The organism is Hymenobacter cheonanensis (genome assembly GCF_030581075.1).
Classification (GTDB): Bacteria; Bacteroidota; Bacteroidia; order Cytophagales; family Hymenobacteraceae; genus Hymenobacter.
In genome coordinates this window covers 400,838-458,508 of sequence record NZ_JAUQSW010000002.1, presented here as the reverse complement: position 1 = coordinate 458,508, position 57,671 = coordinate 400,838, and the positions used below count along the sequence as shown (strand labels likewise).

Genomic DNA, 57,671 nt, shown 5'->3' with positions numbered 1-57,671 from the left:
TCACGTCGGATTACCTCAGCGGCAAGCGCAATATCGAATTGCGCAAAAAGAAGCGCGAGGGCGAAGGCAATTTCCTGGTGCTGAAAGGCGCCAAGGGCCATAACCTCAAGAATGTAACGGCCAAGTTTCCGCTCGGCAAGCTTATTGCCGTAACGGGCGTATCGGGCTCGGGCAAGTCGTCGCTTATTCACGACACGCTGTATCCGATTCTCAACAAGCATTTTTTCAACGCCCACCGCGAGCCGCTGGCCTACGGCAGCCTCGAAGGCCTGGAGCTGATTGATAAGGTGATTGAGGTCGACCAGTCGCCCATCGGCCGCACGCCGCGCTCTAACCCAGCTACTTACACAGGCGTGTTTACCGAAATCCGCCAGCTGTTTGCCGAGATGGCGGAGGCCAAAATCCGGGGCTACGGCCCGGGCCGCTTCTCGTTCAACGTGAAGGGCGGGCGCTGCGAAACCTGCGAAGGCGCCGGTATCCGCACCATCGAGATGAACTTCCTGCCCGACGTGCACGTGCCCTGCGAAACCTGCAAAGGCCGCCGCTACAACCGCGAAACCCTGGAGGTACGCTTCAAGGGCAAGAGTATCACCGACATACTGGACATGACGGTGGAAAAAGCGGTCGAGTTCTTCGAGTTTCAGCCGCGCATCCTGCGCAAAATCAAGACGCTGGCCGACGTTGGGCTAGGCTACCTCACGCTGGGCCAGCAGGCTACCACGCTCTCGGGCGGCGAGGCCCAGCGCGTGAAGCTTGCCACTGAGCTTAGCAAAAAGGACACCGGCAAAACCTTCTACATTCTCGACGAGCCCACTACCGGCCTGCACTTCGAGGACATTCGGCACCTGGCCGACGTACTGCACAAGCTCGCCGACAAGGGCAATACGGTGCTCATCATCGAGCACAACCTGGACCTCATCAAGGTGGCCGACCACGTCATCGACATCGGCCCCGAAGGCGGCGCGGGCGGCGGCACCATCGTGGCCCAGGGCACGCCCGAGCAGGTAGCCAAGAGCGGCAAGGGCCACACCAGCCGCTTCCTGGCCGAGGAGTTGAAAACGAGCGTGTACGCCTAGTGCCCGCGCATTTAGGATGCAAGCTGCCGTTGGCCGGCCGCTGCTAGCGCACGTAGGCTAGCGGCGGCCGACTGCCGGCAGCTTTGTTGGCGTATATGGCTCGTCCTGCCCATTAGGCGGTAGCCCGGTGGGCGGGGCACGCGCCTACCTTCGCCCCGTATTCGCGTATTCGCTCCTGCCGAGCTAATACCTTGCCTAGTGGACTGGATTTATTACGTACCCAACTGGTTATTCTGCGCGTTGTGTTGCGCCGCCACGCTGCTGTTTTCCCTGGCGGGCCTGTTTTTGCTGCGTCCTTGGGTCAGAAAGCACGTGGGCGATACGGCCGAGCACAACGACTTGGTTAGCTATTTTTTGGGAGTTTCGGGGGTCATCTACGGCATTTTGCTAGGGCTGGTAGCCGCGGGGGTGTGGAGCAATTTTCAAACCCTGTCGGGCCAGGTCGATAACGAGGCGACCATCACGGCGGCCATCTACAACGACATGGCCACTTACCCGCCCGCCGCCCGGCAGCGCTATCAGCAAGAGCTGAAAGCCTACGTGAAGTCGGTGATTGACCAGGACTGGCCGGCGCACCACCGGGGCCAGGTACCGCAGCAGAGCAGCGCGGTGCTGCGCAAATTCAAAAACGACTTCCTCGCCTTTGTGCCGCCCGATACCCGCTCGCAGATAGTGCACCAACAGGCTATTAATCAGCTTAATGAATTGTTGCTAGCCCACCGCCTGCGGCTGCGGGGCGACCAAGACAACCTGCCCAATCTGTTGTGGTGGGTGCTCATTTTGGGCGCCGCCATTAACGTAGCCATCTCCTGGTTTTTTGTAGCCGACGATAGAACCCATCAGGTAGCCCTCACCTGCCTGATTGCCTTGCTGCTAGGGTCGCTGCTGTTCCTGACGGCCGCCATCGATAACCCCTTTCGGGGCGGTTTCAGTGTGGATGCGAGTGCCTTCGAATCGGTGCTCTACGAGATGACTCACTACTGACAAGCCAGCTAGTGCCGTAAAAAAGGCGCCCGCTCACCTTATGAAGTAAGGAAGCCGACGCACTTTCCGGCTTAGGCGTAATTCAACTTCCCGTCGGCCCAAAGCGCTCGGTCAGAATGCTTTCGGCTTGCAGGCCGGCGGCCTGCAAGCCGTTGGCCACGCTTTCTACCAGGCCCGTCGGCCCGCACGCAAACGCCTGCGGCTGCGCATCGCCAAACCGACTTACTACCTCGGCCAGCATGGCCGCGTCGATGCGGCGGTGGTAGCCGGCCCAGCCGGGCGGCGCCTGGCGGGTGTAGTCGAGCAGCAGCGTGAAGCTAGGGTCGTCTTTGGCTAAAGCCTCTAATTCAGCCTGATAAATGACTTCCTCTGGCGTGCGCACGCTGAAGAGCAGCACGGCCGGCGTGCGCAGCCCTAGCCGCTGGCGGTGCCGCAGCATGGCCATGAGCGGCACCACGCCCGAGCCGCCGCCCACGAGCAGCAGGGGCGGCGCGCTAGCCTCGCCCGGCCACACGAAGTAGCCGCCGATGGGGCCGCGCACCTCCAACTCGTCGCCCACGGCCACGCCCTCGTTGAGGTAGCCCGATACTTCGCCGTCGGCGATAATTTCGACAGTCAACTCAATCTCACCCGTCTGCTCGGGCGGCGAGGCAATGGAGTAGCTGCGCTCGGCCTGGTAGCCGCCTTCGGCGGTGAGGCGCAGGTCGTAGTGCTGGCCGGCGAGGTGGGGCGTCCAGTTGGGTAGGCTGAGCGTGAAGGACTTGACGTGCGGCGTTTCCTGCTTGATGCTTTTGACGGTGGCTAGCTGCCAGGCTACGCGGCTCATAGGCGGATGCTGCTGGCGCTGGCCTGGTCGTCGTCATCGTCGCGGTAGCGCTGCTCTTTCCAGGGGTCGCCGTACATGCTGTAGCCGCCGCGCTCCCAGAAGCCGGGCTCGTCCTGGGCCGTGAAGCGCAGGCCCTGCACCCACTTGGCGCTTTTCCAGAAGTAGAGGTGCGGCACCACCAGGCGGGCCGGGCCACCGTGCTCGGCGGCCAGGGGCTGGCCGTCGTAAAGAAGCCCTACGAACGCCTTGCCATCGCGCAGGTCGGCCAGGGGCACATTGGTGGTATAGCCGCCGTAGCTGAACTCGGTGACGAACTGCGCCTCGGGCTTCAGCTTTACGTGCTCCAGCAGGGTATCCACGCTCACGCCGCGCCAGTGGGTATCGAATTTCGACCACTTCGTGACGCAGTGAATGTCGGGGTTGAAGTCCTGCATCGGCAGCTTATTGAACTCCTCCCAGCTCCATTGCACGGGCTCTTCCACCAGGCCTTCGAGCCGGAACTCCCAGTTGGTGAGGTTGATGCGGGGCGTGGGGCCGGCCGTGAGCACCGGGAAGTCGGTGGTTTCGTACTGGCCGGGCGGCAGCTTGTGATTGCTCTGGCGCTTGGGCTGAAAGCCCTTGTTGGTGAAAAAGCCCATGGTAAAAAGAAGTGAGAAAGGCAGTTGTACTACGTAACGATTGGGGCGGTAAAAAGTCAGCCGGCCGGCTGACTTTTTACCGCCCTGCGCATCATTCCTGGGGCTCGTCAGATTCGTCGGGCTCGTCCGGGTCGTCGTCTTCCACCGCTACCTCTACGCCACCAACTACCACCAGGCGGGTTTTGAAGCGGGCGTACAGCGCGTGCAGGCCCAGCAGCAGCAAGCCCACGAAAATAAACACGATAGCGCGCGTCACGGTCCCGCTGCGGCTCAGGTCTACCAGCAGCAGCCGCCCGATGGTGGCGGCCATGCCGGCCAGGGCCACGTAGCGCATATCCTGGCGCAGCAGCAGCAGGCTGGCGCTGAACACGGCCACGACTTCCAGCATCAACAGCACGGTGAGCACCGAGCGGTCGAAGGACTGGATGAAGAACACCGCCAGCGCCCCGAAGGCCGGGTACAGCAGGGCGGCCTCGAGCTGGCGGCGCGAGGGCTGCGCCAGCGCCTTCCAGCGCGGCGGGAGGCTAGCCAGCGGCGCATTGCCGATGCGCAGCGCCAGGCCCGCGTAGCCAAACAGCAGCGCCACCGTGCCAGCCACCACCCAGCGCTCGGTGCCTTGCAGCTGCTCGGCGCCCAGGTAGCGCAGGCAAAACAGGCCCGCCGACAGCGCCGCCAGCCCGAAATACAGCCGCCCGTACACGCCCAGCCGCCGCAGGCGCAGCGGTATTTTGGGTAGTAAGGCGCACACAATCAAGGCAAAAGCTACCCACGCCAGGCCCAGCCAGACCTCTTGCACCTCGCGCACCAGCGTGAGCGTGCCGAAGAGCAAAGCCGCTTCCAGCAGCGCCGGGTGCAGCACGCGCCACGAGGCATACACCGGCGCCGTAGCCGGCTGCCGGGCCAGGGCCAGCGCCGCCAGCACCCCAAACAGCGCGGCCGCCGTGACGTATTCGGCCGGCCGGTGCAGCAAAGTTTCGTTGCCGGCCAGCAGGCGCAGGTGCACCAGCAGGCCCGCCAGCAGCAGCCCGTAGCTGAGGTGCAGCAGGTAGCGGTCGGGCTGGCCGGCGCGGGCCACGGCGGCGGCATCGGGCAGGGCGCGCCGCCAAGCCTGCGCCCCGGCAAAGGCCGCGCCAGCCAGGGCCAGCAAGCCCAGCACCAGGTAGGCGAGGTGGGCCGGGGGCACGCTGCCCAGCAGCACCACCAGGTGCAGACCCAGCAAATACAGCCACGGCCCGCGCACAAAGCGCGCCCCCGCCGCCCACCACGATGTGCGCAAGCCCGCCAGGGGCACGGCCAGCGTAGGCACCAGGTAAAGCAGCACCTGGCCAATTGCCAGCGCCGGCCGGCCGGCTGCCTGCGTCGCAAAAGCCACGGGCAGTACGTGCGCCCATTGCAGCCCCACGTAGCCGGTAGCCGCCAGCACCAGCCCGGCCCACAGCCCGGGCACCACCAAGCGCTGGCGCAGGTACAGCAAGGCCCCCAGGATGCCGACCATCGCCCAGCCCGCCCAGCTGTGCGCGTATTCCAGTGAACCCGCCCCTAGCAAAAGCCAGCCCGTGGCAATGGGCAGGATGGGCAGCCGCGCGCCACCCAGCGCGGGCAGTTGGCCGTATTCCGGGCCCACGGGGCCGAAAGCCAGCCGCCGCAGTTGGTAGCCCAGCGTGAGTACGGCCGCGCCCAGCAGCAGCCCGGCCTGCGCCAGGGGTGCCAGGGTGCCCGGTGCCGTAGCGCGCACCAGCACCGGCAGCAGCACCGCCTGCACTATCAGGAGGTAAGTCTGTAGGTGAAGCAGGCCTTCCTCATCGCGCCGGGCCAGCGGCAGGGCCGCCAGCAGGTTTTCGGCATACAGCATCACCAGCACGCCGGGCCAGGTGAGGCCCGCTTTGTGCAGCCCCACCACCGCCAGTAACATAAACAGCTGGGCCAGTACCAGTTGCTGCCGCCGCACCCAGCGGGGTGCCCAGCCGCTGCGGTGCACCCAGTAGGCCAGCCCCAGCGCCGCCAGCGCCAGCACCGGCAGCAGGCCCAGCGCCCGCGTATCCGACCATCTAAACAGCACCTGCCCTAGCAGCAGGCCCGCGCCCGCCTGCAAGAAACCGGCTAGCCCGGCAAAGCCGCTCAGCCAGCCGCGCACGGTGTCGGCGTAGGGGTTGGCCGGCTGGGTGGCGTAGTCATCAAGTGAAGTTTTAGAGAAAAATTGCCGGTAGGTGAATTGCAAAAACGCCACGCTGGCCCAGCCGGCCAGCGCCAGCAGCAGCGCATCGCGGTAGAGGAGCAGCGGAACATTAAGGCCCTGCTTGGCGCCCGCCACCAGCAGCAGGCTCGCACCCGTGAGCAGCGCTTCGGCCATAGCGGCCTGGTGCAGCAGCGTGTCGCGCCGGGCTAGCCACAGCGTCACCAGCAGGTTTTCGGCGAAGAGCAGCGTGAGAATGACGGACCAGCTGAGGTGCGCTTCGTGCAGGCCCACCAGCGCCAGCAACACGAAAAACTGCGCCAGCACCAGCTGCTGCCGCCGCAGCCAGCCAGGGGTCAGCCCACTGGCGCGCACCCAGTAGGCTAGCCCCAGCGCGGCCGCCGCTAGCCCCAGCAGGGCCCCGAGTAGCAGCGCCACCGGCGCGTGCGCCCAGCCAAACAGCACCCGCACCAGCAGCAGGCCAGTGCCCGCTTGCAGCAGCCCGGCCAGCCCGGCAAAAGCATTCAGCAGGCGGTTTAGCGGCTTGGAAAAGAGTTCGGCTAGGGGTGAGTCGAGGCTAGCCCAGCCCTGGGGCAGCAGCTGCCTGTAAGTGGCTTGCACGAACGCAATGCTGGTCCAGCCGGCCAGAGCCAGCAAAATGGCATCGCGGTATAGCAGCGGCGGCGCGCTGTTATCGAAGTCGGTAGCGGCCAAGAGCAGCAGGCTGGTGCCCGCCGCCAGCGCGCCCAGCATGGCCGCGCGGTGCAGCAGGCCATCGCGCCGGGCCAGCAGCAGCACGGCCACCAAGGTTTCGAGGTAGAGCACCAGCAGCACGCCGGGCCAGCTCAGCCCCAACTCGTGCAGCCCGAAAATAGCCACCACAACAAACAGCTGCCCCAGCACCACTTGCTGGCGCCGCACCCAGGCGGGCGCCCGGCCCGCCGCCCGCACCCAGGCCGCCAGCCCCAGCGCGCTACCCGCCATTGCCACTAAAGCCAGCAGCAGCAGCCCCACCGGCGCCGGGTGCCCGCCAACTACTGCGCGGGCCAGCAGCGCTCCGGTGCCCGCTTGCAGCAGGCCCGCCAGGCCCGCAAAGCTCCCTAGCCAGGTAGAGTGCGCCTCCGGGTTGGAAACCAGCACTACCGGCAATGCCCCCGCGGGCCGCCGGGCTGGCTGCACCCCCAGCAGCAGCGGAAATCTCAACACCAGTTGCACGAAGGCTAGCCCCGCCCAGCCGGCCAGGGCCAGTAAAAATGCCTCGCGGTAGAGGTCAGTGAGTTGGATATCAGTTAAATGTCGAATAGCCGTCAGCAGCAAGATCGTGCCACTGAGCAGCCCCTCGGCCAGGGCCGCACGGTACACGGCCTGGTGCAGCCGGTCGGCCGCGTCGCGCCCGGCCAGCAGCAGCACTACCACCAGGTTTTCGACGAAAAGCAGCAGGAGCAGCCCCGACCAGACCAGGCCCACCTCGTGCAGCCCAAAGATGGCGAGCACCACCAACCCCTGCGCCAGTACCAACTGCTGCCACCGCACCCAGCCGGGCGCTAGCGTGCCCCGGCGCACCCAGGTGGCCAGCGCTACCACGCCGCCCGCCAGGGCCAGCAGCGCCCCCAGCAGCAGCGCCACCGGGGCCGGGGCCGCGCCAAACACTACCCGCGCCACCAGTAAGCCCGCTCCCAGCTGCAGCAGCCCGCCCAGCCCGGCAAAGGCGCTCAGCCAGCGTCGGTAATCCGCGGCCCGGGTCAGCTCAGGGTTTTCAGAATCTGATTTAGTATCAAATGCTTGCGCGAAGAAGTGCCGGAAGGCCAGCTGCGCAAACGCCACACTGCCCCAGCCGGCCAGCACCAATAGCAAAGCATCGCGGTAGAGGATGTTGTGCGGCGCATCGAGCTGGCTGGCTGCGGCCAGCAGCAGGGCTAGCCCGGCGAGCAGGGCGCTGCCCATGGCGTAGCGGTGCAGCAGGGCATCGCGCTTGGTGAGCAGCGCTACGGTGCCCAGGTTTTCGGCGAAGAGCAGCAGCAGAATAACCGGCCAGCTCAGGTGCGCCTCGTGCAGCCCCACCACGGCCAGCACCGTAAAAAACTGCCCTAGCACCAGCTGCTGGCGCCGCACCCAGCCGGGCGCCCGGCCCGCCGCCTGCACCCAGGCCGCCAGCCCCACCGAAATGCCCGCCAGCGCTGCCAGCCCCACCAGCAGCAGGGCCACCGGCACGCCCGGCCAGGCAAACAGCGCCCGCGCCAGCAGCAGCCCCGTGCCGGCTTGCAGCGCCCCCGCCACGCCCGCAAACCCGCTTAGCATGCGGCGGTGCGACTGCAGGGCCGCGGCCTTCGGGGGCGCGAGCTGCTCGTTGTAGGCAGCCGCAAGCAGCTGTATTTTAATTGATTGCCCAATAGTCAGCAGCGGCTGCTTGAAAATGAACTGCATAAAGGCCAGCCCCGCCCAGCCGGCCAGGGCCAGCACCAGGGCATCGCGGTAAAGCGTGGCGGGCGGCGCATCGAGCGCCCGGCTGCCGGCTACCAGCAGCAGGCCGGCACTTGCCAGCAGCGCGCCGCTTAGGGCCACGCGGTACACCAGTGCCTCGCGCTGCCGGGCCATGATGAGGGCCACCAGCAGGGTTTCGAGCAGCATAAAAAGCAGGATAACCGGCGGCGTGGCGTGCCAGCCTTGCAGCGAGAGCGCCGTGGCTAGCCCCAGAATAAGCGAGATAATGGTATCGGTCTGAAACAGCCAGCCGATGCCCAGGCGCTTGGCCTGCCGCCCGGCCCAGAAGGTGAGCCCGGCGCCCACGGCCAGCGGAATGGTCTTCCAAATCGAGCCCGTGCTGTAGAAATACAGGTTCACGCCCAGGCAGGTCCAGTTGAGCAGGTGCGAGGCAAAAAGCAGCGGCTCGAACCGGCGCTCGGCATACACGCGGCGGTACTGCACCACGGCCGCGGCGGCGCCCACCAGCAGCACCAGCGCCATCGCCGCCAGGCGCGTGCCACCCGCGATAACTGCCAGCTGCTGATGCCAATATAAGTGAAACGCGAAAAAGCTGGCAATGCTGAGCAGCAGTTGGTATTTCCACTGCTGCCGGTAGGTAATGGCAATGCTGAAGGCCGTAACGCCCGCCGCGGCCCCTAGCGTAAGGGGCGTGGGCGGCAGCACGGCCAGGGCCACCAGGCTCAGCACACCGTGCAGGGTAGCCACTTCCTGGCGGCTGGCCCGCCAGGCCAGGTACAGATTGGCGCTCACGCCGGCCAGCAGCAAGAGGTAGTCGAAGGGCGGCGTGACCCACATCAGGCCCGGAATGCTGACCGCGCCCACGCAGGCAAACAGGAAAATGGCCGCCGCGCTGCTCAGCAGCCAGGCATTCAGCTTCGTGGCAAACTCCTTCTGGCGCAGCCCAAACCGCACGCCCAGCAGCCCGCCCGCAAAGGCGCAAATCAGCAAAAACCGCAGCGGCGGCGCCACCCGCAGCGCCGCGTATATCCCCAGAAACCCAACGCCCGTCACGAGCACCACCGCGCCCAGAATACCGGTCCAGTTTTCGAGCAGCACCGTCGAGGCGCGCTCCCAAAAGGTGGGCCCGGTGGGCACCGGCTTGGGCCGTAACGCGGGCCGCGTAGGCGGCACTGGCCGGGGCGGCGCCACCCGCGGCCGGGCCGTCGGGGCCGGCGCCGGCGTGGGCGGCGGGCCTGGTTGCGGCGCCGGCTCACCCACGGCGGCCTCTGCCGGCTCTGCCGGCGCAGCTTCCGCTGCCGGCTCCGCGATGGACTCAGATTCGGTGGCTGGCGCTGTTTCTGCGGCCTGGCTGGCTGCTGCGGCTGGCGTAAGCTCAAGGGCGCTGGCGGGCTCGTCAATGACTTGGGCCAGCTCGGCTTCGGCGGCTAGCGGCTCGGTTAGCTCGGCTTCTTCAATCAAGGCAGCCTCTGCGGCGCTGGGGGCCAGCTCGGTTTCTTCAATTAACTCAGGCGCTGAGGCTTGCTCTTCAGGCAGAGCAGGCGCCGTAACGGGGGCTACTTCGTCCGCGCTAGCGGCCTCACTTGCATCAACGGGCTCGGTGCTGACCTCCTGGGCCATCGGCGTTTGCTCGACCTCGGCTGTCGTTGCTTCTGCTTCTTGTGCCGGGGCCGACTCAGGTTCTTCCACTGCCTCGGTTACCTGAATGGGCTCCTGCGCTGGCTCGAAGGGCGCTGCCAGCGGCTCGGCGGCTGGCTCGGGCGCTGCCACTGGTGCGGGCGGCGCGGTGGGCACGGGCTGAGGGCCGGCCTCCGCCACGGGGGCGGCGGTGGCTGCTGCGGCCGGCGCAAAGCCAGCCCACTGCCCGGGTGCCGGTGCCGGAGGAGCGGCTACGAATGGGGCCGCCGCAAACTCGGCGCGCAGGGCTAGCAACTGGCTGTGCAGCTGCTCCAGCTCGCCCTGCATGTGCTGCTGCCGGGCCCGGTAGCGGCCCAAATCAGCTTCTAACTCTTTGAGTCGAAGGGGCAAATCCCAACTTCGCGCGATGAAAACGAGGGCAATAAGCAGCCCTACCACGATGAGAACCATGGGCATTTGGGGGTAAAGGGAAAAAATCGGCCACAGCGGCCACAAAATCAGCCCGGTACCACCCAGGTTCGGATAGCAAATGTAGACGAAAAGCCGGAATTATGTACGATGCCCGAATTTTATACGAAAAAAAAGCCACCCCGAATTTATTCGGGGTGGCTGAAAACGGGCGCCAGGCCGGCTAGGCGTAGATAAACCGAACCTCTTGCTTGATTTCCGGGTTCAGGCTCAAGGCCACCGGGCAGGTGTGCGCGGTGCGCTCCATCAGGGCGCGGTCGCGCTCATTGAGGCTAGCGGGCAGGTGCAGCTCCACGTTGAGCTGCGCAATGCGGCGCGGCGCATCCTGGCTCATAATTTTTTCCATCTTAAACGAGGCGCCCACCAAGTCTACCTGGTGGCGCTCGGCCACGATGGCCATCGTCGTGAGGATGCAGGTGCCCAGGGCGGTGCCCACGAGGTCGGTGGGCGAAAAGGCTTCGCCGCGCCCGTGGTTATCAACCGGGGCATCGGTCTGGATGACAGTGCCCGAAGCGGTGTGCGTAGCTTCGGTGCGCAGGTGGCCCTCGTAGCGGGCAGTAGCGGTGGTGTGGGGCGTGCTCATACCACAAAGCTACCCTAGCCGCGTTAGCGAAACGCCGGGTGGTAAAACCCCGCCCGGCAGGTATTTTTGACTTCTCTATGAACAAGACGTATGTCATCGCCGCTGGCTGCCTGGCGCTGGGCCTCGCGGCTGCCCGGCCCGCCCGGGCCCAGGCCCCCGCTACCCCGCCCGAGCCCGTGGGCCCCACGCTTCAGGCCGCGCCGGCCCAGGCCATGCCGTCCGACGAGCAGTCGTACCGCCGCGAAACGGTATTTGGCATCAACTTCAACACCCAGGGTGGCCTCATTGGCGGCGCCAATGTGCGCGTGGCACGCGTGCTCGACGAGCGCTGGCTGCGCTTCTGGAGTCTGGAGGGCGTGTCGTTCAAAAACCCGAAGGAAGAAAGCGTTACCAACCCCTACACCGGGGGCAGCTACAAGCGCTTCAAGGCTAATTATGCCTTTGCGCTGCGGCCATCCATCGGCATTCAGCGCATCCTGTTTCGCAAGGCTGCCGATGCCGGCGTGCAGGTCAATGGCCTGCTCAGCGCCGGGCCTTCGCTAGCCCTGCTGATGCCGTACTACGTCAGCTTCGATGAGACGGCGGCCAAAAATGGCTCGGTGCCCAGCTCCAGCGATATCATTGTGGATGAGGCCTATGACCCGGCCAAGCACGGCGGCACCGCCGAAAACTACATCTTCGACCGGGCGCCGCTCTTCAGCGGCATCGGCCAAACCAAGGTGGTGCCGGGCGTGCACCTGCGCGGCGGCCTCAGCTTCGAGTACGGCCGCTACCGCGACGCCGTGGCCGGGGCCGAGGTTGGGTTTCTGCTCGAAGCCTACACCAAGCGCCTGCTCATGCTGAACCCGCCCGCCCCCAACGACCCCAATAGCCTGAACCGGCAGTTCTTCCCGTCGGTTTACCTTACGCTCTACATCGGCCACCGGAGCTAACTTTGAGTAGTTTTAGCTGTCCTTGCGAGCGCAACAAAGCGGAGCGCGGCAATCTTTCCTTGCTGGGCGCAACGTGGCAGACGACAAAGGAAAGGTTGGCGCGCTCCACTTCGTTGCGCTCGCAAGGATAAACGTTTTTAGTATTAGATTAGGAAGTTAAGATGGATACCCTGCTGCTGACGCTCCCCATTATTCAGGCCGAACCGCTAGCCCCCGCCGCGCCGGCCCGCCCGCGCAAGCCCGACTGGCTGCGCGTGAAGCTGCCCATCGGCCCCGACTACGCCGCCGTGCGCAAGCTCGTGGATGAGCACAAGCTGCATACCATCTGCGAATCGGGCAATTGCCCCAACATGGGCGAGTGCTGGGGCGCCGGCACGGCCACCTTCATGATACTCGGCAACGTGTGCACGCGCTCGTGCTCGTTCTGCGCCGTGGCTACCGGCCGCCCTAGCGAGCTGGACCTTGACGAGCCGCGCCGCGTGGCCGAGGCCATTTCGCTGATGAAGGTGAAGCACGCCGTTATCACCAGCGTAAACCGCGACGAGCTGAAGGACCGCGGCGCCAGCGTGTGGCGCGATACGGTGGTGTTTACCAAGGAGCTAAGCCCCGAAACCACCATCGAAACGCTGATACCCGACGTGAAAGCCAACTGGGCGGCGCTTGAGGTCATGATTTCGGGCGGTCAGGAAGTTATTTCGCACAACATGGAAACTGTGGGCAGCCTCTACCGCCTCGTGCGCCCGCAAGCCAAATACGACCGCAGCCTGGAGCAGATTCGGCGCACCAAGCTGGCCGGGCACCGCACCAAGTCGGGCATCATGCTGGGCCTGGGCGAAAAGCAGGACGAAGTACACCAGGCGATGGACGACCTCGTGGCCAACGGCCTCGACATCCTCACGCTGGGCCAGTACCTGCAGCCTACCAAGCGCCACCTCGACGTAGCCGAGTTTATCCACCCCGATACCTTCGCCGCCTACAAAGAAGAAGGCCTGCGCCGCGGCCTCAAGTACGTGGAGAGCGGCCCGCTGGTGCGCAGCAGCTACCACGCCGAGCGCCACGTAAACGTGCCCATTTAAGCAAGTTAAGTATTAGTAAAAGCAAAAAGCCCCGCCAAATCTGGCGGGGCTTTTTGCTTTTAGTGGCTAAACCGGGGCCTAGCGCACGGCCGCCGGGCGGCGCGTGTCGGTGGGCGGGTAGTTGCCCAGCACGCTGTTTACGATGCGGTAGGTTTCGGCCTCCGAGATGCTGTTCTGGTCGAGCTGGGCCTGGCCGGTGCCGCGCCAGGCTAGCTCCTTGCGGCGGGCATCCACAATGTCGATAATGACCGTGCCGGCCTTGTAATTGTAGGCGCGGCCACCGCCGTAGGGGTAGCCGCCAAAGCCACCGTAGCCATAGCCGTAGTACGGGTAGCCGCCATAGCCGCCGTAGGGATAGCCGCCGGCGATTTGCTGCTTGTTTTCGACGCGCACGCTATAGGCCACATACACATCGGGGCTGGCGTTGTTGGCTACCTCGGTCAGGCCCTTGGCCGTCAGGTCTTTGCTCACGGCATCACGAATGCGCTGGTCGGTAAACGACTCGTAGCCGCGGGCGGGGCCGCCTTCGGTATCGTTGGCTTGCTTGGGGTACCAGGCCCAGGTTTTGTAGGCGCGGAAGTTAACGGCGTGGTCGAAGTCGCTGGTGGCAGCTACGTTGGCCGTAGTGGCGCAGGAGGCCACGCCGAAAGCCAGCGCCAGGCCCGTGACCGCGAGGGCGACCGGACGGGCCAGAAGATGAGTGATGCGGTTCATAAGGCTAAAAATTAATAAGATAATCCACTAATGCGGAGGTATTGGCTTAACGCTAGTGGCTAGGGCAATGTTCCAAATAAAGTAGGCTAGCCGACTATTCTCCTTAGCCAATCGCCTAACGCCCCAAACGCCCGGCCGAGTCGCTTTCGCGGGCTCAACCGGGCGTTTTTGCTGGTGGCTGACGGCGTTAGTTTAACGCAGTATGGGCGGCCGTATTGTCTTTAAAATTGACTGTTATACGTCGCTGCGCGCTGCATGACAGTCAATTCTCTGCGTCTAATAAGACGGGCCCTTATCGGTCGAAACGAGCTGCTCGGGCTCGTCGGCGTAGTCCTCCAGCGGCGTGCAGCTGCAAATGAGGTTGCGGTCGCCGTAGGCCGAGTCGATGCGGCTCACGCTGGGCCAGAACTTGGCGTTGCGCACGTAGGGCAGTGGGTACACGGCCTGCTCGCGGGTGTAGGGGCGCGTCCACTCCTGGGTGAGCACGATGGCGGCGGTGTGGGGCGCGTGCTTGAGCACGTTTTCCTTGGCGTCGGCGCGGCCTTCCTCTACCTCCGTGATTTCCTTGCGAATGGCAATCATGGCGTCGCAGAAGCGGTCCAGCTCCTCCTTGCTTTCGCTTTCGGTGGGCTCAATCATGAGCGTGCCGGCCACCGGGAAGCTTACCGTAGGCGCGTGGAACCCATAGTCCATCAGGCGCTTGGCGATATCTTCGACCTCAATACCGGCCCTTTTGAAGTGGCGGCAATCAAGAATCATCTCGTGGGCGCAGCGGCCCTGGCTGCCCGTGTACAGCACCGGGTAGTGCGCTTCGAGGCGCGCCTTGATGTAGTTGGCGTTCAGAATAGCCAGTTCCGTAGCGCGCGTAATGCCGTCGCCGCCCATCATCGAGATGTAGGCGTAGGAGATGGGCAGGATGCTGGCCGAGCCCCACGGCGCGGCCGATACGGCGCCGCTGCTGCGGCCCTCTACCGGCACCACCACGTGGCCGGGCAGATAGGGAATCAGGTCTTCGACCACGCCGATGGGGCCCACGCCGGGGCCGCCGCCGCCGTGCGGGATGCAGAACGTTTTGTGCAGGTTGAGGTGGCACACGTCGGCGCCGATGCTGGCCGGCGAGGTGAGGCCCACCTGGGCGTTCATGTTGGCGCCGTCCATGTACACCCGGCCGCCGGCCTGGTGAATAAGCTCGCAGATTTCAATAATCGTTTCCTCGTACACGCCGTGCGTGCTGGGGTACGTCACCATGAGGCACGAGAGGCGGTCGGCGTGCTGCGCAATTTTGGCGCGCAGGTCGTCCATGTCCACGTTGCCGTCTTCAGTGCTTTTCACCACCACTACCTGCATGCCGGCCATCACGGCCGAGGCAGGGTTGGTGCCGTGGGCCGAGGCCGGAATGAGCGCCACCGTGCGGTGGTTATCGCCGCGGCTCAGGTGGTAGCCACGGATGGCCAGCAGGCCCGCATACTCGCCCTGCGCGCCCGAGTTGGGCTGCAGGCTCACGGCCGCGAAGCCCGTCACCTCGCAGAGCCAGGCTTGCAGGTCGCGGATAATCTGCTGGTAGCCTACCGTCTGGTCGGCCGGCGCGAAGGGGTGCAGCTGGCCGATTTCGGGCCAGGTCACGGGTATCATCTCCGCCGTAGCATTCAGCTTCATGGTGCACGACCCTAGCGGAATCATGCTGTGGGCGAGGCTCAAGTCCTTGTTTTCGAGCTGCTTCATGTAGCGCAGCAGCTCGTGCTCGGCGTGGTGCGTGTTGAAGACCGGGTGCGTGAGGTACTCGCTGGTGCGCTGGAGGCTTTCGGGCCAGGTCAGCGTCAGCTCGGCCTCGGCGGTAGGGGCAGCCGGGGTGGCTACCTCCTTGCCCAGCACCTTGGCGAAAATGTCCACGATGTCGCGCACGTCGTCAATTTCCACGTTCTGGTGCAGGCTGATGCCCACCAGCGTGTCCTCGTAGTAGCGGAAGTTGATGCCCGCGCTCTCCGCCTCCTGCTTGATTGCTTGCTGCATCTCGTGGCTTTCGAGGCGCAAGCTCAGCGTGTCGAAGTAGTGGCTGTTCAGCTGCTCGACCCCTAGCGCCTTCAGCTCGGCTTCCAGAATCTGGGCGAACAGGTGCGTGTTCACGGCAAACTGCCGGATGCCCTTCGGGCCGTGGTACACGGCAAACATACCGGCCAGCACGCTCAGCAGCACCTGCGCGGTGCAAATATTGGAGGTAGCTTTTTCGCGGCGGATGTGCTGCTCGCGGGTTTGCAGGGCCATGCGGTAGGCCTTGTTGCCGGCCGCGTCCACGCTCTGGCCGATAATGCGGCCGGGGATAACGCGCTTGAACTGGTCTTTGCACGAGAAGAAACCCGCGTGCGGCCCGCCAAAGCCCATTGGCACGCCAAAGCGCTGCGACGAGCCCACCACCACGTCGGCGCCCAGCTCGCCGGGCGAGGTGAGCAGCGTGAGGGCTAGTAGGTCGGCGGCCATCACCACGAACAGATTGCTGGCCTGCGCCTTGGCAATAAACTCGCGGTAGTCGAAGATGGTGCCGTTGGCCCCGGGGTACTGCACCATTACGCCAAAGAAGGCTTCGTCGGAAACGTCGGCCGTGCGGTGGTCGCCGATAACCAGCTCGATGCCGAGGGGCGTGGCGCGGGTGCGCAGCACGTCAATAGTTTGGGGCAACACCTGCTCCGACACGAAGAACTTGGTAGCGTTTTTCTTCTTGGTTTGCGAGTGCAGCATGTGCAGCGCCTCGGCGGCGGCCGTGGCCTCGTCGAGCAGGCTGGCGTTGGCGATGGGCAGGCCGGTGAGGTCAATTACCATCGTCTGGTAATTGATAAGCGCCTCCAGGCGGCCCTGCGCAATCTCGGCCTGGTAGGGCGTGTAGGCCGTGTACCAGCCCGGGTTTTCCAGAATGTTGCGCTGGATAACGGGCGGCAGCGTGGTGTCGTGATACCCTAGCCCGATGTAGCTCTTATACACCTTGTTCTGGCCGGCAATCTGCTTGAAGCGCTTCAAAAACTGGCGCTCGCTGAGGGCCGGCGGCAGGGCCAGCGCCCGGGGCAGGCGAATGGCGGCGGGCACCGTTTCGGCGATGAGCTGGGCCAGGTCGGCGGCCCCCACGGCTTGCAGCATGGCGTGCTGGCTAGCGAGGTCGGGCGCGTTGTGGCGGGTTTCAAACACGTCGGCGGGCTTGAATCTAAACGACATAAACGTGGGCTGGGGGAGGGGAGAAGAAGGCAACTTTTTCCGTAACAAAGGTACGCCCGGTTTGGTGGGGGCAGGGGTGTACTTTTGGGCACTTTCTTCTTCTACCCATGCCTTTTCCCACCCTTATTGGCCTGCTACGCGAAGGCCGCACCCCGCCCGACCGCCGCGTGGCCCTCACCCCCAAAAAGTGCGTCGAGCTGCAAGATGCCTACCCCGGCCTGCGCGTGCGGGTGCAGCCCAGCCCGCACCGCGCCTTTGCCGACCAGGAGTACCGCGACCTTGGCCTGGAGGTGAGCGACGACATGGCCGCCTGCGACGTGCTGCTAGGGGTGAAGGAAGTGCCCGTGGCCTGGCTGCTGCCCGGCAAAACCTACTGCTTTTTCTCGCACACCATCAAGAAGCAGCCTGCCAACCGGGCGCTGCTGCAAGCCGTTCTGCACAAGCAGATTACGCTGATTGACTATGAGCTGCTGACCAACGCGGCCGGCGAACGCGTGGTGGCGTTTGGGCACTGGGCCGGCATTGTGGGCGCCTACAATGGCCTGCTCACCTACGGCCGCAAGCACGGGCTGTTTACCCTGAAGCCAGCCTGGCAGTGCGTGGACATGGAGGACATGCAGGAAGAGTTTTTTAAGGTGAAGCGCCTGCCGCCCATCAAGATAGCCGTAACGGGCTCGGGCCGCGTGGCCCAGGGCGCGGTAGAGGTGCTGGGCCGCATGGGCATCCGGCGGGTGAGCGTGTACGACTACCTCTACCTCGATTTCAGCGAGCCGGTGTATGCCCAGCTGCGCAGTTCGGACTACAACCGCCGCCGCGACGGCCGGGTGTGGGACACAGCCAATTTCCACCACGAGCCGGCGGCTTATGAGTCGACGTTCGGCAACTTTCTGCCCGTTACCGACCTGCTCATTGCCTGCGCCTACTGGGACCCCGCCGCGCCGCGCCTCTTCAGCGAGGAAGACACGCGCCGGCCCGGCTTTAAGCTCACTACCATTGCCGACGTGACCTGCGACGTGAACGGCTCTATCCCGCTTACCAAGCGCAGCACCACCATCGAGGCGCCGGCTTTCGACTACAACCCGGCCACCGGCGCGCTGGAGGCACCATACGCTAGCCCCGAAAATATCACGGTGATGGCCGTGGACAATCTGCCCTGCGAGCTGCCGCGCAATGCCAGCCGCGACTTTGGCCGGCAGCTGCTCGACCAGTTTTTTCCGCACCTGCTGGGGGGCGATGCGGCCGGCGTGGTGGCCAGGGCCACTATCGCCAGCCAGGGGCAATTGCGCCCGCGCTACACCTATCTGGCTGATTATGTGGCCTGAAGCAACAGCCAAGCCCTTGCCAAGGCTATTGCTTGTGCTTGGTCGAGTCGGAGCGGGTGGTAGCCGCGCTGTCGGGCAGCGGGGCGGGCGCCGCCACCGGCGCGGTGCCGCCGGCCAGGGTCGAAATCTCCCCGCTGGGGCTGATTTTGCGCAGCGAGTTGGTACCCGTATCGCTCACGTACACGGCCCCGGCCGGGTCGGTGGCCAGGCCGGCCGGAAAGTGCAGCCCCTCGGCCAGCAGCGACACCTGCCCGGTGGCACTCACGCGCCGAATGTTATTGTCGTAGGTGTTGGCCACCAGCAGGGCGCCGGTGGCATCGAGCGCTAGCCCCCGGGGGTGGTTGAAGGCCGCCGCCAGCAGCACAGTTTGCCCATCGGGATTAATCTGTCGGATGGTATTGTTGTCAGTGTCAGACACGTACACCACGCCCTGGGTGCTCACGGCAATGCCAGCCGGCTTGTTGAGGCCCCTGGCCAGGGTGGTGAGGGCGCCGTGGGGGCTCACCTTTTGCACGGTGCCGCTGTTGGGGCCGGCGCCCGCGTCGGCCACGTACACATTGCCCGCCGCATCTACGGCCACCGCCGCCGGAAATACCAGCCCGTGGCCGTGCACCAGCGTGGTGGCCGGGCTAGCCGGGCCCACCTGAATAATGCTGTGGCTGCCCGCATCGGCCACGTATACCGTGCCGGTGGGGCCCACGGCCACGCCTGTGGGGTAGGCCAGCTCGCCCGCCGCCAGGGGCGTGGCCTCGCCGGCGGCGTCTACCTTTTGCACCACCCCGTTGTCGGTGTCTACTACGTAGAGCATGCCCGCGGCGTCGATGGCCACGCCATCGGGAAAGCCGAACGCAACGGCGGTAGCCGCTGGCCTGCCGGCAGTTAGGAATATTGCCGCCAGCAGGCCGCCACATAGTGCTGGGGTTTTCATAGACAGGAAAGGGTGCGGGGTGACTACCCCAAAGGTAGTACAGGCTCCCGATAATCTGCTATTATTTACCACTTTAGTGCCAGGCATTTCAAAATGCTATCCGATACCCACCTTTGCGCTTATGAAGCTGACCACCCGGGCCACCGCCCCCGAGTTGATGGACGACCTGACGCTGGCCACCGAAGAGCTGCGCCAAAACCTCGATGAACTCGAAACCATCAACACCTGGCTAGGGGGCTACCGGCCGGTGCTGGCGGCCCTGGCCCGGCTGCAAGCGCGCTTTCCGGCGGGCCGCCCGCTGCGCCTGGCCGACCTGGGCAGCGGCGGCGGCGACACCCTGCGCCACGTGGCGCGCTGGGCCCGGCAGCGGTGCGTGCCCCTAGTGGCCGAGGGCATCGATGCCAACGAGTTTATGCTGGCCTACGCGGCCGCCAAAAGCCGGGCGTATCCCGAAATCAGCTACCGGCAGCTCGATATTTTTTCGCCCGAGTTTGCCGCCCGGCCCTACGATGTGCTCACGGCCAGCCTGTTCTGCCACCACTTTGCCGACGACGAGCTGGTGGTGCTGCTGCGCGGCTGGCACCGCCAGGCCGGGCTAGCCGTGGTCATCAACGACCTGCACCGCCACCCGCTGGCCTACTACAGCATCAAATATTTAACTAAGTTGCTCGGAGGCTCGCGCCTGGTGCAGCACGATGCCCCGCTCTCGGTGGCCCGCGCCTTTTCGCGGGCCGACTGGGTGCGGCTGCTAAAGCAGGCCGGCATCACGCAGTATGAGCTGCGCTGGTGCTGGGCGTTTCGGTGGCAGGTGGTTATTTATACTGCAGAAGTTTCGTTCGCTCTGAATCAATGAGAATCAACTTGTTGGCTGTTTGGGGTTTAGTGCTGTTAGTAGCGGCTTGCGGGCAGCCTCAGTCAACGGCCGAAGTGCCAGCTGCTGGTCAGCCCGCTGCTGCGCTCCCAAAGGCTGCTGCATCGCCTAAGTCGCCGATAGCTAGGCCGCTTGCGCAGTTGATAGCCTTCCAGATGTACGGCGCCTTCGCGGCGGCGGCCGATACGGTGCTGCACCTGCCGGGGCATACCTACCGCCTGGGCTGGCAGGTACGTCTCGACACGCTGCAACCCCTGACCCACATAACCCCGCCCGACCCGGCCAAGTATTTTGCGGGCGATACGAGCCGGGGCTTTCGAGGGTACTACACGGTGGAGGTGCGCGACTCGCTGGGCCAGCGGCTAGGCCGCCACACCTTCACCAAGGCCGATTTTTACCCCGTCGTGGGGCCCGAGCTGGCCATCAGCAGCGGGGTAGAGCTGCCCCGGCTGCTGGGCTACAGCGCCCCGCTGGGTGGGCTGGTTTATACGGTTTCCTTTAATGCCCCCGGCACCGACTGGTACGGCGAGGCGGTGCTGGTACTCGCGCCCGGCGGGCAGGTGCGCTACCTGGGCCCTGGTGCGGGCAGCGATGGCCCCGAACTGGCGGTGACCCTGGCGGCCAACGGCCAAACCCTCTTGACGGGCAATGGCATTAAGCGCGCCGGCCAGCCCCTGCTGCCACTGGCGCGGGCCGGGGCCGAGCTGCGCGGCGCCCGACTACTGAACGATACACTGGCGCTGCTTATTGATGAGCCCGGCCGCTCGCACCTTCGTGCCAGCGCCGAGCCCTCTTTTGACGCTACGCCGGCCCAGCGCCGCCAGCCCAATGCGTTTGTGCGCGACGTGCGTACCGGCCGCGACGTAAGCCGCTTCCGCTACGATGGCTTTTTTTACGTGTTAGGCTACCGAATACCTTTACAGATAGTAGCCTCAACGCAGACGGCGTATTTGCTTGACGCTGCTAAAGGGATATACGTGCTACCGTTGCGCCAGCCAGCGGCTGGCCGCTGGCTGCCCTTCGCCACCATGCCGCGCGCCGTCGGCTCCCCAATGGCCAACGAAATCAGCTTTGAATTATCGGGGGAGCCACAAGGCTACCGCTTCCTGGTCGATACAACCCAGGCTAGTAAGGTGCGCTATCAACTGCTAACGCAGTGATTTCTTCGTAGTGAGGTAGCTTCCTGCTTCATTAGCAGCTACCCGTGGCTTAGCCGCTAGCCCGCCACTATCTCCAGCAGCATGGCCTCCATCGTGAGGCCCGGCCCGAAGGCGCAGCTCAGCACGGGTGCGCCTGCATCGGCGGGGCTAGCGGCGGCCAGCAGCTCGCGCAGCACAAACAGTACCGTGGCCGACGACATATTGCCGTAGTCGCGCAGTACCTGGTAGGCGTAGCGGTTGTCGTGCTTGCTCAGGCCCAGCGCCTGCTCGATGGCCTCCAGGATTTTGCGCCCGCCGGGGTGCAGGGCAAAGTGCCGGATATCCTCGCGGCGCACCGGCAAATCCTGAAGCAAGTCGGCGGTGAGCTGCCCGATGCCCCGCTCAATCAGCGCCGGCACGTAGCCCGAGAGCGTCATTTCGAAGCCAAAATCGCCGATGTGCCAGGCCATATCCTGCACGCCTTCGGGGGCTAGCCCGCAGTGAAAGGCCCGTAGCGCCAGGCTGGGCGCCGGGCCGGGCAGCGGCTGCCCCATCACCAGGCAGGCCGCCGCGCCATCGCCAAATAGCGCGTTGCTCACGAGGTGGTCGGCCTCATGGCTTTTCTGAAAATGCAGGGTGCACAGTTCCACGCTCACTATCAGCACCCTAGCGGTGGGGTCGGCGCGCACCATGCCGTCGGCCAGGCGCAGGGCATTCACGGCCGCGTAGCAGCCCATGAAGTTGACGCAGGTGCGGCGCACCGAGGTGGGCAGGCCCAGGGCCGTTACCAGTTCGATATCGAGCCCCGGCGCGTACATGCCCGTGCAGCTCACCGTGATGAGGTGCGTGAGGCTGGCCGGCGCCACCCCCGGCGCTTGCTGCAGGGTGCTTTGCACCGCCGCCAGGGCTAGCGGCAGGGCCTCGCGCCGGTAGGCGGCCATGCGCTGGCTCACGCTGGGAAAGGGCTCCAGGCCCGGCGTGTTGGGGAAGAAGTCGTAGTCGCCATTGGCCCGGCCGTAGTCGGGCAGCACCGAGTGGCGGTGCTCGATGCCCGACACCCGGTACAGGGCCTGCAGCTTGCGCCGCCCGCCCGCGTCCAGCTCCAGCGCCCCGGCCATAAAATCGGCAATGACGGGCTGGGCAAGGCGATGGGGCGGGGTAGCGGTGCCGATGGCACCCAGGTAGCTGGGCATTGGGGTTGAATTAGAACGCAATAGTACACCGCCGCGATACGGCGCCGGGTGGCTGCCCGCAAGAAACGCGCCGCCGGCCCAGCCACCTACGAAAATGCGGGCGGTTTGGAGGCTAGCCGCGCTTTACGGCCGCCCCGGCGGCAGGTTTTAGGCAAAGGGCCGGCCGTGGGTCTGGCGCATGAGGGCGCGCACGGCGGCGGGCCAGTGGCGCAGGCCGCCCACCACCAGCTCGCTCAGCACCGGCCCGCCAAACAGCCCCTGCACCGCCCGCCCCACCCGCAGCCGGGTGCCAAACTGCCGCTGCCAGCCTTCCGCATACGCCGCCTCCAGCGCCGGGCGGGGCAGCTCGCCGCGCAAAAACCGGCTGGCCAGCGGCACGGCCAGCGCCGCGCCGTGCAGGGCCATCGCCATGCCGTTGCCGCAGAGCGGCGTAATGAGGCCGGCCGCGTCGCCCACCATCAGCAGGTGCTGCTCTACGGGTAGCTTGGGGGCGAAGGAAATCTCATTGATAACCTCGGGCTGGGCGTAGAGGCGCTCGGCGTGGGCCAGGATGGCGGCCAGGCGCGGGTTGCGGGCCAGCACCTCGCCTTCGAGCGCGGCAATCGTGCCGCCGCCCGCCTTGAGGTTGGCGCGCGTGGTGAGGTAGCAGAAGCACAGCTTGTCGTCCTCAATGGCCGAAATGCCCGCGTAGCCATCCCGAAAATTGTGCAGCTCAATCACATCGCGCGCAAAGCCCGGCAACCGCAGGTGGTATTTCACGCCCAGGTAGGGCGAGCGCTGGCTAAAAAACGAGCGGCCCAGCTGCCGGTCCAAGGCGCTGCGCTTGCCGTAAGTGCCCAGCACGAGGCTAGCTGCCAGCTGGCGGCCGTCGGCTAGCGTCACCAGGTGGCGGTCGGCGGCGGCCTCGAAGGCCACGTCGGCCACGGTGGCAAAAATAAATTCCACGCCCGCCGCCACCGCCCGCTGGTACAAAAAATCGTCGAGCGCGTAGCGGCTCACCCCAAAGCCGCCCAGGTCGAGGGGGCTAGCCAGCAGGCGCCCGGCCGGCGACGACAGCCGAAACTGCCCGATGGCCGCCGGGGCCAGCGCCGCGGGGTCGGCCCCCAGCCGGCGCAGGTAGGGCAGCACCTCGTTGCTCACGTACTCGCCGCACACCCGGTGGAAGGGATAGCGCCGCCGCTCTACCACCACCACGCGGTGGCCGCGCCCGGCCAGGTCGAGGGCGGCGGCCAGGCCCGCCAGCCCACCGCCCAGCACGAGGGCGGGCAACTTATTTTTATCGAGTAAATCCACGATTTAACCGGCCAAAAATCCGGCTGCGAATAATTAAGCGTATAGTAATAAGCTAGGGTTCGTAATTTTGCGAAACCAAAAGGCAAGTTCGTCGTTAACTTTCATCCCACCCGGCTACTGTGTTCTGGTTGACTATATTATGAAACAACCCTTACTATTTGGATTACTCTGGCTCGCTAGCGTTGGCGCTTGCATTGGTGGCCTAGTACCGGCTCGTGCGGCTACTATCAGCGGCTCTCATCAAACGATTGTGCGCCCCACCCTTGACGACAAGGCCCTGGTGGTGTACCCTAACCCGAGCACCGGCATCGTGCACCTCACCATTAGTGGCCTCGAAGGCCGCCGGGTAGAGGTAAGCGTGCTCAACGTTATTGGCACCGTGATGTACCACGAAACCCTGACTGAGCTGAACGAGCGCTTCACCAAAACGCTGGATTTAAGCCGTTTCGCTAATGGCCTGTATTACGTAAAGCTGGAGGCCGACAATTCGAGCCAGCTCTGCAAGCTTGTTATTCGCTAAGGCTGCAGGGTGGGGCTAGCCCACCCGCAGGTGCCCCCAACAGAAAAAGCAGCCGCGAGGCTGCTTTTTCTGTTTTCCAAGGCTTGAGAACAAGGCGCTTAGCGGGCCATTACCGGCTCGGGGCTTACCATGTTGCGCACGCGGCGGGCCGTATCAATAGCCAGGAAAGCAGTAGCCGCGATGAGGGCAAAAAACAGGTACCACATAATCGTAAGGAAAAGCAAATGAGGATAAAAAAACGACCGGGCGCTAGCCATAAGTCACGGTCGTTTAACCTCAATAGCCGGGGTAGGGTTACAGTAAAATTCGGGCATTTGAGGGGTTAGCCTACGGCAGCAGCAGGTGCCCGCTCTGAATGAGACGGTAGAGCGTGGAGCGGCCCACGCGCAGGCGGTTGGCGGCGGCCACCACGTCGCCATTCAGGGCCGTGAGGCTGTCTTGCATAATGGCCAGCGTTTGCTCGCGCAGCGATGGGAAAACCAGCGTGCTGCTGCGGGCCGGCGCGGCCGCTACCGGCGCCGGCGCCGTCCGAAACGGGATGTCGGCCACCTCAATCTGCTTGCCATCGGCCAGCACGGCGGCCAGCTCTACCACCGCTTTCAGCTCGCGCACGTTGCCCGGGTAGGCGTAGGCTAGCAAATGCTGCCGCGCCTCGGGGCTGAAGGGCCGCACGGGCAGCTTGTTGCGCTGGCTGAAGGTGCGCACAAAGGCCGCGGCCAGCAGCAGAATATCGGGGCCGCGCTGGCGCAGCGGGGGCAGCTCGATGGGCAGGCCCAGCAGGCGGTAGTACAGGTCTTCGCGAAAGCGGCCGGCCTGCATTTCGGCGGTCAGGTTGCGGTGGGTGGCTACCACCAGCCGCACATCGAAGGGCACGGGCTGGGTGCCGCCCACCCGCGTTACGGCCCGCTCTTGCAGCACGCGCAGCAGCTTGGCTTGCAGCACCAGCTCCAGGTCGGCAATCTCATCCAAGAACAGCGTGCCGCCGTTGGCTTCCTCAAAGCGCCCCACGCGCCGGGCCGTGGCCCCGGTAAAGGCGCCCTTCTCGTGGCCAAACAGCTCGCTCTCCAGCAGCTCGCGCGGAATGGCCGCCATGTTGATGGCCACAAACGGCTGCCCCGCCCGCTCCGACTGGGCATGGATGGCCTGCGCCACCAGCTCCTTGCCCGTGCCCGTTTCGCCACTCACCGATACCGTAATAGTGGTGCGCGCGGCCTTCGCGATAAGCTCGCGCACCTGCTGCATGCTGGGGTGCTGCCCTAGCAGCATACCGGCGGGGGCCTCCGGCGCCTCGGGCGCCGGCCGGGCGGCGGGCACTGCCGGCTGGCGGGCGGCCGCCAGCGCCTGCCACAGCCGCTCGGGGCTGTGCAGGTCTTTCACCATGTATGCGCTCACGCCCTGGCTCAGCAAGTCGGCTTCGGCCTCGGCATTGGCCTCGTTGGCCAGCACAAAAAAGTGCGCGTTGGGCAGGCGCTCGCGCAGCTTGCGCAAAATGCGCCGGGGCAGGCCCTCTTGGCCATCATTGTCCAGAATGAGGGCGTTGGGCTGCGCCGTGGCCGCCGACCGATAAGCGAGCGCGAGCGCTACGGTGGCAAAGCGCCGCACCACATGGTCGGGGTTGAGGCTAAGCCGGTGGCACAGGCGGGTGATATAATGGCTATCAGCCCCAATAAGCCAGATGTGGTAATGGGAAGAAGTTTTCATAAGCGGAACAGGCCGCGCCCATAAACAGAGTTAGTAGGCGGTATAAAGAGCAAATTATTATTGGTAAAATTATAAAAGGTATCGTCGACAATTCTGAATAAAAATCGTGTAAAATTCCGTGAAAAAATTCACATTTGCGCTAAATACGTAGAAAAAAGTTGCGATAGTTTCCCTTTTTCATAAAAAGCACATTTCTTTTTGAGACTAAATATAAAATAATAATTTATAGTATGTAATTGAAAATTAAAAATTTATGAAAATGGCCGTTTAATTGAGATAGAAGTGGCATGCCAAAACTTTACTAGGTCATACTATGATAGTTCTTGAAAAAATTAAATATGGCCGGCCGGCGGCCAACATCTTGAGAAGCCTTTTAGTGCCGTTGCTTTTGGTAGTATCGCTGGGGGCACACGCCGCAGCCTACTATTCGACCGGCACGCCTATTAGCGCTTCGCCAACCCGCACCTGCACAATTGCGGGCTGCACAACCGGCGTAACAACCGACGTAACCACACCCGTGGGCACGGTGGCCATCTCGGCAACGGCGTACCTGCCCCTGGCGGGGACTACCAAGCTGCGCTACCAGCTCAACGGTATTGCGCCGGCCGGCTACCGGGGCGGCGTGTTGCTTTCGCCCAACAGCTCGCTTGTGAGCCTGAGCGCGCTAGGAGGCATTGCCATCCGGACGTACCTCAGCACGAACCCGACTAAGGTGCAGGATGAGATGCTCGTATCAGCATCGGCGGCTGGTGCCCAGCTGCTGGCTGGCAAGGGCAACCCCGTGCAAATGGAACTGATTTCTACGGCGTCCTTCGACCAGGTAGAAGTAGAGTTTGGGGCGATTGTGAGCCTGGGCACATCCATTAACGTGCACTACGCCTACGGCATAGGGCCTAACGTGGCCGCCCAGATTATGGGCCTGACTTCCAACGCCAGCGGCAGCAACGTGGGCCAGTACCGGGTAACGGGCTGCACCGACAAGGTGAATAACGCCGCGCAGACGGTCGACAACGACCCGACCAACTACGCTACCTTCAGCAGCCTGGCTTCGGTTAACTGCCCGGCGCAGCTGATGGTGAACCTCACCGGCACGGCGCCCGGCACCTACAAGGCTGGCTTTGTGGTGGGCCAGGGCAACAACCTGCTCGACGTGAGCGTGTTGAGCCACCTGACACTGAAGACGTACAAAAACGGCGTATTGCAGGAAACGGCCTCCGGGGCATCGCTGCTAGGCCTGAGCGTGCTGCCCGACGGCAAGTCGCTGATTAATTTCCAGGCTTCGCAGCCTTTCGACGCCGTTTCCATCGAGCGCAACGATGCCGTGGCCCTCCTCGACGACCTGCGTCTTTACTACGGGGTGGGCGTGGCCTCGACTTCGCCGCAGCAAACCATTTCGAGCTTCACCGACCCTAGCACCCACTACCAGACCTCTTACAATACAACCGTTTGCGCGCTGTGCACCGTGTCCTCGCCAGAAAATGCGGCGAGCAACCCCAATTCGGCGGCCACGATTACGGTGGGCGCCGGGGTGAACAATACGACGGGCCTGCGCCTGGACCTGAATGGCCAGGGCAATGCGGGCAACCGGGCTGGCATGGTGATTGGCAACAACACGCTGCTCGATGTGGCTGCCCTCAGCCGCATCACCCTCACCACCTATGACAATGCGGGCAATGTGCTGGAAACGGCCTCCGGCTCGTCGCTGCTCTCGGTAAATGTGCTGCCCGATGGCCGCCAGACCATTAGCTTCAACACCACCAAAGATTTTTCGAAGGTGGGCATTCAGGTGGGCGGGCTGGCTAGCCTCGTCAGCAACACCAGCGTGTACTACGCCTTCTCCGATAGCTCAAATGGCTCGCTGAATATTGTGGCCCCCACTAGCCCGCTGCCGGTGTCGCTCATCAGCTTCACGGCGCGGCGGCAGTCGGGCGGCGCGGTGCTTAGCTGGGCTACTGCCTCCGAGGTCAACAGCGCCCGCTTCGTAGTAGAGCGCGCCACCGACCTGGTGGCAGGCTTCAGCGCCATTGGCGAAGTAGCCGCGGCCGGCACCACCAACACCCCGCGCACCTACGCGCTGCAAGACAAAGAGGCCGCCAGCCTGGCGGGCACCCTGTACTACCGCCTGCGCCAGCTTGACCTCGATGGCCACGCCTACGTGTCGGCAATAGTGGTACTGGATGCGCGCCCCGCCAACGCGGTGTTCTCGCTTTACCCCAACCCGGCCCCGGCGGCCACCCAGCAGGTTACCCTCGCCGGGACCGTGGCGGCCGGCTATTCGGTAAGCCTCTACTCCGGCATGGGCCAGCTCCTGAGCACCCGCGTAGTAAGCAGCGAGGCTACCACGGCGCCGCTGGCAGTGCCCACGGGCGGCCTGGCCGCTGGCATCTACCACGTAGTGCTGCGCGACGCGGCCGGCCAGCTGCTTACCACGCAACGCCTGCAAGTAGCTGGTCAATAAAGTATTAATTTCACTTTCTTTCTGCAAAAAGTACCCCAAGGCCCCGTCGCTACGCAAGCGGCGGGGCCTTGGGGCTTTTTAGCCATCAGCAGGGGCTAGCCGGCCAGCTCGACCCAGGCCGGGCAATGGTCCGAGTGCACGGCATCGGGCCAGAGGCCGGCTCCGCGCAGGCGCGGCAGCAGCGCCTCATCGAGCAGCAGGTGGTCGAGGCGCCAGCCCACGTTGCGGGCCCGCGAGCCGGCCCGGTAGCTCCACCACGAGTAGTGGCCCGGCGCTTCGGGGTGTAGCTGCCGAAACGAGTCGGCAAAGCCATCGGCCAGCAGGTCCCGGAACCATTGGCGCTCCTCGGGCGTGTAGCCGGGGCTTTGCTGGTTGGCCTTGGGGTTGTGCAGGTCGATGGCCGTCTGGCAGCAGTTGAAATCGCCGCCAATTACGAGCGGCGGCACTGTGGCATCGGCCCGCAGGCCAGCCACGTAGCTCCGAAACCAGTGCAGCCACGCCACCTTAAACGCCTGCCGCGCCGGCCCGCTCGTGCCCGAGGGCATGTAGGTATTGAGTACCGACACGCCCGCAAAATCGAGCCGCAGCACCCGGCCCTCGTCGTCATACAGGCTATTACCGCAGCCCGTAACCACGGCCAGGGGCTCTGTTCGGCTGAAGGTGGCTACGCCGCTGTAGCCGGGCTTTTGGGCGGGGTGCAGGTAGGCGTGGTAGCCTAGCGCGGCTAGACCGCTCACGTCGAGCGGGGCGGTACCGGCCTTTATTTCCTGCACGCACAGCACGTCGGGCTGAGTGGCGGCCACCCAGTCGAGCAGCCCCTTGCCCAGCGCCGAGCGCAGGCCGTTGAGGTTATACGAAACGATTTTCAAAAGCGAACTCCTTGGCTTACTGCTCGTCGTCGAGCGTGTCGAAATATTCCAGGATGTGCCATTTCAGCATCCGCTCCTGCTCCTTGAGGTTGGCAAACGGCACGGGGGTCACCAGCCGGTAGTGCGGCCAGCCCTCGGCATCCACGCGCTCCAGGGCGTAATGCCCGCTGAGGCTGAAGAGCTTGCAGGTAGCAATGTGCATCAGGTCCTGCTTCTGCTCTTTGGTGAACTCGGCCACGCCCTGCCCCAGCTCCTGCACCCCAATGAGCAGCAGCAGCGCGTTCAGGTCGGGCCGGCGGCCGAAGCGCTCCTCCATACCCGCCAGCAGCTCGCCCCAGCGCTCGTTGAACTCGGCTTCGCTCTCGCCGGTACCTGCTTGGCTACTAGTGGGCATGGGGCGGGTGGCTAGCCGATGAGTGGGCACCGGGGCCGGCCAGGGCCGCCTCGGCGCGCAGCACTTCCCAGTACTCCACGGCGCGGCGGAAGTGCGGAATCACGATGCTGCCCCCAATGAGATTGGCAATCGAGAATACTTCGAACACTTCTTCGTCACTCAGGCCTTCTTCGTGGCATTTGCCGAGGTGGTACTTCACGCAGTCGTCGCAGCGCAGCACCAGCGAGCAGGCCAGGCCTAGCATCTCCTTGGTTTTGACGTCGATAGCGCCGGCGGCGTAGGTGTTGGTATCAAGGTTAAAAAACCGCTTGATAACCTTGTTGTCGTACGACAGCACGCGCTCGTTCATGCGCTGGCGGTAGTCGTTGAAATCAGTGGTGAGGGACACGATTGAAAATATAGAAGTGATAAAATGAAGCTGACTTGCCCAGGCTGCCCGCAGGCAGTACCTTGGCTTGAGTAGGTCTGGCTAGCCCGCTTGACCCCGCAAAGGACGGACCTGCGCCCGAAGTAGCCCGCCGCCCGCCACTGCCTAAACCAAATCCCTGCCCAAAATGATGCTGCGCCCGCTCCTGGCCGACCTGGCGGCCCTGTTCTTCCCGCGCCCCTGCCTGGCCTGCCGCGAGCCGCTGGTGGCCGGCGAGGCGCACCTGTGCACTGGCTGCCGCACCGAGCTGCCCTACACCGACTACCACCTGCTGCCGCCCGGCCAGAACCCGCTAGCCCGGCGCTTTTGGGGCAAGCTGCCGGTGCAGCACACGCTCAGCTACCTGCACTTTCTGCGCCACGGCCGGGTGCAGCAGCTGTTGCACCAGCTCAAGTACCGGGGTCAGAGCCAGGTGGGCAGCGCCCTGGGCCAGCTCTACGGTGCTGAATTAGCCGCCGCCGGGCTAGGGCCGGAATTCAATCTCATTGTGCCGGTGCCGCTGCACCGCCGCAAGCTGGCCCGCCGTGGCTACAACCAGGCCGACGCCTTTGCCACGGGGCTAGCCGCCGCGCTGCCCTGCCCCAGCGCGGCCCACGCCCTGCGCCGCACCGAGCACACCGCCTCCCAAACCCGCAAAGGCCGCGCCGAGCGCTGGCAAAACGTGGCTACAGTATTCGAAGTAGCCGAGCCCGCTGCGGTGGCTGGCCGCCACATCCTGCTGGTCGACGACGTGCTCACCACCGGCGCCACCCTCGAAGCCTGCGGCGCCGCGTTGCTGGCTGCCGGCGCTAGGGCCGTCAGCATCGCCACCATCGCCTGCGCCTGACCGTCGATTAAACGGATTGAGAGGATAGTGCGAATATGCCCGCTGCGCAGGCTGGCCAGACTGGAATTGGCTGGAAATCAAAGAGGCTAGGAGGGAAAGAGCCCCCGTTATACCTCGCTAGATAACAAGAAAGGCCACCCGAGCGGGGTGGCCTTTCTTGTTGAAATAAACAGCTGTGGTCTACTTGTTGGTGCCGGCGTTAATCATCGCGCAGCGGAAACCGATGGTCGAAGTAGCCGAGTCCTCCGCCATGAAGCGGCGGGTGCCGGGCGAGAGGTAGTAGGCTACATCGCGCCACGAGCCGCCTTTGTACACGCGCACGTGGTCGTCTACGAGGCTCTGGTAGCCCTTCTTGTCGTAGTTCTTGGCATCGTCACCCACGCCGTTGCGGCGGAAGGGGTTGAGGTCCTCCACGTCCTGGAACGAGAGCGGACGATACACGTCCTGCACCCATTCGTTCACGTTGCCGGCCATGTTATACAGGCCGTAGTCGTTGGGCGGGTAAGCGTAAACGTACTCCGTAATCATGGCGCCGTCGTTCAGGCTGCCGGCAATACCGGCGTAGTCGCCGCGGCCCCGCTTGAAGTTCGCCAGAAACTGGCCCTGGCCTTTGCCATACGGGTTGCGGGTCGAGCGGCCATCCCAGGGGTAAATGCGCTTCTCTTCCTGGTTTTCGTTGCCAACTTCCTGGGTGCCTACGAGGGCCTGGGCAGCGTACTCCCACTCGGCCTCGGTAGGCAGGCGGTAGTTGGGCAGCGAGTTGCCGTTTTCGATGGAGGCACCACCCTTACCATCGGCCAGGGCGCCGGCGCTAGCGGCGGTAGCCCCGCCTTCGGCCGACGTGCCAGCATCACCTTTCTTCTTTTTCTTGCCAAACAAGCCGCCGCCTTTGCTGCTGCCGCCGCCGCCTTTGGCCAGGTTTTCATTTACCTTGGCCGTGCGCCAGGCGCAATAGCTATCGGCTTGCAGCCAGTTCACGCCCACTACCGGGAAGTAGCGGAAGCCGGGGTAGCGCAGGTAGTAGGTTACGTAGGGGTCGTTGAACGACAGGTCGCGGGCCCACACCGTGGTGTCGGGCAGGGCAGCCTTGTACTTCTCCTCCGACGAGTCTTTGCGGATAAAGTGCAGGTATTCGAGCCAGTGGATGTTGGCCACCTCGGCTTCGTCCATGAAGAACGAGGCGATGGTCACCGTGCGCTCCATGTTGTCGTGGTTGTTGGTCACGTCTTCCTCTTGCGAGCCCAGCACCGTGCGGCCGCCCTCAATGTAGACGAGGCCCGGGCCGGTCGGGATTTTCTTGAAATCCGTCACCTTCATGCCTTCATCGGTATTATACTCGATGCCGGTGGTGGAAGAGTTCTTGCCCGGATTGGTGGCCGTGCGGTTGCCCTTGTTGCAGCTGGCCAGGGCTAACGAGCCAGCGGCCAGCAGGCCTAAATAGTTGGTAAATCTCATAACGAAGGAATTTGCCGAGGGCGCTAATAGATTATGACGGGTAATTTGGTTGCAATATTACAAACAATCAGAAGTTGGGGCAAGGAGAAATTGGATAATCTCGGCGTCGGAGCCGACGAAAGGCGCTTTCCAGCTTGTCAAACGCACGCAGGGTCAAAGTTATTTCGTGCGCCCCGCCCAAGTCGCTGGCTAATTGGCTCACGCCCACGTCGTAGCTGTAGCCCACGCGCAAATCGCCGAAGGCCACGCCGGCCACCAGCGCCACCACGTGCTGGGTGCCCAGGTCGGGGCTAGCCAGGTTGCGGTAGAGGGCGCCCACCGTCACGGGGTCGGCCACGAAATAGGCGCCCGCCTCCGAGCGTTGCGAGCCGCCCTGATGGGTGTAGCTCAGGGTGGGAATGAAGCTGATTTCGCGCTGCTCGCCGTGGCCGTAGCCGGCCGGCTTTTGCAAAAAAAGCTTGTAGCCGCCGCTCAGGGCCAGCCGCATGGGCAGGCCTGCCTGGCGGCTAAAACCCAGGTCGGGCCGGTTGAGGTGCTGGCCCGACAGGCTCACCCAAAACTGCTCGGCGTAGAGCACGCCGCCCACCCCCACGGTGAGGTAATTCACTGGCGGAAAGCCCGCTAGGCTCTCGGCCGTGGCGCCAGTGTAGGTGCCATCGGCGCTGTACTGGTCGCCAAACGTGAGGTTGTCGTAGCCCACGCGCTGGCGGCCGTAGCCTATTTGCGCGCCGCCACTCAGGGCCAGCGTGCGCGTGAGGCGGGTGTGGTAGGCATACTGCGCCGTGGCCCCAAAGCGGGTGTAGCCCACCGCGCCGGTGCGGTCCTGGCTCACGAGCAGGCCTAGCGCGTGGTGCAGGCCGGGCTTGGGCAGGCGCCAGTCGGCGGCCAGCTGCACGGTTTGAAACGTACCGGCCAGTTGCGGAAACTGGTCGCGGTAGCCAAGCGTGGCGCTGTAATCATCAACCAGGCCCACCCAGGCCGGGTTATCGGCCTGCCGGTTGGCGTAGGCCTGCGAAAAAAACACGTCCTGCGCCCGCGCCGGGCCGGCGGCCAGCAGCCCCGCACCAAGCAGGCCTAGCCACCGGCGCAAGCCGGGCGGGGCAGAAAAAAAGTTGGTCAGGCTAGGCTGGCGAAGCATCTTGTCGGGATGAACGAAACGCGGAGAAAAAAATTCTGCCCGGGCAAGCTAGCCCCGATTTTTTGAATGCGCCCCGCCGCGCCAGCCTTACTTTTTGGTAATCGTGAACTCTACCCGGCGGTTGAAGCGGCGGGTTTCTTCCTGCTCGTTGCTGGCAATGGGCTCGGTACCGCCGAAGCCCTTCGTAGTAAGGCGCTTGGGGTCTATACCCTTGCTAACCAAGTACTTCTTCACGGCTTCTACCCGGTCTTCGCTTAGCTTGAGGTTCAGGGCCGGGTCGCCCTGGTTGTCGGTGTGGCCGCCAATCAGGATTTCCACGGTCGGGTAATCGCGCAGAATTTTTACCAAACGCAGCAGTTCGGGGAAGGAGCTGGGCTGCAAATAATACTTACTCTGCGGGAAGAAGATGTTGTTGAGCTTCACCTTCTGGCCCACCTTGAAGGGCACCATAAACAAGTCCTGGTTTTTCTCGGTGTACTTGTCGGCCGCCGTGGCGTCGAGGCTGGCGTTTTCGGCGATATAGTCCACAGCCTCAGCGCGGTAGCCGTACTGCACGCCGGCCGGCAGCACAATGGTGTAGGAGCCATCGACCGGCGACGACTCGGCCACCCCGATTTCCTCGCCCGTTACCAGGTTTTCGTAGTGAATAATGGCCCGGATGGGCTTTTTGGTCACCGCATCCAGCACCTTGCCTTGCACCAGCGTCACCACTTCAGGCTTGAAAGCCGGGGCGAGCGCAATGCGGAAGATGTCCTTCGAGCCATCGGTACCGTTGCGGGTCGACACGAGGTAGGCGTTGTCGCCGGCGGCCGACACGGTGTAGTAGGCGTCAAAATCGGGCGAGTTCACCACCGGGCCCAGGTTGCGCGGGGCGCTCCAGTGCGTCCAGGTGCTATCCAGACGTTTCGAGTAAAAAATATCACTTTTCCCATAGCCGCCGTGTCCATCAGAAGCGAAATATAGCGTCTTATCATCAGAAGCCAGGAAGGGGGCAAAGTCGGCGCCGGGCGTGTTGATATTCTTGCCCAGGTTGATGGGCTTGCTCCACTGCGTGGCCCGCTTGGGGTCGGGCTGCTCGCCCACCGGAATGGGCTTCGGGAAGCTCACGAAGATGTCCTGGCCGCCCTGGCCGTCGGGGCGCTCCACGGCCATCAGCAGCGCCTTGCCCGAAGTGGCCAGGAAGCCGTCGATGTGCTCGGGGTCTTTGTTGATGAAGTTGTCAATCTGCACCTTCTGCGGCACGCTCCAGCCGCCCGGCGAGCGCCGGCTCGTGCTGAAGCCCTTGGGCTGCATAAAGCCGTCTTCGTACACACCGATGAGCAGCGCCACCTGGCCGTTGGCCGACACCGAGGCTAGCCCGTTGGGGTCTTCGGGGCCGTTGGGCGGGGTGCCCAGGTTTTTGGCCAGGCCCCAGCTTTGCGTCTTGCCGCTCACCAGCTTTGAAAACCAGATGTCCTGCGGGTCGCGGGTGCCGCCCACGTTGCCGGGGTGAAACTGCCGGGCAAAAAACATGGTGCGCCCGTCGGGCGAAATTACGGGGTGCGTATCCACGTACTTGCCGTTGATGTTGGGCCCCAGGTTCTTAAGCGTCGAGTCCATCTGCACGGTTTCGACGTCCGTCTTGACGGGGTTCTTGAAATCCTGCTTCACCATCTGCACGTCCACGTTGGCGATGCCGATGGCGTCAATCTGGTTTACGCCGTCTACCTTGGCCGTGTTCATCGTTACGCGCACCCCGATGGTGCGGTACTTCTCGGGCTTGAACTTGACTTGCAGCGTGCGGTAAGACTCGGGCAGCGGGCCGGGGTTCTTGTTGGTGTACACTTCGTGGTGCTCGCCCTTAATGTCAATCAACTCAATCTTGGTAACCGAGCCGGGGTTAAAGCTCTCGATAACCGTTACTTGCTGCGCGATAAGCGACTTGGCGAAGCGCACCTCGATAAACTCGTTGGAGCCATCCTTGGCCGGAATCCAGGCTTCGTTGTTAATCTGGCCCAGCGGCTGGGAGTTGGGCTCGCCCAGCACCTTTTCGGGGGCAAAAGGCTCCTTGCCCTTGGCTTTTTGCGACGACACGGCTTCCACCTTGGCCGCCCACAGCACGGTTTGGGCCTGGGCGGTGGAAGCAGCTAATAAGCCGATGGCTACGGCCGGCATAAAATAGAGCACCGATTTCAGGGACATAGCGTAAGATAGAGCCGGTCGTAAAAACGCACCGGGAAATACTAAAAAAAATACTAGTTTGTGGCTAATCACAGACTTGCGACTACGAACCTAACACTAAATCAGCAAAGCTGTTGGCTAGCCCCATCTTTGTGCCATGCCCCAGCCCCCCGATTCTGCGCCCACCTACGACTACCTGCTGGTGGGCGGCGGCGCGGCTGGCCTCAGCCTGGCCTACCACCTGGCCCAGGAGCCGCGCCTGGCCGCTAAGCGTGTGCTGCTCATCGAGCCCGAGGCCAAAGACCAGAACGACCGCACCTGGTCGTTCTGGGCCGATGAGCCCACGCCCTTCGACGGGCTAGCCACCGGCGAGTGGGCGAACATAGCTTTCCGCAGCCCCGGTTTTGCGCAGGTTTTCGCCCTGGGCCAGTATCGCTATCGTACTATTAAAGGCTTAGATTTTTATCAATTCGTGCACCAGGCGCTGGCTGCCCGGCCGGCGCAGTTCACAGTGCTGCGCGGCCGGGCCAGCCAGCTCGAAAACACGCCGGCGGGCGTGCGGGTTCGCACCGAGGCCGGCGAGGAGTTCACCGCCCGCTACGCCTTCGACAGCCGCCCGCCCTACTTCGAGCCCCGGCCCGCTAAGCACCGCTACCTGCTGCAACACTTTGTGGGGTGGGAAATTGAGACTACCCGCGACGTTTTCAACCCCGGCGTGGTCGAGTTCATGGATTTTCGGGGCGAGCAGCACCACGAGGCGCGCTTTATGTACGTGCTGCCCTTTGGCCCGCGCCGCGCCCTGGTCGAGTACACGCTGTTTTCGGCACAGGTGCTGGCGAAGGCTGACTACGAAAGGCATATTGTTGATTATCTGCAAAATGCGCTAGGGCTGGCCGACGCCGAGTACCATATCACGGCTGAGGAAGTGGGCGCCATCCCGATGACTGACCACCCGCTGCCCGCCACGGTTGGGGCGCACATCATTAACCTTGGCACCCGGGCCGGGCGCGCCAAGCCTAGCACGGGCTACGCTTTCCGGCGCATTCAGGCGCAGTCGGCGCGGCTGGTGGCGGCGCTGGCGGCCACCGGCCAGCCGCCCGCCGACCCCACCGGCGACCGCTGGCAGTTTCGCCTGTTCGACACGCTGCTGCTGGACATTATGCAGCGCCGGGGCGAGATGACCCGCGACATCTTCCAGCAGCTGTTCGAGCACAACCCAGTGGGGCGCATCTTTCAGTTTCTGGATGAAAAAACCAGCTGGGCCGACAACCTGCGCATCATGAATTCGGTGGCACCGGGACCATTTATGCGCTCTATCGGGCACGTGCTGCGTGGCCGGCCGGGGCGGCGCTAGCTGCCACAGCCCCCGCAGCCGCCCCCGCCGCACCCACCGCCGCCACAGCCCGAGCCGCCGCTGTCGCCGCCGCTACCATCGGCAGCCGGTGCCAGGCTAGCGGCCAGCTGGCCGAGGCCCAGCGAGTGCAGGCTGCTTATCCCCAATACCGCCACGGCCATAATAACGACGTTCGGGCCATCGGCCCGGCCGCGCTGCCGGGCTAGCCGCTCCGCAATGCCACGCAGCACAGTGGCCCCCCGGCCGGTAGCCCAGGCCCCGAGCTGCGTAAGAAGGATGGTGGCAAACGCCAGGACAACTAGGGAGATAATCAGAAACTCTACCGGCCGGCCCCGGCTTAGCCCCACCAGTAGCTTCACCAGGCCAAACAGGCCTAGCGCGGCGGCGGCGGCCAGCGGCAGCCGGTTGAGGCGCTGGCGCTCCGGGGCAGGTAGCAGCAGGCCGGTGGCCAAAAGCTCCTCATCGAGCGCGCGCAGGGCAGCGTTGCTGGCACTCAGGCCCCAGCGGCGGGTTTCGGCCAGCGGCGAGCCGGTGGGGCCTATCTCGCGCCAGATGCTCAGCTCGTAAGCGTTGGTGGGGGGCGCCTGGCTGGTGCGCATCACCACATTGGGGGCCGGAAACACAATGTGCCCCGCGTAGGAAAGCGCCGCCAGCGCGCTATCGGCCACCAGGCGGCCGCGCTGGGCTAGCCGGGCCAGGGCGTAGGTACTGGGCAGCTCGCCGGGGTAGTCTTCCAGTGGCCCCCGGCCCCGGTAGCGCGCCCAGCAGGCCAGCGGCAGCAGAGTGGCACCTAGCGTCCAGAAGAGCAGCAGAAACTCGGTGCCGTACCAGTTAAACGGATTGAGCGGCGTGCGGGCAGTGCAGCCGGCCAGCACCAGTAGGGCCGCCAGGGCCAGCGCCGCCAGCTGCCCGGTGGCTAGCCGCGGCCACTGCCAGCGGGGCAGCCGGGGCTTGGGCAGCAGCCACTTACCCCGCATATTTACCCGGCGGAAGTGCGGTGCATCGCCAAAGCGCACGGCGGCCGGCGGCCAGATATCGGCCGGGGGCGCGCTGCCAAAGGCGGCTTCGTAAGCCTGCCGCGTGGCCGCGTACCAATCCTGAAACTTGTGGCCCTCGGCCGCCCCGCCCTGGGTAGGGCCGTGGTGCAGCGCAAAGCCCAGCACCTGCCCGCACAGCTCATCCCAGTACGAGCGGGTGTATACCAAGTGCAGGTGCCAGGCCTGGTCTACCTCGTCGGAGGGCGTGACGGGGTGGCCGCAGGTGGCGGCCAGATACACAAACTTCTTGTATTCCAGCACTACGCGCTCGGCAAAGGCGGGCGGCCAGCCATTATCGCGGGCTAGCCGGCGCGAAAAAGGTAGGGCGGCGGGGCCATCGAGGTCGAGCGCAACGAGCCGGTTCCACAGCTCGGGTTGGGGGGCGCGGCGCGGGGCGGTAGCCATGCAGAAAGGCGAAACGAGCCTGGTGGCCCGCTCCACGCCGCCAAATTAAGGCCGGCGCGGGGTTCGCTCCAGAAACTCCCGCTCGGCCTGCACTGATTCTTCTTTGATGGGCACCAGCGCCGGTTGCGGGCGCGACACATTCAGCAGAAAGCCCGGTATTTCGGGCAGGCTGTCCAGGTCGTGGGTGCTGCACAAAATAGTGCGGCCTTCCACTGTTACCCAGGCGCTTAGCAAGGCAAAAATGCGCCGCCGGTGGTACACGTCCAGCTGCTGCGTGGGCTCATCAAGCAGGTACAGCGGCGCGTCTTGTAGGCTAAGCTGGGCTAGCCACACCAGCTGCTGCTCGCCGCCCGAAAGCTGCCGGAAGTCCTGCTGGGCCAGGTGACCGGCGCCTACGGCTGCCAGGGCGGCATCGGCGCGGGCGTAGTCGCTGGGGCCGTAGCTGCTCAGCAGGCCGTGGTGGCGGTAGCGGCCCATCACCACTAGCTCGCGCACGGCTAGGCCAAAACCGAGGGCACCGCGCTGGGGCAGGTAGCCTAGCCGCCGGGCCAGCGCCGGGCCGCGCAGCGTGCGCAGCTCCTCGGGCCCGCCCAGCCGCACCGAGCCCTGGTAGGGCAGCTGCCCCGTGAGCACCCGAAACAAAGTGGTTTTGCCCGCGCCGTTGTGCCCTAGCACGGCCACGAAGGTTGGCGCTGTGGGCAGCGCCAACGAAAAATCGCGGAGCAGCACCCGGTTGGGGTACCCCGCGATTAGGTTTTCAATTAGCAGTGAGCAAGTAGCAGTTATCAATCTCAGCGAAGCTTGGTGGTAGGATAAGGAGCCTAGCGCAAGTGCCTGACGAGCAATTACTAATTGCTCACTGATAACTGCTAATTGACCTTAGTACTCGTCCTCGTTGAACATGAAGTCCTCCTTGGTCGGGTAGTCGGGCCATACTTCTTCGATGTTCTCGTAGGGCTGCCCATCATCTTCCAAACCTTGCAGGTTTTCAACCACTTCCATCGGGGCGCCCGAGCGGATAGAAAAGTCAATGAGTTCATCTTTGGTGGCGGGCCAGGGCGCATCTTCCAGATAGGAAGCGAGTTCGAGAGTCCAGTACATAGTCGAAAGTGGGAAAGACGTGAAAAAAGGTTGCTAAATATAAGTAGCACCGGCGCTACGTAAGCGCGACAGTGAAGGTTAGCCCGTGATGGGCAGCTGAAACAGGGCAATTAGCTCGGTTTTCGTTTGAATCTTCCGCTCAAAGGTGCGAATTTTTCCTTGCAACAACTGCCGGAACTGGTCGTTGGCCGCCGAAGAGTTGAGCTTACCCAAATTGTCCTGGAGCGTAGCCAGCTCCTGGCGGTCGCTCTCGATAAATTTACGCAGGGCCACCGTGGCAGCCTGCGCCCGCTCGGCGGGGGCTAGCGGCGCGGCGCCCTCGGCCTGGCGCTTGCGCAGGTAGTAATCTAAGGCACTCATTTCAAACACCTTGTCGCAGGCCAGCATAAAGCGCTGCCACAGCTGGTCACTCTCGGGGCCGCGCACGGCGCCACTCTGCTTCCACTCGGTTTGCAGGGCCTTGGCCTGGGTCACGCCCTGGTTGGGCGGCAGGGCAATGAGGGCCTCGGCGCGCTTGGCCAGCTCGCGCTTGCGCAACAGGCTTTCCTCGGGCGAGCCCGGGGCCGCGCCGGCGCGCACCTCCACGGGGCGCTGGGTTTCGATGTGCTTTTTGAGGCGCTCGAAAAAGTGGTTGTTGGCGGCCCGAAACTTGGTCCACAGCTCGGCAGCCTGCTTTTTGGGCAAGGTACCGTTGATTTCGCGCCACGCCGTTTGCAGCTGCTTAAGCTGGCGTGAAGTGGCCTCGAACTGGTCGGAGTTTTTGAGTGCCTCGGCCTGGTTCACGAGGTCGCGGTAGCGCTCCACGGTGCGGCGGGCCAGGGCCTTGCGGTCGGTTTGGAAAGCCTTGCGGCGGTCGAAAAACTCCTGTACCGCGCCGTGGAAGCGGCTTTCCAAGTCCTCGGTCAGGGCCTTGTCTACGGGCCCGGTTTTGAGCCAGGCCTGGCGCAGGTCCTTCACCGTTTCGCTGGCTGTAATCCACTCCACGGTGTCGCGCAGGGCTTCGGCCTGGGCAATGAGGCTGACTTTAGTAGCCAGGTTTTTCTCGCGGTTGCGGGCTACCGACACGTTGAGTTGCTGCTCGGCCTCCTGCAGGCGGCGGTGCAGGCTCTCGTAGTCGCCGAGGCCATCGTGCTGCTTGGTTTGCTCCTGCAGGTGCAGCAGCTTCATCAGGAAAGAGCCTTGGTTATCAGCGGCTTGCATGCGCTGCAAAAGCTCGTCGATTTTGGTCCGGAACGCCTCGTAGCGTTGGCCAAAATAGCGTAGGGCATCGTCGTCGGTATCTTTTACCTGGCCGATGCGACGGGCCGGCTGGCCGAGCGTTGGCCGTAGCCACACGCCCCCGTCTTCCACGTAGCCATAGCGGCGAGCTTCCGTGAGCGGGTGGTCGGGGAGTTCCATTGGGGAATGGGAAAGGTAGAGTGGGGCAAAAACGTTGGCTAGCCAGGTGAGGGGCACCGAACGCAGTACGGGAATGAATTACAAGTTTACGCGCAAAATTGGTTGCGGGCATTCAGCAGGACGGTGTTGGCGCATTTAGGTTTCCGCTTGGGCCCGGCTTGCCAACGCGTTGCGGGCAAAATCCGTGTTTGCCAGCCCCAAAGAGTGGTTTTTTTTCGGTTGGGGGCTAGCGGCCCGAGCTGTTTTTAAACGGTAGCTTTGCAACTAGTCCACTCATCCTTTACCAGTTCCTGGCCCCTCATGTCCGACCAACCCACCATTATTTTCAGCATGGCCGGGGTAAGCAAGATTTACCCGCCCCAGAAGCAAGTTCTCAAAAATATTTACCTCTCGTTTTTCTACGGCGCCAAAATCGGCGTGCTCGGCCTCAACGGCTCGGGCAAGTCGAGCCTCTTGAAAATCATTGCCGGCGTCGACAAGCAGTTTCAGGGCGAAGTCGTGTTTTCGCCCGGCTACTCGGTGGGCTACCTCGAGCAGGAGCCCCAGCTCGACCCTAGCAAAACCGTGCGCGACGTGGTAGAAGAAGGCGTGGCCGAAACCGTGGCCCTGCTCAAAGAATACGACGAAATAAACGAGGCCTTCGGCGCCGAAGACGCCGACTTCGACAAGCTGCTCGACCGCCAGGGCAAGGTGCAGGAGCGGCTGGACCAACTCGACGCCTGGAACCTCGACAGCAAGCTGGAGCGCGCCATGGACGCCCTGCGCACTCCGCCCCAGGAAGCCGTAATCGGCAACCTTTCGGGCGGCGAGAAGCGCCGCGTGGCCCTGTGCCGCCTGCTGCTGCAAGAGCCTGATGTGCTGCTGCTTGACGAGCCCACCAACCACCTCGACGCCGAAAGCGTGCTGTGGCTGGAGCAGCACTTGCAGCAGTACAAGGGCACGGTAATCGCCGTAACCCACGACCGCTACTTCCTCGACAACGTGGCGGGCTGGATTCTGGAACTCGACCGTGGCTCGGGCATTCCGTGGAAGGGCAACTACAGCAGCTGGCTGGAGCAGAAAACCGAGCGCCTGGCCAAGGAAGAAAACACCGAAAGCAAGCGCGCCAAAACCCTGCAGCGCGAGCTGGACTGGGTGCGTATGTCGCCCAAAGCCCGCCAGAGCAAGGGCAAAGCCCGCCTGGCCAACTACGAGAAGCTAGCCGGCGAAGAAGCCAAGGACAAAGAGCAGAAGCTCGAACTGTTCATCCCCGACGGCCCGCGCTTGGGCGCGCAAGTAATTGAGGCCGAAGGCCTGCGCAAAGCATTCGGCGACAAGCTGCTGTTTGAGAACCTGAGTTTCTCGCTGCCGCAGGGCGGCATTGTGGGCATCATTGGGCCCAACGGCGCGGGCAAAACCACACTTTTCCGGATGATAACCGACCAGATGGCGCCCGACGCGGGCACCTTCGTGGTGGGCCCTACGGTGCAAACGGCCTACATCGACCAGCAGCACGACTCGCTCGATGGCAGCAAGTCGGTGTTCGACACCATCACGGGCGGTACCGAAACCATGCTGCTAGCCGGCCGGCCCGTCAACTCGCGGGCCTACGTCAGCAAGTTCAACTTCGGGGGCGGCGACCAGGAGAAGAAGGTCGGCACGCTTTCGGGCGGCGAGAAAAACCGGGTGCACCTGGCCATGACGCTTAAACAGGGTGCCAACCTGCTGCTGCTCGACGAGCCAACCAACGACCTGGACGTGAACGCCATCCGGGCCCTGGAAGATGCGCTGGAGAACTTCGCCGGCTGCGCCGTTATCATCTCGCACGACCGCTGGTTTCTGGACCGGCTAGCCACCCACATCCTGGCCTTTGAGGGCGACTCGGAAGTGGTGTGGTTTGAGGGCAACTTCACCGACTACGAGGAAGCCAAGCGCAAGCGCCTCGGCGACGTGGAGCCCAAGCGCGTGCGCTACCGCAAGCTGAGCTAGCAGTTTACCACCTCACCCTTTCAAAACGAACGCCCTGGTGCAATTGCGCCAGGGCGTTCGTTTTAGGTATTTTGTGGCCCTAGCCAGGCGCCAGTGCACTAGGCAAGGGCCCTGGTTAGCACTCCACCACGTCCGGCTCGTTGATTTTTACGTCGTAGCGGTCAAGCATCATCACCTTGTCCCAGGCCTTCACGAAGGTTTTCAGGAAGCGCTGGTGGCCGTCGCGGCCGGCAAATACTTCGGCCACGGCACGCAGCTGGCTGTTCGAGCCAAATACGAGGTCGGCGCGGGTGGCCACGAAGCTTTTCTTGCCGGCTTCGCGGGGTTCGAGCGCGAAAGTCATACCCGTGGCGTCGGCCTTCTTCCAGTCGTACTCCGTGCTGGTCAGCACCTTAAAGAAGTCGTTGGTGAGCGTGCCCACGCGGTCGGTAAAGATGCCGTAGGGCGAGTTGTCGTGGTTGGCATTCATGGCCCGCAGGCCGCCGGTTAGCGCTACCCACTCGGGGGCCGTCAGCGAGAGCAGCTGCGCCTTGTCGAGGAACATTTCCTCGGGGGCCACGCCCTGCGAGATGTCGGCAAACCCTTTGTCGAGGTAGTTGCGGAAGCCGTCGGCCACGGGCTTCAGCCAGGTAAACATCTCGACGTCAGTCAGCTCCTGCGTAGTATCGCGGCGGCCCGGCGTGAAGGGCACCTCGATAGTAGCGCCCGCGTCGGCGGCGGCTTTTTCGAGTGCAGCGCAGCCCCCTAGCACGATGAGGTCGGCGAGCGATACCTTTTTGCCGCCCGTAGCCTGGCCGTTAAACTTTTCCATCAGCCCACGCACCGCCGCCACTACTGGCACGGTGCGGCGGTTCACTACCCAATCTTTTTGCGGGGCCAGCGCCAGGCGCCCGCCGTTGGCGCCGCCGCGCTTGTCGCTGCTGCGGTGCGAAACGGCCGCCGAAAAAGCAGTGAATACCAGGTCGGAAGGCGAAATGCCCAGGCCTAGGATTTCCTGCTTCAGCGCCTCAATATCTTCACTACCAATTATAGTGTAGTCGGCCACCGGGATGGGGTCTTGCCAGAGCAGGTCGTTTTCGTTGCGCTTCTCGGGGCCGAGGTAGCGCTCGCGCGGGCCCATGTCGCGGTGCGTCAGCTTGTACCAGGCCTTGGAAAACGCCTGGGTGAAGGCGTCGAAGTCATTTAAAAACTTCTCGCACACCTTGCGGTACTCGGGGTCTACCTTGAGGGCGATGTCGGTCGTCATCATCATCAGGGCGTTTTGCTGGCCGGGGATGTGCGCGTCGGGCGTTTTGGGCGCGTCGGGGTCCTTAGGCGTCCACTGCAGTGAGCCGGCCGGGCTTTTTACCTGCTTCCAGTCAAACTTGAACAGGTTGGTGAGGTAGTCGTTGTCCCAGCGGGTAGGGTGGGGCGTCCAGCTGCCCTCAATGCCGTTGGTCATAGTGTCTTCGGCGTTGCCCTTGCCGCGGGGGTTGTGCCAGCCCAGGCCCATGGCCTCCATGGGCGCTATTTCGGGCGGCATGCCGATTTCGGCGGCCGGCGTCATGCCGTGGCTTTTGCCGAAGGCGTGGCCCCCGGCAATCAGGGCCACGGTTTCCTCGTCGTTCATGGCCATGCGCGAAAACGAGGTGCGAATGTCGCGGGCCGACTTCACGGGGTCGCCGTCGCCGTAGGCGCCTTCGGGGTTCACGTAAATAAGGGCCTGGTGGGTGGCGCCCAGCGGGTTTTCGAGGTCGTAGTCGGCGTCGCCGTTGTGGCCGCGCCAGCGCTTGTCGCGCTTTACCATGCTATCGGGCGAGCTGATGTTCTTGGGGTCCCACACCTCGGGGCCCCAGTAGGTGCGGTTGTCGGCTTCCCAGGCATCGTGCCGGCCGCCGGCAAAGCCGTAGGTGGGGAAGCCCATGATTTCCAGCGCACAGTTGCCGGTCAGCACAATCAGGTCGGCCCACGAAAGGGCGCTGCCGTACTTCTGCTTGAGGGGCCACAGCAGGCGGCGCGACTTGTCGGTGTTGCCGTTGTCCCACCAGCTATTGATGGGGGCGAAGCGCTGCAGGGCCTCGCCGGCGCCGCCGCGGCCGTCGGCAATGCGGTAGGTGCCGGCCGAGTGCCAGGCCATCCGTATCATCTGCGGGCCGTAGTTGCCATAGTCGGAGGGCCACCAGTCCACCGATGAAGTCAGGAAGCCTTTGATTTCCTGCTTCAATTCCTCCAAATTGATGGAGTTGAAGGCATCGGCGTAGTTGAAGCCGTCGTGGAGCGGATTGGCCTGCGGGCCATTCTGGTGCAGCGATTCTACTTTCAGGCGGTTGGGGTACCAGTCCGAAAGCTGAGGCGGCGTGCCCTCGGCCCCGCCGATGCGGTCGCCGCCAAACGGGCATTTGCCCTGCATCTCAAATGTCTTGGTGTCAGTCTTGTCGTGGCTTATGTGAAGCATGGCGGTTTCCTGTGGGAAGGGTGAAGGTAAGGTAAGCTGTTTAGGGCAGTGCAATGCGTGGAAAAGAACAAGTTAGAGCCAGATTTTGGAGAAAATCTGACTTGCCTGAAGCAGGCAAAAGTGCCTGGTTGCGCCTTACGATGAATCGAAATCGAATGATGCTACTAACCCGGAATTTTCGCTTTTGCCAGCCTGCTCCTGCTGCTAACCTTAAAAAGCCAGCGCCCGGCGCTAGCCCTTCTTTTTCACTACCGAAATGCTACCGTCGCGCTCCAGGTACACGGCCTCGGTATCGGCCAGGGTACCTACGTTGCCGTTTTCGTGCAAGCCTTCGCGCAAATCCTTCTCGCTAAGATTAAGCTGACGCAGCTGCTCGGGCCGAGCCTGGCCTTTTTCGGCCAGCAGGTACACCTGGCCTTTCACAATTTTGCCAACCCAGTCGTAGTGATACGAGGCCCACGCCAGCCCCCGGTGCAGCAGCACAAAGGCCAGGCCCGCCAGCAGCGTTCCTCCAAAAGAAGATGCTGCCACCACCGCCCGGCTCAAAATGGCCCCGAGCATAATTTTAACTACCAAATCGAAGGCCGTGCTACCGCCAAACGTGCGTGGTCCCGACAGCCGCAGCAGGGCTAGCGCCGCAAAGAAGACGATAACCGCCCGCGTGGTCATTTGCACATCGGTAATGGTTTGGGAAGTGGCGTGCGGGCCAAAAAGAAAGTCTACCAGGTCGTGCATACAGGCTGGACACCAGGCCCAGGATTAAATCAGTTGGTGAGCGGCCCACCCGGCCGGGGGCTAGCCCCGGCGCGGGGTGGCTTGGCAAACAAGCAGGTGGGTTTGGGCGCTTTCTACGGGTGTTGGGTAGGCCGATGTTATGCGTCCGTTACCAACGGTTCAGCTTAGTTCCGGCGCCGCTGGGCTAGTACCGCCGTGGCGCTGTGGCTACTTAGTGTGGCCCGTTAGCGCGGCCCGGCCCTTCGTGCCCGGCGCACGTACTTTGGGAAAAAACCTGCTGCCCGTGACGGCGACTATTCTTTCCGAAATCGTGCTACCCCACCTGCCTTCGGCGTCGGGGGTAGAAATAGTTGGGGCTACTGCCTACGTCGTCAGCGACGATGCGCCCTACCTCTACCTGCTCGATGCGGCCACGCTGGCTGCCACCGGCCGGGTGCAACTGTTCGAAACCACTGATTTTGGCACCGGCCGCATTCCCAAGGCCAGCAAGCCCGACCTCGAAAGCATGGCGGCCGTGGTAGGCCCTGGCGGGCAGGCCGGGCTGCTGCTCTGCGGCTCGGGCTCGCGGCCCAACCGCGACAAGGGCTACTTTGTGAGCTTGCCGGCTAGCCCCGGCGAGGCCGCTACGCCGGTGCAGGCGCTTGATTTACAGCCGCTGTATGCGCAGCTGCGGGCCCACCTGCCGCCCGGCACCACCCTCAATATTGAGGCGGCGGCCACCACCGCTACCGAGCTGCTGCTGTTGCAGCGGTCGGTGGGCGGGGGGCCGGCGCTGCTGTTTGGGGTGCCGCTGGGGGCGGTGCTGGCGCACCTGCTGGGGCCTGGTATGCCCGCGCCGGGTCCCGCGCGGGTGCTGCCCTTCGAGCTGCCCGGGTTGGATGGCCACGCGGCCGGGTTTTCGGGCGCTACCTACGTCGGTGGCGTGCTGCTCGTCACGGCCTCGGTGGAGGCCACTGCCGATGCCGTAGCCGACGGTGTTGTGCTGGGCTCCTTCGTGGGAGTGGTAGACCTGGACGCCTCCACAGCCTCCTTTGCCCGCCTCGCCTGGGCCGATGGCCGCGCTTACCTGGGCAAAGTGGAAGGCCTGGCCGTGCGGCGTACCCTAGATGCACACACGCTGGAGCTGCTGTTGGTTACGGACGACGACCAGGGCGGTAGTACCGCCCTGGTAGCCCAGGTGCAGCTGGCCGGGTAGCGAAGCGAATTTCGCTTACTCAAGCTAAATAGCTGCTAGTGAGCGCCTAGTAGATATAGCTAACTCCGGTGCGCACTAGCTAGCAGCATTAAAACAGTTCTGAAGGCACTACCTGCACAAGCACCAGCCAGGCGCCGGCGGGGGGCGTGCCCGGGTCGGCATCGAGCAGCAGGGCACGAGTAGGCGGCTGCCCGTCGTGGCCCAGCTCTTCGATGGTAGCGGGCAGCAGCAGCGCGGGCTGGCCGGGGCTATGTAGCCGCACCTGCACGGCCGTGTGCAGGTCGGGCGCGGCCAGCCACCCTGGCACGGGCGAGGCCGGTAGCAGCAGCAAGCCCAGGCCCGGCACCCGCAAGCTGCTGCGCACCACAAAAGCCCCGGCCGGAGGCGGCAAACCGGGCGCCACTACGAGCCGGTTTTCATGATAAAGCCCTTGCGCTTGCCGTGCTGCTTGATGCGGGTGCCCGGTAGCAGCTGCATTTCCAGGGTTACCGGGGTGCAGGTGGTATAAGTAAATTCCTGTGGGGCGTAGCCAGCCGCGCTTACCGCCAGCGTGGGAAAATTAACCACCGAAGCCGGCAGCGTAAAGAAGCCTTCCTCGTTGGTAATGAGGATGATGCTGGTGCCCTTGACAAAAATGCTGGTGCCGGCCAGCGGCTTTTCGCCAGCCATTACCCGGCCATTAAAAGTGCCGCAGGGGCGGGCGGTGGTGGCCGCGGGCGGGGCCGCCTGGCTGAAGCAGGGAACTGTGCTGACCGCTAGCAGGCCAAGCAGGAGAGGAGAGAAGCGATGCATAAGAAAAACAGAGCAGAAAAGCGGCTGGGCCTGCGGGCCGGGTGGGAAGCCGCGTGGTAGTACGTAACTGGCGCGTAATGGCTCATGGCTTTTTCACAAAGCGTGCCGAAGTTTTGGCGCCTGGCCTGCCGGTTGGTAGGGCAGGCGGCGGTACATTCGCCCATGCGCTTTTTTACTCATTTGCGAAGCTGGCTGCTCGGGCTGGCTCTGGCGGTAGCGGCTAGCCGGGTGGTGGCTCAGCAGGCCCCCCTGCCGTGCCTGCTGCTGCCGCTGCCCGCCGCCGAGCGGGTGCAGGCCGCTAGCCTCATTGTGGAGGCCGAAGTGCTGGATGCCCACGGCGAGTGGGATGCCAGCCACACCCACATTTTTACGCGGCAGCGGCTGCGGGTATTCCGGGTACTGAAGGGCACGCTGCCCGACACGGCGGCGGTGCCGCTGGTGGTAGAGGGCGGCCAAGTGGGCTTGGCTCGCCAGGAGCTTACCAACACCCTGCGCCCGCTGCCGGTGGGCCAGCAGGGCATTTTCTTTCTGGTGCGCACGCCGTGGGCGGGCGTGGCCCCGGCCTACGCCGCCTACGCGTCGAGCCAAGGCGTCATTACCTACGACCTGGCCCAGGGCACGGCCGCCGAGCCGGCCCGCCCCTACGCCACCTGGGCCGAGGCTAGCCAGCAAACCTCCCGGCTCAGCGGCCGGCCGCCGCAGGAGCTGCGCGCCAACCCGCGCCTGCAAGCGGCCGCCAGGCGCGCCGCCGGCCTGCCAGCGGCCACTACCCGCTCTACGCTGCAAGTGCTGGCGCCGGTTATTACCGCTTTCAGCCCCGCGCAAACCACGGCCGGTACCGGCGCGGTGCTCACCATCCAGGGCAGCGGCTTTGGGGCTAGCCGGGGCAGCGGGGGCGTCGATTTTCGCAATGCCGACGACGGGGGCGCCACCACCACCCGGGCCCTGGCGCGCGATTACCTCAGCTGGAGCGACACCCAGATTCAGGTGCGCGTGCCTTCGCTGGCTACCAGTGGCCACCCCGCCGGCACCGGCACGGTGGGCGTCACCACCGCCGATGGCAGCAGCGCTACCTCGGCCGCCGCGCTCACTATCGTCTACGCCCTCAGCAACATCGATGATGCCACCGGCGCCTTTGCCGACCGCCCCAACCACGTGGCCACCAATGCCACGGGCGGCCTCACGTTCCGCTTCAGCCCCAGCTTCGCGGCCAATGCGGCGGCGGGGGCCGCCTGGCAGCGCGGGCTGGCGCAGTGGCGCTGCGCCACCGGCATCAACTGGGAAGTAGGGGCTACGGCCACTGGCAACGCCATTGCCTCGGATAATACCAACGTGGTGGCTTTCGACGATGGCACGCTGCCGGCCCGGGTGCTGGGGCGCACTACGTCTTATTACTTAGGGTGTTATAATGCCCAGCGGGAAGTTGTTTTCTACGTGTCCGAAATCGACCAGCAGTTTGCCACCAGCCTGCCGTTTCAGTTTGGGCCGGGGCTGGCCGGGGCGGGGCAATACGATTTTGAGTCGGTGGCCGTGCACGAGCTAGGCCACGCCCAGCAGCTCGCGCACCTCATCCGGCCCGGCGCCATTATGCACTACGGCGTGGCGCCAGCAGCCAACCTGCGCACCCTCAGCCCCGCCTCCGACGTGGCGGGCGGGCGCCTGGTGCTGCGCACCCGCAGCTTCCGCAGCCGGGGCTGCGGCGGGCCGGCCATGCTGCCCGCGCCGCTCACGGCCCTGGTAGCCAGCGTAGTAAGCACGCTGCCCACGCTCTCCTTCAGCACCCGCGCCGAGTGTTTTCTCAATGGCTTTGTGCTGGAGCGCAGCGCGGGCATTGACACTACCACGGCCGGCGGGGGCTGGCAGGCCGTGGCCACCACCCCGGCCGGCGTAGCCAGCGGCCAGTACGTGCTCGCCGACCCGCGCCCGCTGGGTGGCCTGCACTATTACCGCCTGGGCCTGCGCCGCCCCGACGGCACCACCGACTACGCCGCCCCGCTGCCGCTCACCACCGATGCCGCCGCCGCCGCGTCGGTTTTCCCCAATCCGGTGGCTGGCAACCAGTTGCAGCTAGTTTATCCGGTGGCCGCCAGCGGCGACCTCGTGCTGCGCTTCTACGATGAGCTGGGCCGCTACATCAGGGGCCAGCGCCTGGCCGTGCAGGCTGGCCTCAACGTGCTTACCCTCGACGTAACGGGCTTTCGCCCCGGCTTTTACATCCTGCGCCTCACCACCGACCAGGGTAGCAGCAGCCTGCGGGTGGTAAGGCTTTAGCAGGCTGATAGCTAGTATTATAAGTAGATACGTTAAAGTAACGGCCGTCATGCCGGGCTGGCCGAAGCATCTTGTCCGAATCGTCAGGGCACAAACCCAATGATATAGGCAAGACGCTTCGGCCAGCCCGGCATGACGGCCGTTATACTGCGTACTATCTGTTATTTATCTCCCCCGGCAAACTGATACGCGCGCAGGTCATCGGCGCTAAGGTTGCCGTTCAGCCACTCGCCTTCGATGTTGGCCCCTAGCTTTTTATAGAAGGCAATGGCCGGCTCGTTCCAGTCGAGCACCTGCCACTTCATGCGCTGGGCACCGGTGCGCCGGGCCTCGGCCACCACGGCATCGAAGAGCAGGCGGCCGTAGCCGCCGCGCCGGGCCGCCTCCGTCACTACCAGGTCTTCGAGGTACAGCATCCGGCCCTTCCAGGTCGAGTAGGCCGTGTAAAACAGGGCCAGCCCGATGAGGTCGCCCGCGCTTTCGAGCACGAAGAAGCCAAAAATCGGCGCCGGCCCGAAGCCGTCGTGGCGCATCATGTCCAGGGTGTTGGTCACGGCGTCGGGCTCGCGCTCATACACCGCCAGCTCCTGAATGAGGGCTAGCACGCGGGGCAGGTCGGCCTCCTGGCCGCGGCGCAAAACAGGGGAAGTTGTCATCAGAAAAACGAAAGCTCAGCTATGCGAAAGCCTGCGTTTCGGAGCTGCTTTGCAGCTTAGAAACGCAGGCTTTCGCTACTGTTAAAAGGCGGTCGGCTGAATCTGGAAAATCAGGTAAGGCAATACAAACCTGCGGGTTACATCTGCGGCTGCATCTTCTTGATGTCTTCCACGGCGTTGGGGGCCGTTAGCTCGCGCATGGGGCTGTTGGCGGCCGGGGCGGGGGCTTTTTTGCCACCGGTAGTGTCTACGGCGGCCGGAATGGGCGGCAGGGCCGTCGTGGCTACGTCGTCTTCGGTCGAGGTGGGGTTGCCGTCGGGCGAGCTGCAAGCGGCCAGGGTCAGCGTGAGGGCCGCTGAGGCTAGCAGCGCGGGCAGGAAACGTTTCATCATCATGAGATAAGCCGGATTTTAGGCCGCAAGTTACGGCGCGACGGCCCGAATGTTGGGCAGCGCGGGCAGGTATTCGGCGGATAGCTGCCACAGCCACCAGCCCAGCAGCGCCGCGCGGGCCGTCCAGGCCAGCGTGCGCAGCCAGTTGGTGCGCACCAGGCCGTCGAGCGCCACGTAATTGTAGCCGCCGGCCGCCAGCCGATTGTGAAACGGCACGGCGATAAAAAACGTGGCCAGCCACACCACCACTACCAGTGCCAGCTGCCCTAGCGCCGCACCCGCGCCCCAGCCAGGGTAGGCCGCCCAGGCCAGCCAGCCGGCCAGGGCCAGCTCGGCCACCATGGGCGCGCCCACGGCCCAGCCCATGCCCCGCGTGTGGGCGGTGTGGTAGCGGCCAAATTCGGGCTTGCCCACCCGCATCAGCGCCGGGTACGTGACCAGCTGCACCACCCAGACAACGCCGGTAAGGTAGGCCGCCAGGGCAAAATTGAGGAGAAGCAGCTGCGGAAGCGTCATGCGGGCAAAAGTGGGGCGAAGCGGTGCAACCGTCCTACGCAAAGCACCGACCGTTAGCTACTGTGCCCCGGCCGGCGCTACTATTGCGGTGCTTCTGGCTAAGCTCTATCTTTTTTCGCAATGAACAAAAACCTGTTGGCGCTGCCGCTGCTGGCCGCCCTGGCTACGGCCTGCAACTCGTCTTCCACCTCGTCGGCCTCGGGCAAGCAGCCCGATTTGCTGCGCGCCGCCCTCGACACCACCGTGGCGCCGGGCAACGATTTTTTCAGCTACGCCAACGGCACCTGGATTAAAAACCACCCCATTCCGGCGTCCGAAAGCAACTCGGGCATCGGTATCGAGGTGCAGAAAGAAGTGTACAACCGCCTGCGCGAAACCAGCGTGGAGGCTGCCAAGGCCAACGCCGCTGCCGGTAGCAACCAGCAGAAAATCGGCGACTTCTGGGCCGTGGGTATCGATTCGGTAAAGGCTAATAAGCTGGGCGTGGCGCCCCTCAAGCCCGAACTCGACCGCATCGCGGCCATCAAAGCGCCGGCCGACGTGCCGGGCGTCATCGCCCAGGAAATCAAGCTGGGGGTGCGCGCCCTCATCGGCCCGCGCGTGAGCCAGGACGATAAGAACAGCGATAAGATGGCGCTGTACCTGCACCAGAGCGGCCTGGGTTTGCCCAACCGCGACTACTACTTCAACACCGACACCCGCACCAAGAACATTCGCCGCGCCTACCTGCGCCACGTGGCCAACACGTTTAAGCTGCTCGGCCAGGACTCGACCACGGCCAACGCCAACGCCGCCCGCGTGATGGCGCTCGAAACCAGCCTGGCCAAGTCGTCGCGCAAGCTCGAAGCCCTGCGCGACCCCTACAAAAACTACAACAAAATGACCGTGGCCCAGCTCGACAAGCTGACGCCCGGCGTCGACTGGAAATCGTGGTTCGGCCAAATGGGGCTAGCCAAAGTTGATACGGTAATTGTGGGCCAGCCCGAGTTCTACCAGACGGTGGGCCAGCTCTTGAAAACCAAGGCGGTAGACGATTGGAAGGCCTACCTCAGTTGGCAGCTGGCGCGCGAGTACGCCGCCACGCTCAGCCAGCCGTTCGTGGATGAGAATTTCCACTTCTACGGCACCACGCTGCGCGGCGCCAAGGCCATGCGCCCCCGCTGGAAGCGCGTGCTCGACATGGAAGAAGACGCCCTGGGCGATGCGCTAGGCCAGCTTTTTGTGAAAGAATACTTCAAGCCCGAAGCCAAGGCCCGCTACGATACCTTGGTGAAAAACGTGGTATCGTCGTTTGCCGAGCACATCAAAAACGTGGACTGGATGAGCGCGCCCACCAAAGTGGTGGCCCTGGACAAGCTCCACAAAATCAACCCCAAAGTTGGCTACCCGAATAAGTGGAAGGACTATGCGAGCCTGACCATCGACCGCAGCTCGCTGGCCGCCAACGTGATGCGCGCCAACACCTGGCAGTACAACTACCAGCTCAACAAGCTGGGCAAGCCCGTCGACCGCACCGAGTGGGGCATGACGCCCCAGACCTACAACGCCTACTACAACGGCTCGAATAACGAGATTGTGCTGCCCGCCGCCGCCTTCGCCATCCCGACCTTGCTCGATGCCGATGCCGACGACGCCCTCGTGTACGGCTACGCCGGGGCCAGCACCATTGGCCACGAGCTGACCCACGGTTTCGACGACGAGGGCAGCCAGTACGACGCCCACGGCAACCTGCACGAGTGGTGGAGCAAGGACGACCGCAAGCGCTTCAACCAGCGCGTAAATGTGATTGTCAAGCAGTTCAACCACTACACGCTGCTCGACTCGATGCACATCAACGGCAAGGCCACGGCCGGCGAAAACATTGCCGACCTCGGTGGCATCGTCATCGGCCTCGATGCCTTCAAGAAAACCAAGGAGTACAAGGAAGGCAAGAAAGTGGCCGGCCTCACGCCCGTGCAGCGCTACTTCCTGGGCTACGCGCTGGGCTGGCAGATGCACGTGCGCGACGAGGCCCTGGCCTCGCAGCTGCTCACCGATGTGCACTCGCCGGCCCAGTACCGTGTGAACGGCCCGATGGCCGACGTGCCCGCTTTCTACGACGCCTTTGGCGTGAAGCCCGGCCAGAAGCTCTACATTCCGGACTCGGCGCGGGTGAAGATTTGGTGAGTTAAGGGCTGATTGCCTGCTAGATACATCGCTTGGCGGCAAGGCTACGTAAGAGCGGGCAAAATCTCGATTTTGCCCGCTCTTATGGCTCCTGCCCATACCCTCACCACCACCGAAAAGCTCCAGGAGCTACTGGCGCACCGCGACTTCCGGGGCCTGAAACACCTGCTGCCTACCCTGGCCGCGCCCGACCTGGCCCACCTCATTGCCCACCGGCCGGTGGGCGAGCTGCTGGTTGTTTTCCGGCTGCTGCCGCTGGCCCAGGCCACGCGGGTGTTTGAATACCTCACGCCGAGCGCCCAAAACCAGCTGCTGGGCCAGCTAGCCCCCGAGCAGCTCACGGCCATGCTCAACCACATGGCCCCCGACGACCGCACCAACCTTTTCGAGCGCCTGCCGCCCGCGTTTGTGCGTGCGCAGGTCGAGCGGCTAGCCCCCGAGCAGCGCCGCGTAACCTTGGAGCTGCTGGGCTTTCCGCACGACAGCGTGGGCCGCCTCATGACGCCCGACTACATTGCCCTGCGCGAAGACTGGAGCATGGCCCAGGTTTTTGACTTCATCCGCCGCCACGGGGCTAGCGCCGAAACCGTGACGATGCTGTATGTGGTTGATGAGCAAGGTGTTTTGCTGGATGATATCCACATCCGCGAGTTTCTGATGGCCCCTGCCACAGCCCACGTGCGCGACATCATGGACCGGCGCTTTGTGTGCCTCAGCGCCCAGCAGAGCCAGGAAAAGGCCCTGGCCGATTTCCGCCGCCACCAGCGCATCGCGCTGCCCGTCACCGACGCCCACGGCGTGCTGCTGGGTATCGTGACCCTCGACGACATCCTGGCCCTGCGCGAGCGCGAAGACACCGAGGACATGCAAAAGCTCGGCGGCTCCGAGGCCCTTGACGAGCCGTATTTGCAGATTCCTTTGCTGAAAATGGTGCAGAAGCGCGCCGGCTGGCTGGTGGTGCTCTTTTTGGGCGAGATGTTTACGGCCACGGCCATGGGCTTTTTTGAGGGCGAAATCGAAAAGGCCGTGGTGCTGGCCTTGTTCGTGCCGCTGGTTATCAGCTCGGGCGGCAATGCGGGCTCGCAGGCCACCTCGCTCATCATCAGGGCCATGAGCCTGGGCGAGGTAACGGTGGGCCGCTGGTGGCAGGTAATGCGCCGCGAGCTGCTGGCGGGCCTGGCGCTGGGCGTCATTCTGGGCATTGTGGGCACCGTGCGCATTGCGCTTTGGCAGGGCCTGCACCTGCGCGACTACGGCCCGCACTGGGTGCCGCTGGCCCTGGCGGTGGGCTTTGCGCTGGTGGGCATCGTGCTTTGGGGCTCGCTGGCGGGCTCCATGCTGCCGCTGCTGCTCAAGAAGGTGGGCTTCGACCCGGCTACTTCGTCGGCCCCTTTCGTGGCCACCCTGGTCGATGTGACGGGGCTGGTCATCTACTTCACCGTGGCCTACGCTTTCCTGCACGGCACCCTTTTATAAGGCCGCCAGCTGGATGAGGGTTAAGTGAATAGCTGGTCCTTTTCCGGCCCCGGGCTACCTTTGCGGCGCGTATTGCCTGTGCCCATTATTTTCTCTGGTTGATGACTTTTTACCCTTTGCGGGCGCTGGCAGTAGCTGGCCTACTAGCCCTCGCCGGCACGGCCTACGGCCAGGGTGCCGTAACGCCCCCTGCCTCGGCTACGCCGGGCAAGCCGCCGGCCGCCGCCTCGGCCCAGCAGCCGGTGCACCTTGATAATGGCCAGCCCAACGACTACCACGGCTGGAGCCTGCACTTTCAGCAGACGATTATCCGGCAGTGGCACGCCGATTTCTCGCCGCCCTACTCCGACAGCCTCAGCCTGCAGCCGCGCGAAAGCGCCAAGATGTCGCTGACTACCACGCTTTTTCTGGGCCGTCGGCTGTGGAAAAACGCGGCCGTTTTTCTCAACCCCGAGGTGTCGGGCGGCAGCGGCCTCAGCAGCGCCTCGGGCCTGGGCGGCGCCCTCAATGGCGAAACCTTCCGGGTGGGCTCGCCCGAGCCGGTGCTGTATCTGGCGCGCCTGTACTTGCAGCAGCGCTTCGCCATCGGCTCCGAGGTGGTAGACGATGAGGACGATTTCAACCAGCTGGGGGGGCCGCGCCCGGTGCGTTACTTCAGCATTACGGCCGGCAAGATTTGCCTGGCCGACTACTTCGACCAGAACAGCTACTCGCACGACCCGCGCACCCAGTTTATGAACTGGACGCTGATGAGCGCCGGCGCCTGGGACTACCCGGCCAACACGCGCGGCTACACCGTGGGCGGCGTGCTCGAATACATCAGCCCCGGCTTTGCGGTGCGGGCGGCTACCTCGCTGCTGCCTACCTACGCCAACGGCCCTACCCTCGACTACGGCTACCCCAAGGCCCACGGCGAAACCGTAGAGATTACCAAAACCTACCACCTGCGCGGCCACCAGGGCACGGTGCGCGTGCTGGGCTTCCACAACGTGGCGGCAATGGGCAACTACTACCAGGCCCTAAGCTCGCCCTACGTAGATGGCCGCCCCAACATTGAGAGCGTGCGCGGGCCTAGCCACGGCAAAAGCGGCTTTGCCGTGAACGTGGAGCAGGAGCTGGGCGGCGAGCTGGGGGCCTTTGGCCGCCTGAGCTACAACGACGGCAAAAACGAAACCTGGGCCTTCACCGAAGTAGACCAGAGCGCCTGCCTGGGCCTCACCACCACCGGCGCCCGCTGGCACCGCGCCACCGACCGCCTGGCCCTGGCCGCCGTGGTCAACGGCATTTCGAGCGGCCACCGCGACTACCTGGCCGCCGGCGGCTACGGCTTCATGCTCGGCGACGGCCGCCTCAACTACGCGCCCGAGTTCATTACGGAGCTGTACTACAGCATCGACTTTCCGAAATATCACGCCGCCATTACCCCCGATTATCAGCTTGCCCTAAACCCCGGCTACAACCGCGACCGCAAGGGGCCCATCCACGTAGTAGCCCTGCGCCTGCACGTCGAGTTTTAGCAAATTGCTGTTGTTTGGGCTGGCACCTATGCGCCAGCTAGCCCGCTTATATTTGCAACCCCCTGACCGGCAAGGTGTCCTTGCCGGTCTTTTAGTGCTGCCTTAATGAAGAAAATCGTATTGGCGCTGGCCCTGCTGGCTGCGCTGCCGCTCCGCCTCTGGGCCTGGGGCGCCGAAGGCCACCGCGCCATCGGCAACATTGCTGAGCATCACCTCTCCGAAAAGGCTCGCAAGCAGGTGGTTGCCTTGCTCGGCACCCAAACCCTGACGCTCGTGAGCACCCAGCCCGATGAGATGCGCTACCTGCCCGAGTACAAGGAAACCGCCCCTTGGCACTACGTGAACACGGCAATGGGCCTAGCCCACGACCAATACCTGCAAGCCGTGAAAGCCCAGGCGGGCCCCAATGCTTACAACATGCTGGTAGCCAAAATCAAGGAGATGCGCGACCCGGCCAAAACGCGCGAGCAGCGCGCCGAGGCGCTCATCTTTGTGGTGCACCTGGTGGGCGATATTCACCAGCCCATGCACACCGGCCGCGCCGAAGACAAGGGCGGCAACGACATCAAGCTGACCTACCGGGGCAAGGATACCAACCTGCACAGCCTCTGGGACAGCGGCCTGCTCGACTACCAGGGCCTCACCTACACCGAGATGGGCCAGCAGTACAGCGTGCTGCCCGAGGCGCAGCGCAAGCAGTGGCAAGCTACCGCCGACCCCGCCGAGTGGCTTTGGGAATCGTACCAGGAAGCGGGCAAGCTCTACGCTGAGGCGGCCCAAAATCCGAACCCCGACTTTCGCTATTACCCTGCC

General features: G+C 64.1%; 44 protein-coding genes and 1 pseudogene (2 of these 45 running past the window's edge). 18 read left to right on the top strand and 27 right to left on the bottom strand.

All coding sequences use genetic code 11. From position 1 onward, the window contains the following. Positions 1-1,076 carry the 3' end of an excinuclease ABC subunit UvrA gene (uvrA, locus tag Q5H89_RS05525; protein WP_305018303.1) on the top strand. It extends 2,032 nt beyond the left edge of the window, so the window shows 1,076 of its 3,108 coding nt (coding positions 2,033-3,108); its start codon lies off the left edge, out of view; the stop codon is at positions 1,074-1,076. A gap of 198 nt (positions 1,077-1,274) precedes the next feature. Further along, positions 1,275-2,060 (top strand): bestrophin-like domain, encoded by a 786-nt coding sequence (locus Q5H89_RS05520; RefSeq protein ID WP_305018302.1) that lies wholly within the window; start codon positions 1,275-1,277, stop codon positions 2,058-2,060. Between the two features lie 82 nt (positions 2,061-2,142). On the opposite strand, the gene Q5H89_RS05515 is transcribed toward Q5H89_RS05520, so the two are convergent. The 4 genes from Q5H89_RS05515 to Q5H89_RS05500 all read right to left on the bottom strand — a co-directional run bounded on the left by Q5H89_RS05515 (position 2,143) and on the right by Q5H89_RS05500 (position 10,828). After that, positions 2,143-2,886 carry a ferredoxin reductase gene (locus Q5H89_RS05515; protein WP_305018301.1) on the bottom strand — a complete coding sequence of 248 codons (744 nt, stop codon included), beginning with the start codon at positions 2,884-2,886 and terminating at the stop codon, positions 2,143-2,145. Beyond that, positions 2,883-3,524, bottom strand: coding sequence for a sulfite oxidase-like oxidoreductase (locus Q5H89_RS05510; protein WP_305018300.1), 642 nt, complete (start codon positions 3,522-3,524; stop codon positions 2,883-2,885). Before Q5H89_RS05510 ends, Q5H89_RS05515 begins: the two co-directional genes overlap by 4 nt. Before the next feature lie 91 nt (positions 3,525-3,615). Next, positions 3,616-10,233, bottom strand: a complete 6,618-nt coding sequence (locus tag Q5H89_RS05505; RefSeq protein WP_305018299.1) for a hypothetical protein — start codon at positions 10,231-10,233, stop codon at positions 3,616-3,618. Between the two features lie 175 nt (positions 10,234-10,408). Further along, positions 10,409-10,828, bottom strand: coding sequence for an OsmC family protein (locus tag Q5H89_RS05500; RefSeq protein WP_305018298.1), 420 nt, complete (start codon positions 10,826-10,828; stop codon positions 10,409-10,411). A 77-nt stretch (positions 10,829-10,905) separates the two neighbouring features. On the opposite strand from Q5H89_RS05500, the gene Q5H89_RS05495 reads away from it, so the two are divergent. Then, positions 10,906-11,760 carry a hypothetical protein gene (locus Q5H89_RS05495; RefSeq protein ID WP_305018297.1) on the top strand — a complete coding sequence of 285 codons (855 nt, stop codon included), beginning with the start codon at positions 10,906-10,908 and terminating at the stop codon, positions 11,758-11,760. Between the two features lie 173 nt (positions 11,761-11,933). Next, positions 11,934-12,836: a lipoyl synthase gene (gene lipA, locus Q5H89_RS05490; RefSeq protein ID WP_369810644.1), complete on the top strand. Its 903-nt coding sequence runs from the start codon at positions 11,934-11,936 to the stop codon at positions 12,834-12,836. A 78-nt stretch (positions 12,837-12,914) separates the two neighbouring features. On the opposite strand, the gene Q5H89_RS05485 is transcribed toward lipA, so the two are convergent. After that, positions 12,915-13,550, bottom strand: coding sequence for a DUF4136 domain-containing protein (locus Q5H89_RS05485; RefSeq protein ID WP_305018295.1), 636 nt, complete (start codon positions 13,548-13,550; stop codon positions 12,915-12,917). Between the two features lie 276 nt (positions 13,551-13,826). After that, positions 13,827-16,751, bottom strand: coding sequence for an aminomethyl-transferring glycine dehydrogenase (gcvP, locus tag Q5H89_RS05480; RefSeq protein WP_305018294.1), 2,925 nt, complete (start codon positions 16,749-16,751; stop codon positions 13,827-13,829). A 107-nt stretch (positions 16,752-16,858) separates the two neighbouring features. Here gcvP and Q5H89_RS05475 point away from each other — a divergent pair, with 107 nt between their 5' ends. Continuing rightward, entirely contained in the window at positions 16,859-18,073 is a 1,215-nt protein-coding gene (locus Q5H89_RS05475) for an NAD(P)-dependent oxidoreductase (RefSeq protein ID WP_305018293.1), read from the top strand. Positions 18,074-18,098: 25 nt separating this feature from the next. Here Q5H89_RS05475 and Q5H89_RS05470 read toward each other — a convergent pair whose 3' ends face one another. After that, positions 18,099-19,001, bottom strand: a complete 903-nt coding sequence (locus Q5H89_RS05470) for an NHL repeat-containing protein (protein WP_305018292.1) — start codon at positions 18,999-19,001, stop codon at positions 18,099-18,101. Between the two features lie 121 nt (positions 19,002-19,122). Between Q5H89_RS05470 and Q5H89_RS05465 the strand changes: the two genes are divergently transcribed. Together Q5H89_RS05465 and Q5H89_RS05460 are read left to right on the top strand one after the other, a co-directional pair. Beyond that, positions 19,123-19,854, top strand: coding sequence for a methyltransferase domain-containing protein (locus Q5H89_RS05465; protein WP_305018291.1), 732 nt, complete (start codon positions 19,123-19,125; stop codon positions 19,852-19,854). Between the two features lie 173 nt (positions 19,855-20,027). Continuing rightward, positions 20,028-21,032 carry a hypothetical protein gene (locus Q5H89_RS05460; protein WP_305018290.1) on the top strand — a complete coding sequence of 335 codons (1,005 nt, stop codon included), beginning with the start codon at positions 20,028-20,030 and terminating at the stop codon, positions 21,030-21,032. A gap of 56 nt (positions 21,033-21,088) precedes the next feature. Here the strand turns inward: Q5H89_RS05460 and Q5H89_RS05455 are convergent, their stop codons facing one another. Continuing rightward, positions 21,089-22,204, bottom strand: a complete 1,116-nt coding sequence (locus Q5H89_RS05455) for a type III polyketide synthase (RefSeq protein ID WP_305018289.1) — start codon at positions 22,202-22,204, stop codon at positions 21,089-21,091. Positions 22,205-22,351: 147 nt separating this feature from the next. Further along, complete coding sequence (locus tag Q5H89_RS05450; protein ID WP_305018288.1) at positions 22,352-23,497, bottom strand: NAD(P)/FAD-dependent oxidoreductase; 1,146 nt, start codon at positions 23,495-23,497, stop codon at positions 22,352-22,354. 250 nt (positions 23,498-23,747) lie between these two features. On the opposite strand from Q5H89_RS05450, the gene Q5H89_RS05445 reads away from it, so the two are divergent. Continuing rightward, the gene (locus Q5H89_RS05445) at positions 23,748-24,017 is read left to right on the top strand and encodes a T9SS type A sorting domain-containing protein (protein ID WP_305018287.1); all 270 of its coding nucleotides are present in this window, start codon (positions 23,748-23,750) and stop codon (positions 24,015-24,017) included. 327 nt (positions 24,018-24,344) lie between these two features. On the opposite strand, the gene Q5H89_RS05440 is transcribed toward Q5H89_RS05445, so the two are convergent. Continuing rightward, on the bottom strand, positions 24,345-25,718 hold the full coding sequence (locus Q5H89_RS05440) for a sigma-54 interaction domain-containing protein (RefSeq protein ID WP_305018286.1): 1,374 nt from the start codon (positions 25,716-25,718) through the stop codon (positions 24,345-24,347). Positions 25,719-26,031: 313 nt separating this feature from the next. On the opposite strand from Q5H89_RS05440, the gene Q5H89_RS05435 reads away from it, so the two are divergent. Continuing rightward, a complete protein-coding gene (locus tag Q5H89_RS05435) occupies positions 26,032-28,176 on the top strand; it encodes a T9SS type A sorting domain-containing protein (protein WP_305018285.1) in 2,145 nt (714 codons plus the stop codon). 95 nt (positions 28,177-28,271) lie between these two features. Here the strand turns inward: Q5H89_RS05435 and Q5H89_RS05430 are convergent, their stop codons facing one another. Genes Q5H89_RS05430 through Q5H89_RS05420 form a run of 3 tightly spaced genes read right to left on the bottom strand, consistent with a single transcriptional unit; the run spans position 28,272 to position 29,788 of the window. Further along, a complete protein-coding gene (locus tag Q5H89_RS05430) occupies positions 28,272-29,045 on the bottom strand; it encodes an exodeoxyribonuclease III (RefSeq protein WP_305018284.1) in 774 nt (257 codons plus the stop codon). A gap of 16 nt (positions 29,046-29,061) precedes the next feature. Then, positions 29,062-29,439, bottom strand: coding sequence for a hypothetical protein (locus tag Q5H89_RS05425; RefSeq protein WP_305018283.1), 378 nt, complete (start codon positions 29,437-29,439; stop codon positions 29,062-29,064). Continuing rightward, complete coding sequence (locus Q5H89_RS05420) at positions 29,429-29,788, bottom strand: carboxymuconolactone decarboxylase family protein (protein ID WP_369810643.1); 360 nt, start codon at positions 29,786-29,788, stop codon at positions 29,429-29,431. The genes Q5H89_RS05425 and Q5H89_RS05420 overlap by 11 nt, the downstream gene beginning before the upstream one ends. Before the next feature lie 208 nt (positions 29,789-29,996). Here Q5H89_RS05420 and Q5H89_RS05415 point away from each other — a divergent pair, with 208 nt between their 5' ends. Next, entirely contained in the window at positions 29,997-30,692 is a 696-nt protein-coding gene (locus tag Q5H89_RS05415; protein ID WP_305018281.1) for a ComF family protein, read from the top strand. 180 nt (positions 30,693-30,872) lie between these two features. Here Q5H89_RS05415 and Q5H89_RS05410 read toward each other — a convergent pair whose 3' ends face one another. The 3 genes from Q5H89_RS05410 to Q5H89_RS05400 all read right to left on the bottom strand — a co-directional run bounded on the left by Q5H89_RS05410 (position 30,873) and on the right by Q5H89_RS05400 (position 35,466). Next, complete coding sequence (locus tag Q5H89_RS05410) at positions 30,873-32,147, bottom strand: SUMF1/EgtB/PvdO family nonheme iron enzyme (RefSeq protein WP_305018280.1); 1,275 nt, start codon at positions 32,145-32,147, stop codon at positions 30,873-30,875. Positions 32,148-32,214: 67 nt separating this feature from the next. After that, the gene (locus Q5H89_RS05405; protein WP_305018279.1) at positions 32,215-33,285 is read right to left on the bottom strand and encodes a PorP/SprF family type IX secretion system membrane protein; all 1,071 of its coding nucleotides are present in this window, start codon (positions 33,283-33,285) and stop codon (positions 32,215-32,217) included. Positions 33,286-33,372: 87 nt separating this feature from the next. Then, the gene (locus tag Q5H89_RS05400; protein ID WP_305018278.1) at positions 33,373-35,466 is read right to left on the bottom strand and encodes an OmpA family protein; all 2,094 of its coding nucleotides are present in this window, start codon (positions 35,464-35,466) and stop codon (positions 33,373-33,375) included. Between the two features lie 136 nt (positions 35,467-35,602). Between Q5H89_RS05400 and Q5H89_RS05395 the strand changes: the two genes are divergently transcribed. After that, entirely contained in the window at positions 35,603-36,799 is a 1,197-nt protein-coding gene (locus Q5H89_RS05395; protein WP_305018277.1) for a lycopene cyclase family protein, read from the top strand. On the opposite strand, the gene Q5H89_RS05390 is transcribed toward Q5H89_RS05395, so the two are convergent. From Q5H89_RS05390 to Q5H89_RS05375, 4 genes and pseudogenes are all read right to left on the bottom strand, one after another. Further along, entirely contained in the window at positions 36,796-38,241 is a 1,446-nt protein-coding gene (locus tag Q5H89_RS05390) for a TIGR04222 domain-containing membrane protein (RefSeq protein WP_305018276.1), read from the bottom strand. The two genes, Q5H89_RS05395 and Q5H89_RS05390, sit on opposite strands and share 4 nt — an antisense overlap. 45 nt (positions 38,242-38,286) lie before the next feature. After that, positions 38,287-38,916 (bottom strand): annotated as a pseudogene (locus Q5H89_RS05385) (ABC transporter ATP-binding protein); the annotation flags it as partial. A gap of 204 nt (positions 38,917-39,120) precedes the next feature. Then, positions 39,121-39,342 carry a DUF2795 domain-containing protein gene (locus tag Q5H89_RS05380; protein ID WP_068339058.1) on the bottom strand — a complete coding sequence of 74 codons (222 nt, stop codon included), beginning with the start codon at positions 39,340-39,342 and terminating at the stop codon, positions 39,121-39,123. 78 nt (positions 39,343-39,420) lie between these two features. Beyond that, positions 39,421-40,740 (bottom strand): DUF349 domain-containing protein, encoded by a 1,320-nt coding sequence (locus tag Q5H89_RS05375; RefSeq protein WP_305018274.1) that lies wholly within the window; start codon positions 40,738-40,740, stop codon positions 39,421-39,423. 300 nt (positions 40,741-41,040) lie between these two features. Here Q5H89_RS05375 and ettA point away from each other — a divergent pair, with 300 nt between their 5' ends. After that, on the top strand, positions 41,041-42,708 hold the full coding sequence (ettA, locus tag Q5H89_RS05370) for an energy-dependent translational throttle protein EttA (RefSeq protein WP_305018273.1): 1,668 nt from the start codon (positions 41,041-41,043) through the stop codon (positions 42,706-42,708). Between the two features lie 115 nt (positions 42,709-42,823). On the opposite strand, the gene katG is transcribed toward ettA, so the two are convergent. Both katG and Q5H89_RS05360 read right to left on the bottom strand, forming a co-directional pair. Next, positions 42,824-45,142 (bottom strand): catalase/peroxidase HPI, encoded by a 2,319-nt coding sequence (gene katG / locus Q5H89_RS05365; RefSeq protein ID WP_305018272.1) that lies wholly within the window; start codon positions 45,140-45,142, stop codon positions 42,824-42,826. A gap of 231 nt (positions 45,143-45,373) precedes the next feature. Continuing rightward, positions 45,374-45,877 (bottom strand): DUF421 domain-containing protein, encoded by a 504-nt coding sequence (locus Q5H89_RS05360; protein ID WP_305018271.1) that lies wholly within the window; start codon positions 45,875-45,877, stop codon positions 45,374-45,376. Positions 45,878-46,187: 310 nt separating this feature from the next. Between Q5H89_RS05360 and Q5H89_RS05355 the strand changes: the two genes are divergently transcribed. Then, the gene (locus Q5H89_RS05355) at positions 46,188-47,072 is read left to right on the top strand and encodes a DUF6929 family protein (protein WP_305018270.1); all 885 of its coding nucleotides are present in this window, start codon (positions 46,188-46,190) and stop codon (positions 47,070-47,072) included. 88 nt (positions 47,073-47,160) lie between these two features. On the opposite strand, the gene Q5H89_RS05350 is transcribed toward Q5H89_RS05355, so the two are convergent. Together Q5H89_RS05350 and Q5H89_RS05345 are read right to left on the bottom strand one after the other, a co-directional pair. Beyond that, positions 47,161-47,463: a hypothetical protein gene (locus Q5H89_RS05350; protein WP_305018269.1), complete on the bottom strand. Its 303-nt coding sequence runs from the start codon at positions 47,461-47,463 to the stop codon at positions 47,161-47,163. 11 nt (positions 47,464-47,474) lie between these two features. Next, positions 47,475-47,864: a carboxypeptidase-like regulatory domain-containing protein gene (locus tag Q5H89_RS05345; protein WP_305018268.1), complete on the bottom strand. Its 390-nt coding sequence runs from the start codon at positions 47,862-47,864 to the stop codon at positions 47,475-47,477. A 162-nt stretch (positions 47,865-48,026) separates the two neighbouring features. Between Q5H89_RS05345 and Q5H89_RS05340 the strand changes: the two genes are divergently transcribed. Beyond that, positions 48,027-50,135 carry a T9SS type A sorting domain-containing protein gene (locus tag Q5H89_RS05340; protein ID WP_305018267.1) on the top strand — a complete coding sequence of 703 codons (2,109 nt, stop codon included), beginning with the start codon at positions 48,027-48,029 and terminating at the stop codon, positions 50,133-50,135. A 161-nt stretch (positions 50,136-50,296) separates the two neighbouring features. Here Q5H89_RS05340 and Q5H89_RS05335 read toward each other — a convergent pair whose 3' ends face one another. The 3 genes from Q5H89_RS05335 to Q5H89_RS05325 form a co-directional block, all read right to left on the bottom strand. Further along, entirely contained in the window at positions 50,297-50,791 is a 495-nt protein-coding gene (locus Q5H89_RS05335) for a GNAT family N-acetyltransferase (RefSeq protein WP_305018266.1), read from the bottom strand. Between the two features lie 137 nt (positions 50,792-50,928). Continuing rightward, positions 50,929-51,180, bottom strand: a complete 252-nt coding sequence (locus Q5H89_RS05330; protein WP_305018265.1) for a hypothetical protein — start codon at positions 51,178-51,180, stop codon at positions 50,929-50,931. A gap of 33 nt (positions 51,181-51,213) precedes the next feature. Then, complete coding sequence (locus tag Q5H89_RS05325; RefSeq protein WP_305018264.1) at positions 51,214-51,699, bottom strand: hypothetical protein; 486 nt, start codon at positions 51,697-51,699, stop codon at positions 51,214-51,216. 120 nt (positions 51,700-51,819) lie between these two features. On the opposite strand from Q5H89_RS05325, the gene Q5H89_RS05320 reads away from it, so the two are divergent. The 4 genes from Q5H89_RS05320 to Q5H89_RS05305 all read left to right on the top strand — a co-directional run. After that, positions 51,820-53,865 (top strand): M13 family metallopeptidase, encoded by a 2,046-nt coding sequence (locus tag Q5H89_RS05320; RefSeq protein ID WP_305018263.1) that lies wholly within the window; start codon positions 51,820-51,822, stop codon positions 53,863-53,865. A gap of 84 nt (positions 53,866-53,949) precedes the next feature. Then, positions 53,950-55,341, top strand: coding sequence for a magnesium transporter (gene mgtE, locus Q5H89_RS05315; protein ID WP_305018262.1), 1,392 nt, complete (start codon positions 53,950-53,952; stop codon positions 55,339-55,341). A gap of 101 nt (positions 55,342-55,442) precedes the next feature. Further along, positions 55,443-56,858, top strand: a complete 1,416-nt coding sequence (locus tag Q5H89_RS05310; protein ID WP_305018261.1) for a carbohydrate porin — start codon at positions 55,443-55,445, stop codon at positions 56,856-56,858. A 105-nt stretch (positions 56,859-56,963) separates the two neighbouring features. Continuing rightward, positions 56,964-57,671: the 5' portion of a S1/P1 nuclease gene (locus Q5H89_RS05305; protein ID WP_305018260.1), read on the top strand. Its footprint extends 78 nt past the window's final position; 708 of the gene's 786 nt are visible here — the first part of the coding sequence; it begins with the start codon at positions 56,964-56,966; the stop codon falls past the right edge of the window.

Bases quoted from the DNA above. Each gene is read 5' to 3' on its own strand.
- Q5H89_RS05395 (WP_305018277.1), top strand. From the start codon at position 35,603: ATGCCCCAGCCCCCCGATTCTGCGCCCACCTACGACTACCTGCTGGTG.
- Q5H89_RS05415 (WP_305018281.1), top strand. From the start codon at position 29,997: ATGCTGCGCCCGCTCCTGGCCGACCTGGCGGCCCTGTTCTTCCCGCGC.
- Q5H89_RS05500 (WP_305018298.1), bottom strand. From the start codon at position 10,828: ATGAGCACGCCCCACACCACCGCTACTGCCCGCTACGAGGGCCACCTG.
- Q5H89_RS05380 (WP_068339058.1), bottom strand. From the start codon at position 39,342: ATGTACTGGACTCTCGAACTCGCTTCCTATCTGGAAGATGCGCCCTGG.
- Q5H89_RS05470 (WP_305018292.1), bottom strand. From the start codon at position 19,001: ATGAAAACCCCAGCACTATGTGGCGGCCTGCTGGCGGCAATATTCCTA.
- Q5H89_RS05375 (WP_305018274.1), bottom strand. From the start codon at position 40,740: ATGGAACTCCCCGACCACCCGCTCACGGAAGCTCGCCGCTATGGCTAC.
- Q5H89_RS05405 (WP_305018279.1), bottom strand. From the start codon at position 33,285: ATGCTTCGCCAGCCTAGCCTGACCAACTTTTTTTCTGCCCCGCCCGGC.
- Q5H89_RS05360 (WP_305018271.1), bottom strand. From the start codon at position 45,877: ATGCACGACCTGGTAGACTTTCTTTTTGGCCCGCACGCCACTTCCCAA.
- Q5H89_RS05310 (WP_305018261.1), top strand. From the start codon at position 55,443: ATGACTTTTTACCCTTTGCGGGCGCTGGCAGTAGCTGGCCTACTAGCC.
- Q5H89_RS05495 (WP_305018297.1), top strand. From the start codon at position 10,906: ATGAACAAGACGTATGTCATCGCCGCTGGCTGCCTGGCGCTGGGCCTC.
- Q5H89_RS05440 (WP_305018286.1), bottom strand. From the start codon at position 25,718: ATGAAAACTTCTTCCCATTACCACATCTGGCTTATTGGGGCTGATAGC.
- Q5H89_RS05435 (WP_305018285.1), top strand. From the start codon at position 26,032: ATGATAGTTCTTGAAAAAATTAAATATGGCCGGCCGGCGGCCAACATC.
- Q5H89_RS05465 (WP_305018291.1), top strand. From the start codon at position 19,123: ATGAAGCTGACCACCCGGGCCACCGCCCCCGAGTTGATGGACGACCTG.
- katG (WP_305018272.1), bottom strand. From the start codon at position 45,142: ATGCTTCACATAAGCCACGACAAGACTGACACCAAGACATTTGAGATG.
- Q5H89_RS05515 (WP_305018301.1), bottom strand. From the start codon at position 2,886: ATGAGCCGCGTAGCCTGGCAGCTAGCCACCGTCAAAAGCATCAAGCAG.
- ettA (WP_305018273.1), top strand. From the start codon at position 41,041: ATGTCCGACCAACCCACCATTATTTTCAGCATGGCCGGGGTAAGCAAG.
- Q5H89_RS05475 (WP_305018293.1), top strand. From the start codon at position 16,859: ATGCCTTTTCCCACCCTTATTGGCCTGCTACGCGAAGGCCGCACCCCG.
- Q5H89_RS05455 (WP_305018289.1), bottom strand. From the start codon at position 22,204: ATGCCCAGCTACCTGGGTGCCATCGGCACCGCTACCCCGCCCCATCGC.
- Q5H89_RS05390 (WP_305018276.1), bottom strand. From the start codon at position 38,241: ATGGCTACCGCCCCGCGCCGCGCCCCCCAACCCGAGCTGTGGAACCGG.
- Q5H89_RS05485 (WP_305018295.1), bottom strand. From the start codon at position 13,550: ATGAACCGCATCACTCATCTTCTGGCCCGTCCGGTCGCCCTCGCGGTC.
- Q5H89_RS05460 (WP_305018290.1), top strand. From the start codon at position 20,028: ATGTACGGCGCCTTCGCGGCGGCGGCCGATACGGTGCTGCACCTGCCG.
- Q5H89_RS05335 (WP_305018266.1), bottom strand. From the start codon at position 50,791: ATGACAACTTCCCCTGTTTTGCGCCGCGGCCAGGAGGCCGACCTGCCC.
- Q5H89_RS05330 (WP_305018265.1), bottom strand. From the start codon at position 51,180: ATGAAACGTTTCCTGCCCGCGCTGCTAGCCTCAGCGGCCCTCACGCTG.
- Q5H89_RS05345 (WP_305018268.1), bottom strand. From the start codon at position 47,864: ATGCATCGCTTCTCTCCTCTCCTGCTTGGCCTGCTAGCGGTCAGCACA.
- Q5H89_RS05400 (WP_305018278.1), bottom strand. From the start codon at position 35,466: ATGTCCCTGAAATCGGTGCTCTATTTTATGCCGGCCGTAGCCATCGGC.
- Q5H89_RS05425 (WP_305018283.1), bottom strand. From the start codon at position 29,439: ATGCCCACTAGTAGCCAAGCAGGTACCGGCGAGAGCGAAGCCGAGTTC.
- Q5H89_RS05410 (WP_305018280.1), bottom strand. From the start codon at position 32,147: ATGAGATTTACCAACTATTTAGGCCTGCTGGCCGCTGGCTCGTTAGCC.
- Q5H89_RS05420 (WP_369810643.1), bottom strand. From the start codon at position 29,788: ATGAACGAGCGCGTGCTGTCGTACGACAACAAGGTTATCAAGCGGTTT.
- Q5H89_RS05325 (WP_305018264.1), bottom strand. From the start codon at position 51,699: ATGACGCTTCCGCAGCTGCTTCTCCTCAATTTTGCCCTGGCGGCCTAC.
- Q5H89_RS05320 (WP_305018263.1), top strand. From the start codon at position 51,820: ATGAACAAAAACCTGTTGGCGCTGCCGCTGCTGGCCGCCCTGGCTACG.
- Q5H89_RS05340 (WP_305018267.1), top strand. From the start codon at position 48,027: ATGCGCTTTTTTACTCATTTGCGAAGCTGGCTGCTCGGGCTGGCTCTG.
- Q5H89_RS05505 (WP_305018299.1), bottom strand. From the start codon at position 10,233: ATGCCCATGGTTCTCATCGTGGTAGGGCTGCTTATTGCCCTCGTTTTC.
- Q5H89_RS05510 (WP_305018300.1), bottom strand. From the start codon at position 3,524: ATGGGCTTTTTCACCAACAAGGGCTTTCAGCCCAAGCGCCAGAGCAAT.
- mgtE (WP_305018262.1), top strand. From the start codon at position 53,950: ATGGCTCCTGCCCATACCCTCACCACCACCGAAAAGCTCCAGGAGCTA.
- gcvP (WP_305018294.1), bottom strand. From the start codon at position 16,751: ATGTCGTTTAGATTCAAGCCCGCCGACGTGTTTGAAACCCGCCACAAC.